The 56,196-nt window shown below is 56.1% G+C and carries 62 protein-coding genes and 5 pseudogenes (1 of these 67 running past the window's edge); 26 read left to right on the forward strand and 41 right to left on the reverse strand.

Going from position 1 to position 56,196, the window contains the following annotated elements:
• Positions 1-157: 157 nt before the first annotated feature.
• From THISIDRAFT_RS05650 to THISIDRAFT_RS05680, 7 genes are all read left to right on the forward strand, one after another.
• Positions 158-1,345, forward strand: a complete 1,188-nt coding sequence (locus tag THISIDRAFT_RS05650) for a glycosyltransferase family 4 protein (RefSeq protein ID WP_006786919.1) — start codon at positions 158-160, stop codon at positions 1,343-1,345.
• Positions 1,342-2,052, forward strand: coding sequence for a class I SAM-dependent methyltransferase (locus tag THISIDRAFT_RS05655; protein ID WP_006786920.1), 711 nt, complete (start codon positions 1,342-1,344; stop codon positions 2,050-2,052). The genes THISIDRAFT_RS05650 and THISIDRAFT_RS05655 overlap by 4 nt, the downstream gene beginning before the upstream one ends.
• A gap of 164 nt (positions 2,053-2,216) precedes the next feature.
• Positions 2,217-2,525: a nucleotidyltransferase family protein gene (locus tag THISIDRAFT_RS05660; RefSeq protein WP_217159146.1), complete on the forward strand. Its 309-nt coding sequence runs from the start codon at positions 2,217-2,219 to the stop codon at positions 2,523-2,525.
• A gap of 248 nt (positions 2,526-2,773) precedes the next feature.
• Positions 2,774-3,025, forward strand: coding sequence for a hypothetical protein (locus THISIDRAFT_RS05665; protein ID WP_006786922.1), 252 nt, complete (start codon positions 2,774-2,776; stop codon positions 3,023-3,025).
• On the forward strand, positions 3,022-3,417 hold the full coding sequence (locus THISIDRAFT_RS05670; protein ID WP_040851811.1) for a type II toxin-antitoxin system VapC family toxin: 396 nt from the start codon (positions 3,022-3,024) through the stop codon (positions 3,415-3,417). The genes THISIDRAFT_RS05665 and THISIDRAFT_RS05670 overlap by 4 nt, the downstream gene beginning before the upstream one ends.
• Before the next feature lie 328 nt (positions 3,418-3,745).
• A complete protein-coding gene (locus THISIDRAFT_RS05675) occupies positions 3,746-4,753 on the forward strand; it encodes a glycosyltransferase family 4 protein (RefSeq protein WP_006786924.1) in 1,008 nt (335 codons plus the stop codon).
• Entirely contained in the window at positions 4,753-5,043 is a 291-nt protein-coding gene (locus THISIDRAFT_RS05680; protein WP_006786925.1) for a type II toxin-antitoxin system HicB family antitoxin, read from the forward strand. Before THISIDRAFT_RS05675 ends, THISIDRAFT_RS05680 begins: the two co-directional genes overlap by 1 nt.
• Positions 5,044-5,142: 99 nt before the next feature.
• On the opposite strand, the gene THISIDRAFT_RS05685 is transcribed toward THISIDRAFT_RS05680, so the two are convergent.
• The 14 genes from THISIDRAFT_RS05685 to THISIDRAFT_RS15305 all read right to left on the reverse strand — a co-directional run bounded on the left by THISIDRAFT_RS05685 (position 5,143) and on the right by THISIDRAFT_RS15305 (position 12,812).
• Positions 5,143-5,433 (reverse strand): helix-turn-helix domain-containing protein, encoded by a 291-nt coding sequence (locus THISIDRAFT_RS05685; protein ID WP_006786926.1) that lies wholly within the window; start codon positions 5,431-5,433, stop codon positions 5,143-5,145.
• Positions 5,426-5,749 (reverse strand): type II toxin-antitoxin system RelE/ParE family toxin, encoded by a 324-nt coding sequence (locus tag THISIDRAFT_RS05690; RefSeq protein ID WP_006786927.1) that lies wholly within the window; start codon positions 5,747-5,749, stop codon positions 5,426-5,428. The genes THISIDRAFT_RS05685 and THISIDRAFT_RS05690 overlap by 8 nt, the downstream gene beginning before the upstream one ends.
• Before the next feature lie 65 nt (positions 5,750-5,814).
• Entirely contained in the window at positions 5,815-6,138 is a 324-nt protein-coding gene (locus THISIDRAFT_RS05695; protein ID WP_246585331.1) for a nucleotidyltransferase domain-containing protein, read from the reverse strand.
• 9 nt (positions 6,139-6,147) lie between these two features.
• Positions 6,148-6,303, reverse strand: a complete 156-nt coding sequence (locus tag THISIDRAFT_RS05700) for a hypothetical protein (protein WP_159098506.1) — start codon at positions 6,301-6,303, stop codon at positions 6,148-6,150.
• A 13-nt stretch (positions 6,304-6,316) separates the two neighbouring features.
• The gene (locus tag THISIDRAFT_RS05705) at positions 6,317-6,469 is read right to left on the reverse strand and encodes a PIN domain-containing protein (protein WP_246585332.1); all 153 of its coding nucleotides are present in this window, start codon (positions 6,467-6,469) and stop codon (positions 6,317-6,319) included.
• A gap of 51 nt (positions 6,470-6,520) precedes the next feature.
• Positions 6,521-6,748, reverse strand: coding sequence for a type II toxin-antitoxin system Phd/YefM family antitoxin (locus tag THISIDRAFT_RS05710; protein ID WP_006786930.1), 228 nt, complete (start codon positions 6,746-6,748; stop codon positions 6,521-6,523).
• Positions 6,749-6,848: 100 nt separating this feature from the next.
• Positions 6,849-8,120: a glycosyltransferase gene (locus THISIDRAFT_RS05715; RefSeq protein ID WP_050984858.1), complete on the reverse strand. Its 1,272-nt coding sequence runs from the start codon at positions 8,118-8,120 to the stop codon at positions 6,849-6,851.
• On the reverse strand, positions 8,014-8,925 hold the full coding sequence (locus tag THISIDRAFT_RS14710) for a hypothetical protein (protein ID WP_006786932.1): 912 nt from the start codon (positions 8,923-8,925) through the stop codon (positions 8,014-8,016). Before THISIDRAFT_RS14710 ends, THISIDRAFT_RS05715 begins: the two co-directional genes overlap by 107 nt.
• 14 nt (positions 8,926-8,939) lie before the next feature.
• Positions 8,940-9,155, reverse strand: a complete 216-nt coding sequence (locus THISIDRAFT_RS05720) for a UPF0175 family protein (protein WP_256439190.1) — start codon at positions 9,153-9,155, stop codon at positions 8,940-8,942.
• A 27-nt stretch (positions 9,156-9,182) separates the two neighbouring features.
• A complete protein-coding gene (locus THISIDRAFT_RS05725) occupies positions 9,183-9,617 on the reverse strand; it encodes a DUF29 domain-containing protein (RefSeq protein WP_040851816.1) in 435 nt (144 codons plus the stop codon).
• 41 nt (positions 9,618-9,658) lie between these two features.
• The gene (locus THISIDRAFT_RS05730) at positions 9,659-11,407 is read right to left on the reverse strand and encodes an ABC transporter ATP-binding protein (RefSeq protein ID WP_006786935.1); all 1,749 of its coding nucleotides are present in this window, start codon (positions 11,405-11,407) and stop codon (positions 9,659-9,661) included.
• 34 nt (positions 11,408-11,441) lie between these two features.
• The gene (locus THISIDRAFT_RS05735; protein WP_006786936.1) at positions 11,442-11,885 is read right to left on the reverse strand and encodes an RpnC/YadD family protein; all 444 of its coding nucleotides are present in this window, start codon (positions 11,883-11,885) and stop codon (positions 11,442-11,444) included.
• A 213-nt stretch (positions 11,886-12,098) separates the two neighbouring features.
• On the reverse strand, positions 12,099-12,407 hold the full coding sequence (locus THISIDRAFT_RS05740) for an RpnC/YadD family protein (protein ID WP_006786937.1): 309 nt from the start codon (positions 12,405-12,407) through the stop codon (positions 12,099-12,101).
• Positions 12,408-12,575: 168 nt separating this feature from the next.
• On the reverse strand, positions 12,576-12,812 hold the full coding sequence (locus THISIDRAFT_RS15305; RefSeq protein WP_217159149.1) for a Uma2 family endonuclease: 237 nt from the start codon (positions 12,810-12,812) through the stop codon (positions 12,576-12,578).
• A 66-nt stretch (positions 12,813-12,878) separates the two neighbouring features.
• Here THISIDRAFT_RS15305 and THISIDRAFT_RS14715 point away from each other — a divergent pair, with 66 nt between their 5' ends.
• The 3 genes and pseudogenes from THISIDRAFT_RS14715 to THISIDRAFT_RS05760 all read left to right on the forward strand — a co-directional run.
• A complete protein-coding gene (locus THISIDRAFT_RS14715; protein ID WP_246585334.1) occupies positions 12,879-13,058 on the forward strand; it encodes a hypothetical protein in 180 nt (59 codons plus the stop codon).
• Between the two features lie 202 nt (positions 13,059-13,260).
• The gene (locus THISIDRAFT_RS05755; RefSeq protein ID WP_221914036.1) at positions 13,261-13,884 is read left to right on the forward strand and encodes a transposase; all 624 of its coding nucleotides are present in this window, start codon (positions 13,261-13,263) and stop codon (positions 13,882-13,884) included.
• Between the two features lie 29 nt (positions 13,885-13,913).
• Positions 13,914-14,756, forward strand: a pseudogene (locus THISIDRAFT_RS05760) (IS701 family transposase); the annotation flags it as partial.
• 11 nt (positions 14,757-14,767) lie between these two features.
• Here the strand turns inward: THISIDRAFT_RS05760 and THISIDRAFT_RS05765 are convergent.
• The 5 genes from THISIDRAFT_RS05765 to gcvT form a co-directional block, all read right to left on the reverse strand.
• Positions 14,768-15,874, reverse strand: coding sequence for a glycosyltransferase family 4 protein (locus THISIDRAFT_RS05765; protein WP_006788471.1), 1,107 nt, complete (start codon positions 15,872-15,874; stop codon positions 14,768-14,770).
• Positions 15,871-16,458: a class I SAM-dependent methyltransferase gene (locus tag THISIDRAFT_RS05770; protein ID WP_006788470.1), complete on the reverse strand. Its 588-nt coding sequence runs from the start codon at positions 16,456-16,458 to the stop codon at positions 15,871-15,873. Before THISIDRAFT_RS05770 ends, THISIDRAFT_RS05765 begins: the two co-directional genes overlap by 4 nt.
• 44 nt (positions 16,459-16,502) lie before the next feature.
• The gene (gcvPA, locus tag THISIDRAFT_RS05775) at positions 16,503-17,879 is read right to left on the reverse strand and encodes an aminomethyl-transferring glycine dehydrogenase subunit GcvPA (protein ID WP_040853097.1); all 1,377 of its coding nucleotides are present in this window, start codon (positions 17,877-17,879) and stop codon (positions 16,503-16,505) included.
• A gap of 89 nt (positions 17,880-17,968) precedes the next feature.
• On the reverse strand, positions 17,969-18,364 hold the full coding sequence (gene gcvH / locus THISIDRAFT_RS05780) for a glycine cleavage system protein GcvH (protein WP_006788468.1): 396 nt from the start codon (positions 18,362-18,364) through the stop codon (positions 17,969-17,971).
• Positions 18,365-18,392: 28 nt separating this feature from the next.
• Positions 18,393-19,505 (reverse strand): glycine cleavage system aminomethyltransferase GcvT, encoded by a 1,113-nt coding sequence (gcvT, locus tag THISIDRAFT_RS05785; protein WP_006788467.1) that lies wholly within the window; start codon positions 19,503-19,505, stop codon positions 18,393-18,395.
• Positions 19,506-19,755: 250 nt separating this feature from the next.
• Here gcvT and THISIDRAFT_RS05790 point away from each other — a divergent pair.
• From THISIDRAFT_RS05790 to rpmG, 8 genes and pseudogenes are all read left to right on the forward strand, one after another.
• Positions 19,756-20,310 (forward strand): annotated as a pseudogene (locus THISIDRAFT_RS05790) (IS1 family transposase).
• A gap of 696 nt (positions 20,311-21,006) precedes the next feature.
• On the forward strand, positions 21,007-21,126 hold the full coding sequence (locus THISIDRAFT_RS14720) for a Rha family transcriptional regulator (protein ID WP_246585418.1): 120 nt from the start codon (positions 21,007-21,009) through the stop codon (positions 21,124-21,126).
• Entirely contained in the window at positions 21,098-21,511 is a 414-nt protein-coding gene (locus tag THISIDRAFT_RS05795) for a Rha family transcriptional regulator (RefSeq protein ID WP_006788464.1), read from the forward strand. Before THISIDRAFT_RS14720 ends, THISIDRAFT_RS05795 begins: the two co-directional genes overlap by 29 nt.
• 127 nt (positions 21,512-21,638) lie before the next feature.
• Positions 21,639-21,815, forward strand: a complete 177-nt coding sequence (locus THISIDRAFT_RS05800; protein WP_159098540.1) for a hypothetical protein — start codon at positions 21,639-21,641, stop codon at positions 21,813-21,815.
• Positions 21,812-24,193: a YdgA family protein gene (locus tag THISIDRAFT_RS05805; protein ID WP_006788463.1), complete on the forward strand. Its 2,382-nt coding sequence runs from the start codon at positions 21,812-21,814 to the stop codon at positions 24,191-24,193. The genes THISIDRAFT_RS05800 and THISIDRAFT_RS05805 overlap by 4 nt, the downstream gene beginning before the upstream one ends.
• Before the next feature lie 99 nt (positions 24,194-24,292).
• Positions 24,293-25,582 (forward strand): Coenzyme F420 hydrogenase/dehydrogenase, beta subunit C-terminal domain, encoded by a 1,290-nt coding sequence (locus THISIDRAFT_RS05810; protein WP_006788462.1) that lies wholly within the window; start codon positions 24,293-24,295, stop codon positions 25,580-25,582.
• A 69-nt stretch (positions 25,583-25,651) separates the two neighbouring features.
• The gene (gene rpmB / locus THISIDRAFT_RS05815) at positions 25,652-25,888 is read left to right on the forward strand and encodes a 50S ribosomal protein L28 (protein WP_006788461.1); all 237 of its coding nucleotides are present in this window, start codon (positions 25,652-25,654) and stop codon (positions 25,886-25,888) included.
• Positions 25,889-25,900: 12 nt separating this feature from the next.
• Entirely contained in the window at positions 25,901-26,068 is a 168-nt protein-coding gene (gene rpmG / locus THISIDRAFT_RS05820; protein ID WP_006788460.1) for a 50S ribosomal protein L33, read from the forward strand.
• A gap of 200 nt (positions 26,069-26,268) precedes the next feature.
• Here rpmG and THISIDRAFT_RS14725 read toward each other — a convergent pair.
• A pseudogene (locus tag THISIDRAFT_RS14725) lies at positions 26,269-26,526 on the reverse strand (zinc ribbon domain-containing protein); the annotation flags it as partial.
• Positions 26,442-27,314: pseudogene (locus tag THISIDRAFT_RS05825) on the reverse strand (RNA-guided endonuclease InsQ/TnpB family protein); the annotation flags it as partial. The pseudogenes THISIDRAFT_RS05825 and THISIDRAFT_RS14725, both read right to left, overlap by 85 nt.
• A gap of 64 nt (positions 27,315-27,378) precedes the next feature.
• On the opposite strand from THISIDRAFT_RS05825, the pseudogene THISIDRAFT_RS05830 reads away from it, so the two are divergent.
• From THISIDRAFT_RS05830 to THISIDRAFT_RS05850, 5 genes and pseudogenes are all read left to right on the forward strand, one after another.
• Positions 27,379-27,505: pseudogene (locus THISIDRAFT_RS05830) on the forward strand (transposase); the annotation flags it as partial.
• Positions 27,506-27,714: 209 nt separating this feature from the next.
• On the forward strand, positions 27,715-28,515 hold the full coding sequence (locus THISIDRAFT_RS05835; RefSeq protein ID WP_006788458.1) for an undecaprenyl-diphosphate phosphatase: 801 nt from the start codon (positions 27,715-27,717) through the stop codon (positions 28,513-28,515).
• A gap of 6 nt (positions 28,516-28,521) precedes the next feature.
• Positions 28,522-29,109: a ribonuclease HII gene (rnhB, locus tag THISIDRAFT_RS05840; protein WP_006788457.1), complete on the forward strand. Its 588-nt coding sequence runs from the start codon at positions 28,522-28,524 to the stop codon at positions 29,107-29,109.
• A gap of 247 nt (positions 29,110-29,356) precedes the next feature.
• Positions 29,357-29,767 (forward strand): type II toxin-antitoxin system RelE/ParE family toxin, encoded by a 411-nt coding sequence (locus tag THISIDRAFT_RS05845; protein WP_006788455.1) that lies wholly within the window; start codon positions 29,357-29,359, stop codon positions 29,765-29,767.
• Positions 29,768-30,055: 288 nt separating this feature from the next.
• Entirely contained in the window at positions 30,056-30,361 is a 306-nt protein-coding gene (locus THISIDRAFT_RS05850; RefSeq protein ID WP_006788926.1) for a helix-turn-helix domain-containing protein, read from the forward strand.
• A gap of 431 nt (positions 30,362-30,792) precedes the next feature.
• Here THISIDRAFT_RS05850 and trpC read toward each other — a convergent pair whose 3' ends face one another.
• The 8 genes from trpC to THISIDRAFT_RS05890 form a co-directional block, all read right to left on the reverse strand.
• On the reverse strand, positions 30,793-31,599 hold the full coding sequence (gene trpC / locus THISIDRAFT_RS05855) for an indole-3-glycerol phosphate synthase TrpC (protein WP_006786481.1): 807 nt from the start codon (positions 31,597-31,599) through the stop codon (positions 30,793-30,795).
• 11 nt (positions 31,600-31,610) lie between these two features.
• Complete coding sequence (locus tag THISIDRAFT_RS05860) at positions 31,611-32,444, reverse strand: zinc ribbon domain-containing protein (protein WP_221913962.1); 834 nt, start codon at positions 32,442-32,444, stop codon at positions 31,611-31,613.
• Positions 32,441-33,070 carry an IS607 family transposase gene (locus THISIDRAFT_RS05865; protein WP_221913963.1) on the reverse strand — a complete coding sequence of 210 codons (630 nt, stop codon included), beginning with the start codon at positions 33,068-33,070 and terminating at the stop codon, positions 32,441-32,443. Before THISIDRAFT_RS05865 ends, THISIDRAFT_RS05860 begins: the two co-directional genes overlap by 4 nt.
• Before the next feature lie 32 nt (positions 33,071-33,102).
• Positions 33,103-34,143, reverse strand: a complete 1,041-nt coding sequence (trpD, locus tag THISIDRAFT_RS05870; protein WP_006786478.1) for an anthranilate phosphoribosyltransferase — start codon at positions 34,141-34,143, stop codon at positions 33,103-33,105.
• 27 nt (positions 34,144-34,170) lie between these two features.
• A complete protein-coding gene (locus THISIDRAFT_RS05875) occupies positions 34,171-34,755 on the reverse strand; it encodes an anthranilate synthase component II (protein ID WP_006786477.1) in 585 nt (194 codons plus the stop codon).
• Positions 34,756-34,877: 122 nt separating this feature from the next.
• On the reverse strand, positions 34,878-35,777 hold the full coding sequence (locus THISIDRAFT_RS05880; RefSeq protein WP_006786476.1) for a fructosamine kinase family protein: 900 nt from the start codon (positions 35,775-35,777) through the stop codon (positions 34,878-34,880).
• Positions 35,778-35,940: 163 nt separating this feature from the next.
• Complete coding sequence (locus tag THISIDRAFT_RS05885) at positions 35,941-37,233, reverse strand: FCSD flavin-binding domain-containing protein (protein WP_006786475.1); 1,293 nt, start codon at positions 37,231-37,233, stop codon at positions 35,941-35,943.
• A gap of 16 nt (positions 37,234-37,249) precedes the next feature.
• Complete coding sequence (locus THISIDRAFT_RS05890; protein WP_006786474.1) at positions 37,250-37,591, reverse strand: c-type cytochrome; 342 nt, start codon at positions 37,589-37,591, stop codon at positions 37,250-37,252.
• Positions 37,592-37,911: 320 nt separating this feature from the next.
• Between THISIDRAFT_RS05890 and THISIDRAFT_RS05895 the strand changes: the two genes are divergently transcribed.
• Genes THISIDRAFT_RS05895 through rfbB form a run of 3 tightly spaced genes read left to right on the forward strand, consistent with a single transcriptional unit; the run spans position 37,912 to position 41,064 of the window.
• A complete protein-coding gene (locus tag THISIDRAFT_RS05895; RefSeq protein WP_006786473.1) occupies positions 37,912-38,796 on the forward strand; it encodes an HDOD domain-containing protein in 885 nt (294 codons plus the stop codon).
• Between the two features lie 5 nt (positions 38,797-38,801).
• Positions 38,802-39,998 carry a sensor domain-containing diguanylate cyclase gene (locus THISIDRAFT_RS05900; RefSeq protein WP_006786472.1) on the forward strand — a complete coding sequence of 399 codons (1,197 nt, stop codon included), beginning with the start codon at positions 38,802-38,804 and terminating at the stop codon, positions 39,996-39,998.
• 13 nt (positions 39,999-40,011) lie between these two features.
• Entirely contained in the window at positions 40,012-41,064 is a 1,053-nt protein-coding gene (gene rfbB / locus THISIDRAFT_RS05905; RefSeq protein WP_006786471.1) for a dTDP-glucose 4,6-dehydratase, read from the forward strand.
• Here rfbB and radC read toward each other — a convergent pair whose 3' ends face one another.
• The 12 genes from radC to THISIDRAFT_RS05965 all read right to left on the reverse strand — a co-directional run.
• Positions 41,065-41,736, reverse strand: a complete 672-nt coding sequence (radC, locus tag THISIDRAFT_RS05910; protein ID WP_006786470.1) for a RadC family protein — start codon at positions 41,734-41,736, stop codon at positions 41,065-41,067.
• Positions 41,737-41,794: 58 nt separating this feature from the next.
• Positions 41,795-43,549, reverse strand: coding sequence for a C4-dicarboxylic acid transporter DauA (gene dauA, locus THISIDRAFT_RS05915; RefSeq protein ID WP_006786469.1), 1,755 nt, complete (start codon positions 43,547-43,549; stop codon positions 41,795-41,797).
• Positions 43,550-43,707: 158 nt separating this feature from the next.
• The gene (locus tag THISIDRAFT_RS05920) at positions 43,708-47,499 is read right to left on the reverse strand and encodes a DUF7948 domain-containing protein (RefSeq protein WP_006786468.1); all 3,792 of its coding nucleotides are present in this window, start codon (positions 47,497-47,499) and stop codon (positions 43,708-43,710) included.
• Positions 47,500-47,577: 78 nt separating this feature from the next.
• Positions 47,578-49,125 carry a CheR family methyltransferase gene (locus tag THISIDRAFT_RS05925; RefSeq protein ID WP_006786467.1) on the reverse strand — a complete coding sequence of 516 codons (1,548 nt, stop codon included), beginning with the start codon at positions 49,123-49,125 and terminating at the stop codon, positions 47,578-47,580.
• Positions 49,122-50,219, reverse strand: coding sequence for a chemotaxis-specific protein-glutamate methyltransferase CheB (cheB, locus tag THISIDRAFT_RS05930; RefSeq protein ID WP_006786466.1), 1,098 nt, complete (start codon positions 50,217-50,219; stop codon positions 49,122-49,124). Before cheB ends, THISIDRAFT_RS05925 begins: the two co-directional genes overlap by 4 nt.
• Before the next feature lie 31 nt (positions 50,220-50,250).
• Entirely contained in the window at positions 50,251-51,183 is a 933-nt protein-coding gene (locus tag THISIDRAFT_RS05935) for a lysylphosphatidylglycerol synthase domain-containing protein (RefSeq protein WP_006786465.1), read from the reverse strand.
• On the reverse strand, positions 51,147-51,710 hold the full coding sequence (locus THISIDRAFT_RS05940) for a cob(I)yrinic acid a,c-diamide adenosyltransferase (protein WP_006786464.1): 564 nt from the start codon (positions 51,708-51,710) through the stop codon (positions 51,147-51,149). Before THISIDRAFT_RS05940 ends, THISIDRAFT_RS05935 begins: the two co-directional genes overlap by 37 nt.
• 10 nt (positions 51,711-51,720) lie before the next feature.
• Complete coding sequence (gene pap, locus THISIDRAFT_RS05945) at positions 51,721-53,229, reverse strand: polyphosphate:AMP phosphotransferase (RefSeq protein ID WP_006786463.1); 1,509 nt, start codon at positions 53,227-53,229, stop codon at positions 51,721-51,723.
• A gap of 2 nt (positions 53,230-53,231) precedes the next feature.
• Positions 53,232-53,807, reverse strand: coding sequence for a Tll0287-like domain-containing protein (locus THISIDRAFT_RS05950; RefSeq protein ID WP_006786462.1), 576 nt, complete (start codon positions 53,805-53,807; stop codon positions 53,232-53,234).
• Between the two features lie 80 nt (positions 53,808-53,887).
• Positions 53,888-55,111, reverse strand: coding sequence for an EAL domain-containing protein (locus tag THISIDRAFT_RS05955; RefSeq protein WP_006786461.1), 1,224 nt, complete (start codon positions 55,109-55,111; stop codon positions 53,888-53,890).
• 75 nt (positions 55,112-55,186) lie between these two features.
• A complete protein-coding gene (locus THISIDRAFT_RS05960; RefSeq protein WP_006786460.1) occupies positions 55,187-55,573 on the reverse strand; it encodes a RidA family protein in 387 nt (128 codons plus the stop codon).
• A gap of 27 nt (positions 55,574-55,600) precedes the next feature.
• A protein-coding gene (locus tag THISIDRAFT_RS05965; RefSeq protein ID WP_006786459.1) for an S-methyl-5'-thioinosine phosphorylase crosses the window boundary here: on the reverse strand, positions 55,601-56,196 show its 3' portion. Its footprint extends 151 nt past the window's final position; only the last 596 of its 747 coding nucleotides appear in the window; its start codon lies off the right edge, out of view; its stop codon occupies positions 55,601-55,603.

A 56,196-nucleotide genomic window follows, 5' to 3' on the forward strand; every position in this document is an offset into this window, starting at 1 on the left:
AAAAAAAACAGGGATCACCCTGCCATGAGCCGCCAGGGCTGGATTGAGGCGGAGGGTCCGCGCTAACGTTTGTTAGCGAAACTCGATCAGGGGGCTTAAAACTGCCACGCATTTGCGATATGCTGCATCCAGTGAAGCGACCCCAGATGGAAACGCCATGTCCAAACCCGCGCTGTTGCTTGTTACCCGTAATCTGCCACCCCATGTTGGTGGCATGGAGCGGCTTATCTGGCACTGCATTGATGAACTGGCGCAGGATTTTAATGTACATGTGATCGGGCCTACCGGGTGTCGTGCGCATTTGCCGGCGGATATGGGGGTTACAGAAATCCCAATTCAACCGCTCCCCTGGTTTTTGCTGCGGGTAAAATTGGCCACCCTGTGGCAAGGTTTGCGGGTGCGACCAGCGGTTTGTTTTGCGGGTAGTGGCCTGACAGCGCCGTTTACCTGGCTCGCTGCGAAGCTGAACCGGGCGCAGAGTGTGGTGTATTTACACGGTCTGGACATCGAAGCCAATAATCACCCAGTTTATCGCATCGTCTGGCATTGGTTTTTGCGCCGCGTGGATACTGCGCTGGTTAACAGCCATTTCACCCGCAAACTGGCGCTTGATATTGGCGTACCCGCATCGCGTCTGCACGTCATACATCCCGGAGTTCACCTGCCGGATCACGAATGCGCTCAGGAAAGGCGTCAGGCATTCAGAGCACATCACGGCCTGACGGATACCACGCCCATCATGCTGTATGTAGGCCGTATCACGCAACGCAAGGGGCTTTCTGTTTTTGTGCAACATAGCCTGCCGCAAGTCATGCAACACTGCCCTGATGCAAAACTGGTAGTAGTGGGGGATGAATCCAGAAGCGCCTTACTGAAAAATACCGGACAAATGGCACAAATCCAGCAATCGCTCAAAGACAACGAGATAAGCTCGGCGGTTTTGTTTCTTGGCGAGAAAGCAAAAGATGACCCAGAATTAACCTCCGCTTACTTTGCCGCTGATGTCTTGATATTTCCCGTGCAGTCTCAAGCACATGATAACGAAGGTTTCGGGATGGTCGCCATTGAAGCCGCCGCCCACGGTTTACCCACCGTTGCCTTTGCCGCAGGCGGGGTGGTCGATGCCATCTGTGATGATCAATCCGGTACTCTGGTCGCCGCGAATGATCATCTCGCCATGCAACAGGCTGTGCTGCGCTATCTGCTGCATGAGCATCCACATGTGACGCCAGCAAGCTGTCGTGCCTTTGCCGAGGCTTTTAGTTGGCAGCACTTCGGCCAACAGCTACGCCAAGTGTGTCGTCATTCGCTATCGCACTCACTTAATGGCGAGACAATACAATGAGTCAGGATGAGCATCAGAAAATCGCAGAATTCTACAATAATATCTATTATCGTGAGTTGGGTAATGCCCATATGTGCCCCTCACGCCATGCCGTGCAACTGGCACAGCGCTTAGGCATTAGCCCAGGACTGAAATTGCTGGATGTCGCTTGTGGTTCGGGTAATTGGCTAGCAGCTGCCGCGCAGCGTGGCGCAGATGTCAGCGGAATTGATATATCAGAGCGAGCTATTGCAGTATGTCGCCGTCGGCTACCTGACGGTCATTTTTATACAGGTGTTGCCGAACAATTACCTTTTGATAATCACACTTTTGATCTCGTCAGTTGTTTGGGTTCACTAGAACATTTCCTCGACCAACCCAAAGCTCTAAAAGAAATGCGTCGCGTTGCAAAACCAGATGCCAGACTTTTAATCTTGGTGCCTAATTCAGACTTTCTGACTTATCGGCTTGGGCTGTACCGAGGCACTCAACAGCAAGCTGTCCGTGAAACAATCAGGTCACTTAATGAATGGCAGGCTTTGCTTGCTGATGCAGGACTGGAAGTCATGCAACGCTGGAAGGATTTGCACATACTAAGCCGAAATTGGATTATCCGACCACCTTATTATTTCATACCGTTACGACTAATACAGGCGTTGTCCCTCACTGTTTGGCCACTATCCTGGCAGTATCAGGTATACCATTTATGCCAATTACGTTCGTCATGAATCATATTACTCGTCTCCCTGTGGTTGGTTTTGCTCCTTACCGCCTGAACGACTCCGTCAAGCTTGATCTATGCGCTTGATATATTTAAGAAGACCAAAGCTTGACTACGGCTTGAGTGATTTCGGTACCCGGATAGCGGGAAGGCCTAACTGGCAGGTTTTAATTGTTTGCGAAAATCATTCTAAAAATGCATCCATTGATTCAAGCATATCGTAATGACCTCAAGGCCCTGGCTTTGCGTCATGGGCTGGCGAATATTTCTGTATTCGGTTCCATGGCGCGGGGTGATGCCGATGCAGACAGCGATGTGGATCTGCTTGTCGATGCGCCTGCGGGTATATCAGCATTCGTTTTGGGCGAGATGCTTATGGATGCCCAAGATCTGCTCGGACGGCGGGTGGATATTGTCACACGAGCCGCATTACATCCTATGATGCGGGAACGAGTGCTTGAAGAAGCGCAACCATTGTGATAACAAAGGGCAGGGCTTGAAGCGACCGATAGCAGCCTTGTTCGGCGTATCTCATGAAAATTTAGCTGCCTTGCCTATGGCAATCGGTGGCCAATCAATGAATTCGTGGCTTAGATTCGCGACCATGACGCTACTCTTAAGCACCACCACGGCTTTTTGCAGTTGCATGGCTTTATCTTGGTGGTGCTAGGGTTGAACCAGATAGTCTTGTTCCATTATCAGTTTAATTAAGATGAGGCAAATGAACGATGCGTGCTATTGAATTTGAAACCGTTGCACACGACCACAAAGTTAGCCTGCCAGATCAGATACCTGATGGGGTTAAGCTAAGGGTTTTGATTTTGATGGAAGAACAGCCTGAATGTGTTATAGATTCTGAACTGCCAGGGTTCGATGGTGTGCTTAACAAGCCTTCACCAAAGCTTGCAGGTTCGGTTGTCATGCGTGATGACCTGCTTGCACCTGCCATGCCCGAGGAAGCCTGGAGTGCTTTGCGTTGATCTTGCTTGATACGCATATCTGGGTACGTTGGGTTGATCCAAGCGCCAATCCATTGCCAGTAAACATCGTGGCTAAAATCGAGCGTGCAGAGCAATTGGCTGTCAGCGCCATCACGTGTTGGGAAGTAGCTTGGCTCGTGCGGCGTGGTCGCTTGGAGCTGAATTTAAGTCTTTCAGATTGGCTGGATCAGGCACTGGATGGATCAGGTGTTATCTGCCTGCCAATCAATCGATCCATTGCTGTTCGAGCTGCTGCGCTTCCAGAGTATCATCGTGATCCTGCCGATCGCTTGATCATTGCAACAGCCATGGAACGGAATGCGGTATTGATTAGCCTGGATGGGGCATTTGCAGATTATTTTGAGTTGCCAGATATGTTGATTAATGAATGAAAACTAACCATGTATTTGAAATATAAATAATTTCAAAATCAAAGCAAAAAGTGTAAAAATTTAAAAAATAATATAAATCAAAGTCTTAAAAATTTTACATCACAGATTTGCATCAAATTGTTTCTAGAAAATCTTTGTAATCCATTGTTTATAAGCTCAAATAAAACTTAGCATAGCCTGAGTAGTTACTAAAAATGGTTGGATTCAGTTAAGTGCAAGGCTTTGGATTTGGGGTGTATCCATTCCTGAATTTTATGCAACCCTTGATGGAAAAAATTGACCCGTGGCACTGTCATCAGATGGTTTTTATAGCCAGGAAATAAAAAAAATGAAAATTTGGTTACCCTATATTAAGGCCGGAACCGGTGCAGATGTGTCCACGCAATATCTTGCCGCTGGCTTGCGTGCTCGGGGGCACTGTGTTCATGAACAGGGATTTTCTCGCCACTACGAATTTGCTCCCTGGCTACTGAAAAATGTAATACCACCTCAAGGGTGTGAAGCGATAATCACCAATACCTGGAATGGTTTTGCTTTTGCTCGCCCTGGCATTCCCATGATGACCGTGGATCGTTTGTTCGTCCTTGATCCCACGCTGGAGCCATACAAGAGTCCTGCCCAACGACTGTACCATCGCCTGTTTGTCCAAAACTTTCTCAAACATAGTGCCCGGACAGCAGATCGGGTGGTTGCCGTCAGTGCATACACCGCTGATACTTTTGCCCAAAAGCTGGGATTACCCCGGCCAAAGGTCATCCTGAACGCGGTGGATACGGACTTTTTCAGCCCACCGTCACAGCCCCGCCGCATTGACCCGAACCAACCCCGCCGACTGCTGTATGTCGGCACTCTCTCTCGGCGCAAGGGGGCTGATCTGCTGGCACCGATCATGCGCCGACTGGGGGATACCTATCAGCTTTATTACACAGGCAGCGCTGATGCACCCATATTAGGGAAAAATCGCCCCCCCAACATGCATACCTTGGGACGACTTAATCAAGATCAGATGCGTGAACAGTACCGACAGGCTTATCTTCTGGTGTTTCCCAGTCGCGGGGAGGGGCTGGCGCGAGCGATCATGGAGGCACTGGCCTGTGGTACGCCTGTGGTGGCGGCAAACATTTCCTCCATGCCCGAGGCAGTGGACAGTCAGGTCGGACGCCTATGTCCGCCGGATGATGTGGCGGCATTTGTAGAGGCTGTCACCGCTGTTACGGAACAGGATAATATCTGGCAACAATACTCCAGTGCAGCAAGGCAAAGGGCTGAGGAACGATTCTGTCTCAAGCGTCTGCTGGATGAGTTTGAGGCGTTGCTTGCCGAGATGGTGCAATAATGCACTATCCTGTTGCTATTGAGTGGAGCGACGAAAATACGGCCACCGGTATGGTTTTTCCCGATATTCCCGGTGCCATCAGTGCGGGGGATACTCCCGAAGAAGCCTATAACAATGCCATCGAGGCTGCACACATCGTGCTTGAAGATTTAGTAGATCGTGGTGAATGTGTGCCTAGACCGGGCACGATTGACGAACATTGCCGCAACCCGGATTTTGAAGGCTGGGATTGGGAGTTGATTGATATCGATCTCGCGCCTTATCTTGGCAAGGTAAGAACAGTGGGTTAGCAGGAGATGACGGCTCATATCGCGCACGCTATCGAGCAAGTCGGCACAGTTTTTTTCATCGTGCAGAAAGCCGGTGTCGTGGATGTGAAAACGGCGTAATCAGGTGTGAATCGAGTTCAGTGCATCGGGATTGGCTTCAACAATCTTGAGCAGCGCGCGCGCAGGCCCAGCCGGACGAACACGCTTTTGTTCCCAGTTTTGTAGTGTCTTGGGCTTGACACCGATCAGATAGGCAAACTGGCTTTGCGAAAGCCCCGTGCGCTCGCGGATCGCTTTCACATCCGGCTCGGGAAACTCGCGCACAATAGTGCCTGCAACCTTCTCTCCACGCAGATGACGGCCCATATCGCGCACGCTATCGAGCAGTTCGGCAAAGTTTTTTTCATCCATCACGCACCTCCGAATTCATCAAGGCCGCCAAGCGTTGCAACTGATCTTTCGTTAAATCAGCGGTCGTGTTCTTCGCGTAGGCGTAGATTAAATAGCACTGGGATTGGCTCAACCAGTGGTAATAGATCACACGCGCACCGCCGCGCTTACCTCGTCCGGGCAGTGGCGCACGCAATTTACGCAAACCACGACCGCCCGGAATCAGATCGCCTGCAGCGGGGTTTTCTAGCAAGATACGCTGTATCCCCGCTAAATCATCATCCGTGAACAACTCGGCCGCACAGTGGATGAAGATCGGGAGTTCGACGAAAACCATGGTCGTACACTATACGCTAAAAATGCAATGGCGGTCGCACTCGTCGAATAGGTCGATTAAGGCTCTCATACCGCTTCACTGATCCGTTGCGCCTGTTCTTGAATCGCCGAGGGGGTCGGTAATTCTACCAGCACATCAATTTTTTGGTCACCCAGCTCGCGCCGCAGTTCGGCACAAAAACGCATCCGCCGGGGAACCGATTCCTCGGCAGACCAAGGGCCGGGAATAAATAAATCAATATCTCCGCCGCGTTGCGTATCGTTCAGCCGCGATCCAAACACACGCGGGATCACGCCAAAATGACGCAATCCCGCTTCACGGATAATATGGCGTTGTTGGTCGGTTAAGCGCATCGAATAGGGTAGTGTCTGTGACGATTCGTTATGCACAATCGATTTTTACCGCAGCCGGTCATACACCGCCCGATACTGTGCCGCAACCACCGGATTCGCAAATCGCTCTACCGCCCGCGCTCGTGCATGAGTGTGCAGATCGACGCTCTCGCTATGCCCCAGCACCCAAGCGATGCCCTTGTGCCAGACCTTCGGTGTCAAACGGCTGAGCCAGTTAAAAACGAGCCACTTTGAAACCCATGCTGGTTGCGGCATTGGTCATGACCACATCGGCAGTGGCCAGCTCTACAATGCCAACATCCATAGCAATGGTCAAATGCAGCGCATCAAGTGTGCGCAATGGATGCTCGGGATATCGCGTGATCACTCATTGAGATACCACTTTGCCAGCGCACTGGTATCCAGATAAGCGCGGCGCTCAGCGCTCATCTCTTTCCGCACGGATCAGGTCGGCCGAGGGGGTCTGCAACCGCGCCATCCGCTGGCGCAGATCGGCATGGTCGGGAAATGAACGATGCTCCGACATGGGCAAAATGCGGGCAATGGGCTGGCCACGACGACTGATCACCAACTCGCCCTCGGCGGCCACCAGTTCATCTAATCGCCCCATGTTGGCGCGCATCTCTCGAATAGTAAGTTCTTTCATGGCTGCTGCTTATTGTGCTGCAAATACGAAATTTGTAGCACACATGCCTGTGACCGTCAAACAACACTGGCAGGGATTCACGGAGATTTAACCATTATACTTAAAAGGTAAAGGGCTGATGAGTTTGAGGCGTTGCTTGCCGAGATGGTGGCAGGCTATCCATATCGTAGCCAGCCAGCTCCAGATACCGGCGAGTTGCTTTTTCCACGCTGAACTCTGCGGCTCTGGCTTGCAGGATATCCGGTTCAACCCAAAATTCACCGTTCAATGATTGCTCAATGGCCGCTGCCAGTGCTTCAGGATTGCCTACCGGCACCAGTTGCCCGTAGCGGCCATCTTCCAAAATTTCTGCAGGACCGTGTGGGCAGTTTGTGGAGACTACCTGGATACCGCAGGCCATAGCCTCAATCAACACATTGCCAAGCCCTTCAAAACGAGAGGGCAAGACCAATACTCCACTTCCCGCCATTAATGGCAATGGATTTTGCACCATGCCTACCAATCGTACCGACTGCGCAAGCCCCATTGCCTTGATCTGTGTCTCGATCATGGGGCGTTCAGGCCCATCACCTGCGATCAGTACATCCAGATGTCGTCGTTGTTTCAGGATTACACAGGCCGCCAACAAGTTGGGAATGTCTTTTTGGGAAACAAGGCGACCCACAAACAGCACAGTTTGTTTGGATACGGTATGTGTGGCAGGCAGGCAGGTACGATCATGAAAACCGGAATCTATGACTGGATTATAGATGACCTCAATGGATTCTCTGGGAATGCAAAGTGAATGGCTTAAATCATCTGCTACCCCATTAGATACTGCCACGACACTTCTTGCTCGTCTGAATGCCCACGGTAATGTATGTTTTAGTACAAAATATTTTGTTTTTTCTAACTCTTTAGCTTCAGAAATAACGACAGCAAATGTATTATGGTTACTGAGTAGAACGGGTGTGCTTGATCTAGCCAAAGCTCTTGCCACCATAACCATGAGGTTCACATCATCAAAAGCGCTGATGATGCAGGCGGGTGGTTGACTGCGAATCAGTTTTGCTAAGCGTAAGGGAAAGGCAAATTTATAGGGCTGCCCAAGGCAGGTCACAGGTACCTGTGGTGGGATATCTTGCAGTAACTCGCCTTTACATTCCAAAAGAATTAAATGAACATTAATACCCCATTGTAAGCATTGATTGATTAGCTTGAGCCGATTGCGTTCAATGCCACCCATTTGTAGCTTGGCAAGGACAAACCAGACTTGCTGTCGGTCTTTATCCATGATTTTCAGTTTGTCTTTCTTGCCACGGCTGGCGGCCTTCAAATATTCTGTCAAAAATGTTGATAGCTGCTTCTTTAGTAAATAGACCATCGACAACATGTGGCCAGTAGCTGGAATCTTCACGACGCACGATCATTGGTAAGTTGTAAAACAATCTCACTGGCACAGTAATCAAACCAAGCACACTTAACACGCTGCTACGATGCTGGCCTCCGCCACCAATCAATATGCACCAGTCATTGTTACTCAACATCAGGGTGCCACGGATATCACCGTCATTAGTGCTGTTGCGTTGATAGCCTTTATTCTTTATGGATGTATAGGCACCAATAAGACGCCGATGCTCATGTTCACTTGATTCTGATGTTGCCGGACCGAAGAGATGCCAGCGATTTTGAGTTTGTTTGATTTTTCCGTAAGGGGATGAACTAGCCTTTCTAATTACATGATTAACCGTTTCACCATAACTTTTTGGATCATTTCTGCTCCATGGAAAGACTCCCTCGGTTGCTTGCAGTTCTCTTAGTTTTTCACATCTTGGAATGTCATCAACACCCAAATACTCCGCCGCATTCTTCGGCTGCCAATTCTGGTAAAATCGCTCCAATGCCGAACCGGCATAAGTACGCACCTTGCCGGACTCGTAGTCCATCAGTGTTTCAATGAAGGGGTGTCCGCTATCCTGCGTACAAGGAAAAGCCGCACTACCCAGTCCTCTCAGTTTGGACAGCGGAACGTCCATGAGCACTGGCTGATAGCGTCCGGCACGATACCAGGCCTCAATCGGGTGTATATCGCACCCACGCAGATCAAGGGGCTTGGCTCGGGCAAGGGTAACGCCCATACGATCAGCCAAGCGCACTGCCCAACGATCCGCCCAGCGATAAAAATGATTTTTAATCAATATCTAATCCTCTGTCAGGCATTGTCAAAGTCGGTATGAAGTTCTTCTTCATCCAGATCAATCAGCAGAACACCGTACTGGCTGAGTTGCAAAAGAAACTCAATCCGTTCCAGCCCGGCAATTTGCGCCGCCATGCCAGAAGATAGCTTACCCATTTCATAAAGTTTCGTGGCCATCGCCATCTTGGCCTGATACCTGAATTCTGTAGGCGAGCAGTGCATAATGTCCACGAGTTGTCGAGGGGTTTCAAGAACCAATCATGGCAAAAATTCACCATCCAAAATAGCATCAAGCCCATAAGGACAGTGCTCTGGAAATACCGCACGGGTCAATCCCGTTTCATGGCAGGCATCGCGGACTGCCTTGGGATACACCGACTCCAGCAATTCCGCCAGTATCGGCCTTAGACTCGGACTGTCCAACAGCAGGGCTTCGATTTCATCCCGCTGATGACTGATGATTGTCAGCCAACGGGTGCTCTGGCGTTCAGGCTGATAGTGCCACTTAAGCAGATGCACCACCAATACCTGTAAGTGGCTGCGTAATTGGCGCACATCGCGCTTGCCCATGCTTTCCAGCTCCTCGGCAATATGCTTTGCATCAATTTCTGACAAACGCCCGGCACGCAACAGTTCAACGTTGCGCACAATCCAATGATGAAAATCGAGATCATAGTCTAAGGTATTCGACATAGTGGTTAAATTGCTCATACAGTGTCGTGGCTATCTCTATTTTAACTCGGCACTCTGATGCCATCGGTCAAGCGAATGCTGTTGTCGCAAAGAGTAAAAATTTGGTCGCACCGCTTTACCGTACTCATTCGATGCGCCACAATTAAAATGGTTTTCTGCCCCTGCAGGGCATCGATTGCCGCCTGCACTTCTTTCTCGGTATTCACATCTAGCGCACTGGTGGCCTCATCTAGTATTAGTACCGACGGATTGTGATACAGTGCTCGCGCTATCCCAATGCGCTGCCGCTGCCCGCCTGAGAGCCGAATACCGCGTTCACCCACTGTCGTTGCATAACCCTGGGGCAGTTCGTTGACGATAAAATCATGAATCTGAGCCGCCTTGGCTGCCGCTTCCAATGCCGCTTGATCTGTTTCATTCGGGCGCAACCCTAACGCAATATTAGCGGCCACCGTATTGTCAAGCAAATAAATCTCCTGCGGTACATAACCAATAGCTCGATGCCAAGCCGATAGGCGTTCAGCAGTTAACGGCAGATCATCAATCAATATGTGTCCTGTTGTCGGTTCTAGCAAACCCAAAATCAGATCCAGCAAGGTGGATTTACCCGAACCCGTCGCGCCAATAATCCCGATGGTGTGATTAACGGGAATGTGCAGATTGATGTCCTTGAGCACGGGGCGGTTCTCGCTGCCGGGGTAGGCATAAGACACGGCAGCAAGTCGAATATGCCGCTCAGGTTTCCAAGGGCTTGGGGCTGGAACACGGGGACGTTGGGGCAGATGCAAATCGCGATGGATATGATCTAGCGCAGCAGCCCCAAAACGCAATCGGGCAAAGCCGCGATAGACAATCTGGGCAGCGGGCAACATGCGATAGGCCGCAAAACCATACAGACCAATCACCGGCAAGATTTGTCCTAGATCATCACCTCGCCAAGCTAATACCAGCACTAGCGCCACCAGTCCTGCATAGCCGGTAGCCTCTACCAGATACAGCGGCACCTGACCCAGGGTATCGTTGGCGGCTAGATGCCGAGAATAGGTGCGTGAAGGGTGGCGGAATCGGGCTAAATACGTGCTTGCTCTACCAGTGAGCGTGATGGCCTTGATGCCACCCAAGGCTTCCGAGGCGGCTTGGAAACGTTCGCTGTTGGCCTCCCGGCGCTCCCTGCCAATGCGACCCAACCGCACGCGCACCACTCGATAAATGGTGAAATACAAGCTGCCAATAATGCCAGCGGCTAGTAGCGCCATGAACGGATCGTAGACCATCAACAACAACAGCATAGCCAAAATGACCATGCCATGCGCAATCATCTGGATCACAGGTAACAGTAAGTTGTTACCCAATTGATCCACTTCTGACAACATGGTTTTGGAAAGCCCCGCGCTGTTTCTGCTTAAGAACCAAGCATAAGGCTGTTGCAGATAGGTTTGCAGCAATCGGGTGCTGATGTCATGGCGCTGGAGATGGGCAAAGCGATACAAGGTGTAGGTGGTAATAGATTTAAACAGTGAGGCCACAGCAACTACCGCAGCGGAGATAACACCCAAAACTACGATGAATTGTATCGGGGTATCAAAGCCCAGCCATTGATAAACCGCCGCCAGTTGGGGCTGTTCAGTCACCAGATCCGGATTACCTAATACTGCCAGAAACGGCATGATGGACACCACTCCAGCGGTTTCAATGGCCGTCATGACCAATACCAGCAACAGCACCGCCACAAAGCGCCGCCGAGCTTGCGGGGTGAGGATACCCCAGAGTTGTCTGAAGGTGTTGATCATCATATTATCATTGATGCTGTTGCACCAATAGATGTCAGTCACCCAACAACGCTTCAAGGCTGTCTGCCGTTAAAATCCGCGCTACCCACACATCCAGTTGCGCATCACTGGCCTGGCTTAAACGCGCATCTGCCCAGGGCGGTAATTCACCAAATTTCAGGGTAATCAGTTTACGCAGGGTGCCTTGAATACCCTTGTGTTCCCCTTTTTGCTCGCCTTCTTTAAACCCCTTCTCCATGCCGACCCGTTCTGCGGTATTGATGTAAGGCATTTTCTTATCCTCCTCGATGGCATAAATCGTTTGTAAAAAGGCGTGTTCTAAGTCTTTGGGTAATTCAATCATCCAGTCGATGACGTTGAACAGTCGGAGTATCTGTTCCCGACGATAGCCCCGTTCATACAGGATGCGGATCAGGGCGATTTTGGCGGCTTTGCGCGCAGCGCCGTGTTTGAGTCGCTTGGCTTTGATTTGCGCCATGACCACCAGGGCAAAGACATTATCGCTGCTTTCCAGTTCTGTCCAGCGCGCTTCCCAGTCGATCAGTTTGACCGTGGGGAATTCAAAGAGTAACTGACAGCCCCAGCGGGCATAGTGGTAGCTTTGGGGGCGAAACGTGCGGTGGGTGTCGGTCAGTACGGCGATACTGACGATGTCGACCCCATAGCGGTCACGCAGCCGATACTGGTAGCGCTACATCCGCGCCGGAAAGCCGCTGTCGGGTGTGCCTTGTACCTCGGCATGGATGAGTACCCAGGTTTCTTGCCCTTGCAAGGCATACACTTTGACCAGTTTATCGGCGTGATGGCGCCCGGTTTGGGCATCGGCGGTGATTTGTTGCAGTTCTTTGTCAAGAAAGCTGTAGCCTTTGGACCAGTCAATCTGGGCATGAATGGCGGGAAACAGCAGCTGCAGGCATTCTTCGAAATAATATTCCAGCGCGTCTTTCCACGGGCTGTCGTGATCGGTGCGGGGGGCTTCGGCGGGCGGTTCAGTGGTCACTGTAAGATACCTTATGCTTTGGCAAGGTGATGTAGGGGGCGTCAATGGCAAAGCGGGAGTTGGTCGTGGGCTTCATACGTTATTCGGTGCATCAAGCAATAGATCAATCTCACGGCGGATCACAATGACTAAGGGGCTATCCAAACGGTTATGTGTCCCAAATCCGTGCTAAACGCAAAATAAATCCCGGCAGGACTTCCTCGCCTGGCAGCGTCTCTGGCATGAAGAGCGTTTCCGGCAACCGCCCTGCACGATACACCTCAACCTGCTGCTGTGTGACACCTCAACCTGCTGCTGTGTGAGATCAATTAACCAGCCCAGCCGGGCGCCGTTGGCTAAATATTCCTGCATTTTATCCCGCAAGCGGGTGATATCATCACTAGTACTCAAAGCTGAAACTATCATGGATAATAGCGAACCGACTTCCAGCCACGTTCAGACGAGGAGAAGACGATCGCCCGCCCAGCCCCTTTGATTGATCTCTCAGCCGAACAACGTGCCTTGCTGGAAGGCTTGGCGCGCCGTCGCGAAACATCCCACAGCCTGGTGCAACGGGCGCAGCGGGTGCTGCGCGCCGCCGATGGTGAAGCCAACACCCAGATCGCTGCCGCCGTGGGTCTGGGTGAGGACGCTGTCGGGCTGCCCGGGTGAATTCACGTCCGAGCAGATTTGCCAGGTCATCGCGCGGGCGTGTGAGCAGCCACCGCCGCCGTTGACCCACTGGACACGCCAGGATCTGGCGCGCGAGCGCATCGCACCCGCTACGGGCTCAATCCCCACATCACCGATGAGGCTACCTTCCGTCAGGAGGTTCGCACGGTCTGTACGCGGTACCATCAGGCAACGCCGTTGCATGAACACTGGGTTCATCTCAAAAACCGGCATCCAGGCCATAGAGGCGATCCACCCGTCTCACCCGATGCAGCCCGGCCATCCTGAGGCCGTGGCGTTCGCGTACAAACGCCACGGTACTCAGACTCTGATCGCCCATTTCGAGGTCGCCACCGGGCGCGTGATCACCCCCTCCATCGGCGACACCCGCACCGAGGCGGACTTCGTGGCCCACATCGCCGCCACCGTGGACACCGATCCACACGGCGAATGGAGCTTCGTCTGTGATCCGCTCAACACCCATCAATCGGCCAGCCTGGTGGAATTCATCGCCCAACGCTGCGCCATCGACACAGAACTCGGCCGCAAGAGAAAGACGGGAATCCTCGCCAACATGTCCTCTCGGGCCGCCTTTCTCCAGGATCCCTCGCATCGTATCCGGTTCGTCTATACCCCCAGGCACTGCGCTTGGCTCAACCCGGTCGAGATCGGGTTCGCTATCCTGACCCGGCGACGGCTCCGGCGGGGGCGCTTTGCCTCCACCCAGGCGCTCAAACAACGCCTCCTTGAGTTCATCGCCTTCTTTAACCAGACGCTCGCCAAGCCGTTTCGCTGGACCTACATCGGGAAATCGCTGATGGCGTAAGTTATCCAGAGTATTTCTGGTGCACGGTACTAGTCGGAGGGACATTGAGTGTGGATGATAGCACGCTGGACAAACCCTACAGCCAGCACATGGCGTTGGTGGGGTATTTCTGGTCAGGCAAACACCACCGGGTGGTCAAGGGGCTGAACCTGATCACGCTGTATTACAGCGACTCGCAAGGGCGTAGTTTGCCGGTCAACTCTCGGGGGTACGACAAAACCGACGGCAAGACCAAGAATGATTATTTCCTCGACAGGCTGGCGGAAGTCTTGGCATGGAGGTTGCGCCCTGCTTTGATAACGGGGGATAGCGGGTATTCCTGTGCAGGTAACCTCAAGAGGGTGAGAAACCACCCAATGGGGTTCCTGTTCGCGGTGGAAAGCAACCGCCGAGTATCTATTGAAAAGGGTTCATGGGTACAGGTACAAAAACTGGACATCCCTTCCGATGAGCTGAAGGTCTGGTTACGTGAATTTGGCGAGGTAAAGCTATTTCGGACGCAGTTAAAAGACCAACAGCGCCATTATGTGGTTTTCCTGCCGGATACCGATGCCTATGATGACTTCCGGTCAACCCACTTTCAGACCCTGCATGACCAACACTGGCAGATTGAGCAATACCACCGCATGATCAAACAGCTCTGCCATATCGAGAAATTCCAGGTGCGCGGTAAGGTGCCGATACGCAATCCTATCTTTGCCGCTTTGTGCAGTTATGTCCACCTCCAGCAGATGAAGTTCGTTGACATGATCAGCAATGCTTACCCATGGCAATGCCATTTGTACACCCAGGTAGTCGCCGCTTTCGTCCGCAACTTCATGCAAGGTAAGCAGCACCTTAACCCACAATTTCAGTCCACCGTCAATGCGTAAGTCCTACTTAATTAGTCATTGCAACTCTGCTTTGTCAGGACTGCCTGATACACCGCACGATTGCCTGCGACCATGGCGGTAATGGAGAAGTGTTCGCTGACGTGCTGTCGTCCCCGTTGCCCCATGGCGGTGCGGCGGGGGGGATCGGCAAGTAATGTATTTACCGCGTGGACCAGAGCGTGAGGGTTGGCGGGGGGAATCAATAGCCCATTGTCTGCGCCCACCACCTCGGGCAGGCCTCCGGCTTCGGTGGCGACAATGGCGCACCCGGCACTGGCGGCTTGTAACAGGGCTACGCCTAAACCTTCTTTATCCGCCGGATGAACCACCAGATCCAGACAAGGCAGAATTTTTTGCAGATCCTGACGAAAGCCGGCAAAGATGATCCGCTGATTCAGGCCCTGGGCTGTAGCCTGCGCCTGTAATGTGTGCGCCAGCGGTCCCTGGCCGAAAAACAGTGCATAGGCGTCGGGATGTGCCCGTAAAATCTCGGGCAGGGCGGCGAGTAAATGGCGGTGCCCTTTGCGTTCGATCAGTTGTGCAATCACGCCCAGACACAGCGCAGTTTCAGGCAGATTGAATTCGCGTAGAAACCAGTCCCGTTCACAGGGTTGTTGATAGCGCGTGGTGTCTACCGCACTAGGGACGCAGACCAGACGCTGCGGCGCAACCCCGGCGTCTTGCAAAATCTGGTAAATGGCGCGTGAGATGGTGATGGTACGAGCGTAGAAGCGGTATTTGTAGCGAGACAACGCCGTTTCAGGATGATCCACCCGCCGGGATAACACCGCCGGAATGCCCAGCGCACGGGCGGCCAGCCCTCCCCACCAATCGGCGCCCCGGCGGCTGTGTACATGCACCAGATCCGGGCGCAGCGTGCGCAGCAGGGTCTTGAGTCGCGGGTAAAACCGCAGATCCCACTCCCCGCGCATCGGCAGGATATGTAACTGTTGGCAAAACGGCTGGGCGGCAGCTGCGATGGCGCTATCGGCGACGCAGAGCAAGTGATTTTCCAGCGTTGCATCCTGCTGTAGCCCTTCCAGCAAATACAGCACTTGCTGCGCCCCACCGTAGAGATGGCGCCCGGTTTCGATGTGCAGGATGCGTCTTGGCCTCACGACTGTAGCGCCAGTGCAACCGTGTAGTCGCGTCCTTGCTTGAGTTTGTCGTAGTTGCCGAAGACCTCTTTGCAGGCGCGTTCAATGAAACGGCGCAGACCGGTAATGGTTACCAGATACAGGCGTCCGCCGGGATTAAGGCAGGCTTGCGCGTCGTACAGATACAGATACAGAAGTTCTTTGCCGACCTTGGCCGGAAGGTTGGCGGCAATGACATCAAAGCGCTGCCCTTTTAGGGCGCTAAAGCCGTTGCTTAACAAAGCGCTGCAATGGCTCAGACCATTGAGCCGGGCATTTTTGTCCGCGTATTCCACGGCGACAAAATCCTTATCAACCAGGCAGGTTTTGCCAAGCGGTGCCAGACGTGCCAGGGTCAGGCCAATCGGCCCATAACCGCAGCCCATGTCCAGGCAGTCATCCGTAGGGTCTATCGTGACATGATCAAGCAACAATTTGCTGCCCGCATCCACGCCACGCGGGGAAAACAGCCCCCAGGTGCTGTGAAAGGTGAAGGGATGGCCGCATAAGGTCTCGTTGAACACGATATCCTCGCGCAGGCTTTGAATATACTGGCGCTTGTCCACGCAAAGTCCTCAAAAAAATCCGGGAAGGGTTAATGGTGGCGGCCTCATCCTGAGGCCGCAGCCAGGCACTGTCCTAACACCTCGACATAGCGGGCGATGTCAGCCTCGGTTTTGGTTTCGGTGGCGCACACCAGCAGGGCATCGGCTAGCTGGGGGTCGTGTTGTCCCAGGGCATAGCCGCCGAGCACGCCGTGGGCGGCCATGCGTTCCAGCAAAGGGATAACCGGCACCGGCAGGCGCAGGGCCATTTCATGAAAGTGTGCGCCGCTAAAGACCGCTTGCACCCCTAGCGTCTGCTGTAGCGCATCGGCCAGGGCGTGGGTGTTGGCATGACACTGCCGGGCCACGTCTGCCAGCCCTTGCGCACCCAGCAGGGCCAGGTGAATGGTGGCGGCGGTGACCATCAGCCCTTGATTGGTGCAGATATTGGAGGTGGCCTTGGAGCGGCGGATGTGCTGTTCCCGGGCTTGCAGGGTGAGCACAAAACCGGCTTTGCCATCGGCATCAACCGTGCGCCCGACAATTCGCCCTGGCATTTGCCGGGCATGGACGCGCCGGGTACACATGAAGCCGAAATACGGCCCGCCCGAGGACAGAGGGGCGCCCAGCGGCTGACCGTCACCAACCACGATATCGGCGCCCTGCGTGCCCCATTGGCCGGGCGGTTTGAGCAAAGCCAGACTTAAGGGATTCACCACGCCGATGACCAGCAAGCCGTGTTGCTCCGCCCAGTGGGTCAGCGCGTCAACCTCTTCGAGTACGCCGAAAAAATTCGGCTGAGGGATCACCAGCGCGACCAGATCATCGGCGGCATAAGCCTCCAGACTTTGTGGCAAGATATGGCCCTGCTGCGGACAATAGGGCAGCTCGGTGAGCGCGATACCCTGGGCAGCAACCGTGGTGCGCACCACCTCACGGTAGGCCGGATGCACAGTGGCAGGCAGCAAAACCCGTCGCCCCGCCTGCTTACGCTGTGTACGCACGGCCATCAAAATCGCCTCAGCCAGCGCAGAGGCCCCGTCATACAGCGAGGCATTGCTGACCTCCATGTGCGTCAGGGCACTCATCATGCTCTGGTATTCATACAGCAGCTGCAAGGTGCCTTGACTGGCCTCGGCCTGATAGGGCGTGTAGGCGCTGTAAAATTCTCCCCGGCTGGCCAGTTCCCAGACCGGGGCCGGGATATGATGCTCATAGGCCCCGGCACCGATAAAATTCAGGGCCACCTGATCACGACTGGCGTAAGCCTGCATCAGGCGGCTTAATGCCATTTCATTGAGGGCTGGCGGCAAGGCATCGAGGGCGTGCTCTGCGGTGCGCAATTCTGGCGGGATTTCAGCAAACAGATCCGGGATATCCGCAACGCCGATGCAGTCAAGCATGGCACGGACATCCTCTGCGGTATGCGGTATAAAAGGCATGGCGGGCGTATCGTGTTGGGCAGTCTTAACAGCAAACACGCCAGACCATTCAGGCCTGGCGCGAATCAAACAGCGAGGCTTAGCGCGCTTTAGCTATCATCGGCGTCAAGGCTGGCCTCATAGCCTTCGGCATCCAGTAAATTTTCCACCTCATCTAAATCCGCTGCCTTGATTTTGAAAATCCAGCCCTGGCCATAGGGATCGGAGTTAATCAGTTCCGGGCTGTCGCTGAGCAGGCTATTGACCTCGACAATCTCGCCACTGATCGGGGCATAGACATCCGAGGCGGCCTTGACCGATTCCACCACGGCACAGGCCCCGCCAGCAGTGACCTGGCTATCAACCTGTGGCGTCTCCACAAATACCAGATCGCCCAGCAGCGCCTGAGCGTGGTCACTGATACCGACCGTGACCGTACCATCGTCTTCAACCCGCACCCATTCATGGGAGGGGGCATAGCGTAATTCAGCAGGAAAATCGCTCATCAGGGTCTGACCTTTTTGTTAAAAATCGTTAAATATCGACTAAAATTTCACCAAAGCGCACAAACGGCGGTTTGACCACGCGGGCGATGCCGATGCGTCCGCGCAGATCGACCTCCACGCGCTCAGCACAGTGCAAGGGCACCCGCGCCAGGGCAATGGAGCGCTCCAGGGTCGGCGCAAAGCCACCGCTGGTGATCACCCCATGTTCACCATTTGCGGTTAGCAGTGGCATCCCGCTGCGTAACACCCCACGCGTTTGCAGAATCAGCCCCACCATCTTATGCCGTGCCCCGGCGGCCTTGCGTTGCAGGAGCGCCTGCCGACCGATAAACTCCCGCGTCTCCGGCTGCCACGCCACCGTCCAGCCCAGCCCACAATCCAGCGGGCTTAAGGATTCGTCCATATCATGGCCATACAGATGCATTCCGGCCTCCAGACGCAAGGTATCACGCGCCCCCAGACCGATGGGAGTGATACCGGCAGCCCGCAGGCGCCCCCAAAAATCGGCGGCCTGGCTGGCCGGTAACATCACCTCAAAACCATCTTCTCCAGTGTAGCCGGTGCAAGCCAGCATCCAGTCATCGGCCCAGACCGCGCTAAAGGGCTTGAGCGCCTGCGTGTGATGGCGCAAGCTTACGGGTAATAATGGCGGTAACACGGTGCGAGCGTGTGGCCCTTGAATCGCCAGCATGGCCAGATCCTGACGGTGAATCACCCGCGCCGCATAGCCCTGCAGCGCAGCGCGCATAAATTCCAGATCACGCGCCGCCGTCGCTGCATTCACCACCAGGCGATAAGCCCCCTTCCCCAGCGCATAGACCAGCAGATCGTCAAGAATGCCGCCGTCATGCTGCAGCAGGCAACTATACAAAGCCTGGCCGGGGCCATCCAGACGCGCCACGTCATTGGCCAGCAAACCCCGCAGATAGCTGTGCGCCTGTGGCCCGACAATGTCCACAATGCCCATGTGGGAGACATCGAACACCCCAACCGCCCGGCGCACCTGACGGTGTTCCTCAAGCTGCGAACCATAATGCAGCGGCATCATAAAACCGGCAAATTCTACCATGCGCCCGCCCGCTGCTACATGGCTTTGATACAGTGCCGTCTGTCTGGGTGTCTGACTGGGAGGAGATTGCATAAAGAAGAGGCCTATCAATAAAACAAGATCACACGGTTCCCTGACGGGAATGTCAGGCGGGATAGTTTACTCGACTTTGAGTATTTTTCCCAACATAAAAATCTTTTTAAATCATTTATTTAATACTTTTTTGCAAAATAACGAGCCAGCCACTCCGGGGATGCCGGCCTTCTGTTCTTGGTGGCCCCGCAAATGGTAGTGATAAACAGTGGTAAGATGTAGCGGTCATTGAGTCAAAGCGTAAAAAGCCATGCCGTGTCCTTCGTGTCATTCAGAGAAGGTGATTAAAAATGGCCGTATCCATAACCACACGCCGAAATTCGCGTGCAAGGCGTGCAGCCGACACTGTGTCGAGAATCCCCAGAATCGAATCGGTAGGGAAGCGTGTGATCCCATGCGATGCGCTGTGGTCTTTTGTGGGAAATAAGCATCATAAACCCTGGGTTGGTGATCGATCGATCAAGAGATAGGCGAAAGGGTCGGCGTGTGTGTCGGGGATCGAAGTCGGCAAGGGGCCCAAGGGCTTTGGGAGTCGTTACCTGCGGTGTATCGTCAATGCGCGGTGTGTTACACCGATTTTTGGGAGGCCTATCTGGGGGTATTGCCTACACAACGCCATCGGGCCGTTGGAAAAGAAACCGGCAAAACCTCTAAAATTGAGCGCTTCAATGCCACATTAAGACAACGTGTATCTCGCTTCGTCAGAAAAACCCTGTCATTTTCAAAAAAGCTCGAAAACCACATCGGCGCTATCTGGTATTTCGTTCACCATTACAATGAAACCTTGTCTGTCGCTGCTGATTGACTATTCACTATCTTGTGCAGGACTACCAAAATATCAAGACGGATTCAGGGTCCGTTGTGTAGCTTTTTAAGGGATTCGATAGGTAAAAACAGCGGGTGATGTGTGTGACAACGCTCCTTCGTTAGGGGAAGTTTTTAAAGATACACCAATCTTAAAGATAGTCCACCTTCAAGCAAATTTCTATTTATTTTTGTCAATAATTATGTAGATTTTTAGCAAGAAAGGGTGTCCCGACTGGGCGAGCAAAACTCGGCGCTCCCCGTGGCGGCATCATCTTGATGCCGCTGCCTGTAGCGACACCTTCCAGGTGTCGCTTGAAAACCAGCAAACGCAAGATGCGTCCGCCACATGTCAGCATCTTCCAGATGTCACTGCAAACGAGTGTTGACAAGCCTGCGCCGGGGTTTTAGAGTGCCTTTCAGGAGACTGAAAACTCCCACATAGCGGTTCCCACGCCTGTCAGCCGTGGTTTTTTTGTGCCCGAATACCCAAGGCGCGCTGTTTGTGCGCGCCTTTTGTCATCTGTTTAGGGTCGGGAGGGGACGAATACAACACCCGCAAGGGAAATCAGTCCGCCGAACTATGTGCGGTTTTCAGCCTCCTGACCGCCTTCGCATTGAAGGCGTGTCAACCTACTGAAAAGGTCACATAGTCATGTCCATATATTCTGCCTGTGCGCCATTGCACACCTTAAGCATGTCCTCGCGAGAAATTGCCACACTCACCGATAAACGTCATGCAGATGTTATGCGTGATATCCGGGTGATGCTGGAGCAGCTCCCCAAATTTGGGTTATCAAGAAATTCAAGGCATTAGCCCTGAGTATTGCCCACAGACCAAACGCCTTGCCGGGTATCATCTCGACCGCCGTCATACGGAAATTCTTATCACCGGCTACGACATCAAACGCCGGGCGGCGGTGATTGATCGCTGGTACGAACTGGAAAGCGGCCAGGCCCAGCCGCGTTATGCCACCCCGCCAGACCCCGACCCGCTGCACCGCCCTGACTTCATCCGCGCTTACATCCGCCTCACCGCCTTAAACCTCTGTCTGGATCATCTCTCGCTTAACGACACCACCAAGCGACAACTGATTGAACAAGCCGTGCGCAGTCTGGGCGAAGATGCCGCTTTGGCGGCGGATTGGTGTGTATTTGCGCTAAGTCTGGGAGCGCTCCCAGGGGTTGCCGCCAGCTTTTAAAGATTTGACCTTAGGCATTCTCAGTAAAGTACAATGAAAGTTACAGAGCGCATAGATCACGGCGCGTTAAATACACGCATGAGGTGGTCGCCACGGCAAGGTTTGTGACGGCTGCGCATGTACGAAAGTGGTCGCACAAAGCCAGACATGGCTTGAATCCGTTGATGAACCGCAGCAATTGGAGCAGCTGTTTGAGCATATAATCGACCGTCCTGACGGTGAAGCCTGGCTGCACGGTTTAAAAATTATCGTCGATGAGCGCACCGCCTGCGGCCTAAATCCTAAACCAGAGAGCGAACAATGATCAAAGACATCCCCCATTATCTGCGCTATGCAGTGCTTGGTGTACTGCTTTTAGCCGTATGGAATAGCCCGCTGTGGGCCCGCGATGATCTGGGTACCCTGGCGGTGATTGAAGTCAATGGCGCGCTGGAATATGCCCAGGAGCCGGTTGAATTATTGCGTTTGCTGGCGGAGGGGCCGTTGACGCTACGCGCCTTGCGGGCCTTTGACCGCCTGCCCGATGCCGCCAATACGCTGGCTCTGGAGCTGCGCCGCCAGGGTATTGATCTGTTCAGCGCTGACCGCGCAGCCTTGCAGGATTATCTGCAGCGTATTGAAGCAGGTACGCTTGCAGCACAGCCAGAAAGCATGGAGTCCCTGCTGTTGCATCTTGAGACGTATGCCTATCTTGATTGGCATCCCTTGACGCCCGGTCAGCAGTTGGAGCCAGAGTCATTGGCCTGGGTGCGCGGGAGCGGTGAGGCGATCTTACGCGCACAGGCCGATGAGACGCTGTGGCAGATGTCGCTAACCGGTGATGTGCAGGCTCTGGATGTGGGCAATATGCTGGTTGCTCTGACCAAGCCTGAGACACACGCCGCTGCGCCTTTCGCTGAATCTGAGTCCATGACCGAGACACCGACAGCGGATGATTCTGCCGCTGAAATCCCAGCGCTTGCCGCATTGTCTGCGTCTGCACAGGCTTTGCATGAAGGCTTTTTAGGCTGGCTTGCCGGGGATGAGAGTTTCCGCGTTGTTGCTACGGAGCTGGCCGTGGAGGAGGCCCCCGATGGGACGCTGAACTGGCACAGCCCTCATGCCCTCCTGCATATAAGCCCGGACGGTGAAGACGGCGAATCGTTCAGTCTGGATCTGGGGGAAGTGACGGCGACCCTAAGACCGCAAGACGATGGCGCTTATTCCTTGGCGATTGATCTGTCACCGACGCAGCACCTGCTGGATGAAGACGGCGAGGTGATGGCGACGCTGCACAGTCAGGAGCGCGCCCTGCACGGGCTGTGGGATGCTGGCACGCAGAGCTTACCCGCGCTGGATGTTGTATTCACGGGGCTGGACGTGGTGGCCGGGGCATCAGCGCCCGATACACAGACTCCATCGGGTAGCTATGCGCCGACACGGCCACATGATTTCTATCGGGCGCATATCGAGCAATTGCGTCTGGCAAGTCAGACGACTCTCGATGATCAGGGGCATCAGGCTGGCACCGGGACGCTAGATCTGGAGGGGGTACAGATGTTTTCGCTGTCCGGGCATGAGGTGGTCAAGCTGGCAAATATTAGCCTGCAGACCCAGCATGATGCACTGGATGAGCAGGTATTCACGGGATTACTGAATGAGCTGACCGAGCAGGCTGTTTCGCTGGATCCGCTGGCCTGGATGCAAAAGCTGCTGGAAGCCAGTGGTTTGCTGTCCTTCAGTCTGGCGCTGGAGAAACTGGCCGTGCAAGAGCCTGATGGCGAGGACTATATTCGGCTTGATGGCTTTCTGGCCAAGTTGCGTTTGACGCCTTCCGATAATGCCGACCGCCAGCGTGATCTCAGTGTGCAGTACCGTGCTGACGGTCTGGAGTTTCTGGTCGACGAGATGACCGGGGCACTGGCATCGCTTGACTGGAAAATGCAGCTGCAGCAGCTGGCACCGCTGGCCTGGGTACAGTTGTTTAGTGAGGGGCCAGGCGCCGATCCGGGCACCTTTGCGCAATCTCTGCTGCGTCAGCTCACGCTGTCCAGTCAGTTGCAGGGTTTGAGTCTGCGCCAGCCGGGAGAGAGCGCCGAAACGCTTACGCAGATGGAGCTACAGTTTTCATTGAATGCACTGGATACGCAAACGCCCAGCGCCGAACTGCAATATCTACAGCACGGTACGCTGAGCATGGATGAAAATCTGCCCGCTGAACTCAATCCGCATACCGTGGCCTTTGATATCGCCTTGCAGCGCCTGCCGTTGAGCGCTCTGCTCACTCAAGCCATGTCAGACGGGATGCTAAACCCGGAATTTGCCCTGCAAAGCCTGCTGGCACATGCCACGCAATTAGACATCCGCGAATGGCGCTGGGAGTTTCCATTAAGCACCCTGCTCATGCAGGCTAACGCACAAGCCCAGGCGGCGGCCGCAGATGTCGCGCCGCACTTGCAGGCCGAGGCGCGCATTGATCTGCATGATCTGGAACGCATGGGGCAATGGGCGGCAGGCTTTGAGGCCGATCCCATGCTGGCCGAGCAGCTGCGGGCAATGATCGCCATGCTGGGAATCATTGGGGAGAAAAAAACCGATGCGGATGGCAAACTTTACCATCACTATCACATCGAGGCGGACAGCCTGGGGCAGATGAAGCTTAATGGCAATGACATGAGCGCCTTGATGTCGATGATGCCCTAACGACGTGGCGACACCTTCCAAGGTGTCGCTTTTTTTGCAGCGACATCAAGAGGATGTCGCCACGTTAATCCACCCTTAGCCAATTAAATAAATGCCTTTATGAGCCAAGCCACTCAAGAACTGCACAATGTGGGCTTTGTCGCCAGCCCCTTTCCTACCACCGAGCCCACCGCTGCTCACTGGACCCCCCCGCTGGCCGCGCCGCGTGACCGTGATCTGTGTACGGATTGCGGTATCTCACGCACCGCTAATCCCGAGCGTTGCGCCCGCGCCTGTCAGTTCGTCAAGCCAGATTATGCCGCCCTGGAAAAGCGCGTCCACGGACGCGAGCGCAACCCGCAAGACGATGAGCTGTTTTTTGGCCCCTATACGGCGATGTATCAGGCCGCCTTGATCCATGAACGGCCCGGTGCCCAGTGGACGGGAATCACCACGCGCATTGCCGAACGGCTGCTGGAAACCCAGGCCGTCGATGCCGTGCTGACCGTGGCCCCTGATCCGCAGGATTCCTGGCGTCCGGTGCCGGTGCTGGTCACAGACCCTGCCGCCTTGCGTGAGTGTCGCGGCATGCGCATGGGCTATGCACCGTTGCTGGCACTGCTAGAGCCTGCCTTGGCGCAAGGCTATACCCGGCTGGCCGTTATTGCTGTGCCCTGTCAGGTACATGCCTTGCGGGTTTTGGAGCCAGAACTGGGATTTGAGCGCCTGGAGGTGATCGGCATCCCCTGTTCGGATAACACCACCACCGCGCATTTCCATCACTTTCTCAGTCTGCTCGACCCGCATCCCGAGCAGATCACCTATCTGGAATTTCGTGCTGATTATCAGGTAGAGCTGCGTTTTACCGATGGCCAGAAGCGCACCATTCCCTTCCTGCAACTGCCCCTGTCTACGCTGTCGCCGCATTTTTTCCCCCTGCCCTGCAAGACCTGCGTGGATTACACCAACAGCCTTGCCGATATTACCGTAGGCTATATGGGCGGACGCGGCGAACAATGGCTGCTGGTGCGCAATACCAAAGGGCAGGCTTTATTGCAACAGGTTGACGGCGAACTGCGCAAAAAAGACCCCAGCAGCGAAGGCAAGCGGCACACCGCCGTGCGCGGCTTTATTCAGAACACACAACGAGCGGCGGGGGGCCTGCCGTTACGCAGTACGCCGAAATGGATTCGCCCGCTGGTCGCCTGGCTGATGCCCAAAATCGGCCCCAAGGGTCTGGAATTTGCTCGCGCCCGGGTTGAGATGAAAGCCGCCGAAAGCGTGCTGCACCTGCGCCGCGCCCGCCCCAACCGGGTAGCCCAGATGATCCCGCCCCACCTGTGGACAATCCTCAAACCCTACCCGATTGAAGCAAACCCCAGCGAAAGCCAGAAGATAGCGCTTGATTGACGTTGTGCTAATCAGCTAGAATCACCGGCTTTCGTCGGAAATATAGCCGAATTTTTGGAGAATCCCCCCATGGCCCGAGTGTGTCAGATCACGGGTAAGCGCCCGATGACCGGCAATAACGTATCCCATGCCAACAACAAGACACGGCGCCGTTTCTTGCCCAATTTGCATACCCATCGTTTTTGGGTGGAAAGCGAAAATCGCTGGGTGAAGCTGCGTTTGTCCAGCAAAGGCATGAGAATCATTGACAAGAAAGGCATTGATGCAGTCCTTGCAGATATGCGCTCGCGTGGCGAGAAATTTTAAGGAGACCGCCTCATGGCTAAAGGTGTGCGTGACAAAATCAGACTGGTATCCAGCGCCGGTACGGGTCATTTCTATACCACGACCAAAAACAAGCGCAATACCCCTGACAAGATGGAAATCAAGAAGTTTGATCCGGTGATACGCCAACACGTTGCGTATAAGGAAGCCAAGATCAAGTGACATCCTCCCCGCGCCTTTTGGACGGGGATTCCTACGGCGCTCAGGCGGCAATCGCCTGAGTCGCTTCGGTGGGTTCCTGCTGCTGGCGGCATTACCGCACCGCTCACTTCACAGGCGAACCGGGCGTGTCCCGCCCTTAGAACATTGATCGCGCCGACCACATCGGCGTTTTCCTCAAAGCCACACTCGACGCATAGAAACTGCGCCTGCGTCTGCCGGTTGTCCGCAGAGACGTGGCCGCAGCACGGGCATGTCTGACTGGTGTACTGCGGCGGCACGGCGACGAGCCAGCCGCCGTTCCACGCCAGCTTGTATCCAGTTGGCGGCGGAACTCGAACCAGCCCTGATCGAGGATGCTCTTGTTCAGTCCGGATTTGGCCCAAACGTTTCTTCCCGGCTTTTCGGTACTGCCTGCCGCCGACCTGGACATGTTCCGTACCTGCAAGTCCTCGATACATACCATCGCGTGGTTTTTGCTGATCGTGGTCGTGGCCTTGTGCAGATAGTCGCGGCGGGCGTTGGCGATGCGCGTGTGAATACGCTGGACGCGGGCTTTCGCCTTCTTCCAGTTGCTACTGAATTTGACCTTACGGCTCATGCGGCGCTGATAGCGTGCCAGCCGATGCTGATGTTTCTTGAAGCTGTTGAGCGGCTTGAAGACCGTGCCATCCGAAAGCGTGGCAAAGCGGGCAATGCCCATATCGATCCCAATGGCGCCACCATGGGGAACCGGCGGCTCGACTTCGCGCTCGGTCTGGATCGACACGAACCACTTGCCGCCTGTCTGGCTGACGGTCGCGTTTTTGATTTCGCCCAACACGTCACGGCTGTTGCGATAGCGCAGCCAGCCGAGTTTCGGCAGGAAGATGCGGCTATTGCCTTGGTCGAGCTTGATGCCCTGTGGGTAGCGGAAGCGGTCTGATACGCCTTTTTTCTTGAAGCGCGGGAAGTCGGCACGCTTTTCGAAGAAGTTTTGGTAGGCGCGTTCGAGATTCTTGAGCGCCTGCTGCAAGGCTTGGCTGGGCGTTTCGTTCAGCCAGCACGTTTGCGGTTGCGCCTTCCACTCGGTGAGCGCCTTGCAGAGTGCCGCGTAGCCGAGCTTCTTTTCTCCCGCCTCGCGTCGATCCTGTTGCAACGCCAGCGCCTTGTTGTAGACGAACCGGCACGAGCCAGCAAATCGACGCATGAGGCGCCGTTGCTTGCCGTTGGGCTTTAGCGCAAATCGGTAGGCTTGAAGACGTTGCATGTCGCATAGTATAAGTTTGGTTTGTTAAAGAAAACAACGACAGTCGGCGCGTTTGGCACTGTCTGACAGTGCCAAACGCGTCTACTACAAAGGCGTTCTGTGGTCGCCGTCCTACTTCGCGGCCTGTTGTGGCGGCGCGGCCTCTCAGCATCATGCGCCAATACATTGAGCAGCAGGCGACGCCAGCTTAACGACGACAAAGGCGTCCTGCGGACGCCGCGCTATCCATCCCCGGCCTGAACGCCGGGGCTTTTCGCGCTAACTGGTAAGCAAAAGCCCGGTTCACGACCGAGTTTTTTGTTTTTGCGGGACGGGCCGGTTAGCGTGCCGTCGATCTGCCGCTTTAACCGTGAAATGCACCACGACCGCCGTATAAAATACGCCTCACAGGTAAATCCGCTTGGATCTCGTGCAAACCCTGGTGCTGGCGCTGATTCAGGGCTTGACCGAGTTTTTGCCCATCTCCAGCGCCGCCCATCTGATTTTAGTGCCGGAATTAACCGACTGGGCCGATCAGGGCTTAAGCTTTGATGTGGCTACCCACCTAGGCTCGCTGGTGGCGGTGATGCTGTATTTTCGTCGCGAGCTGTATGCCATGAGCGCCGCCTGGCTGGATTCTGTGCGCGGGCGTGGACTCAGCCCGGATGCCCGCCTGGCCTGGGCGGTCTTATTCGGCACCCTGCCGGCGGCGCTGGCGGGGTGGTTATTGCATGATCTGATTGCTACCCATCTGCGTTCGGCGCAAGTCATTGCGGTGACCACTATCGTCTTTGCGCTGCTTTTGGGGTATGCCGACTGGCGTGGCAAGCGCACCCGCCATGAGCGCTCGATCGGCTGGAAAGATGTGCTGCTCATCGGCATTGCGCAAGCCTTTGCGCTGATTCCCGGCACCTCGCGCTCCGGCGTGACCATCACCGCCGGTTTGCTGCTGGGGCTGACCCGTCAAGCCGCTGCCCGTTATTCCTTTCTCCTGTCCATTCCCATTATCGCCCTAGCCGGGGGCTTTGAAACCCTCAATCTGCTGCAAGCACCGCCGACCGAGGTCGATTGGGGGGCGATTATGCTGGGTGCCGTGGTTGCAGGGATCAGCGCCTATCTGTGTATCCACTTCTTCCTCAAGCTACTGGCGCGTATAGGGATGTTACCCTTTGTGGTCTATCGCCTGCTGCTGGGGGGCTTTTTGGTCTTTTTATTCTGGTGAGGCGCGGTGACACAGCCCCTGTCGTTGATTGCCGGTGTCGATGAGGCCGGTCGCGGGCCACTGGCCGGGCCGGTGGTCGCCGCTGCGGTGATCTTGCCAGCACATTACACGCTGCCCGGTCTCACCGATTCCAAAAAGCTCAGCGCCAAACGTCGCACCACCTTGGCCACGGCAATAACACAGCAGGCCCTGGCCTATGCCATTGCCCAGGCCAGTGTCGCAGAGATTGATCAGCTCAATATCCTGCAGGCCACCCTGCTGGCGATGCAGCGGGCAGTCAACGCGCTCGCCCTGGTGCCGGATGTCGTATGGGTTGACGGCAATCGCTGCCCTGAACTGGCTATCCCGGTGCAGGCCATCATTCGCGGCGATCAAACGGTTCCGGCCATCAGCGCGGCGTCCATTCTGGCCAAAGTCTCCCGCGATGCCCTGATGGATGCGCTGGATGTACAGTATCCCGGCTATGGCCTTGCCCAGCATAAAGGCTATGGCACCCAGGCCCACCGCGAAGCCCTCACCCGTCTCGGCCCCAGCCCCTGCCATCGGCGCAGCTTTGCCCCGGTACAGGCCGCTTTGCCGCTCTCGCTGCGCTAATCAGGCGAGCGCGTATAAACTTCTGCAAAAGGCAATGTCCGGCTATCCTCACCGCCATCTGTGTATGCGTTTGCTGTAACGAAAGCCCTCCAGGCTGGGTATGTCGAAGAAACACCACAAGGTTTCTTGGGATGATGACTATCGCACGAATATCCCCTTTGGTTTAAGAATTTATACGCGCCAGCCCTGTGAGCAAGGGATGGATAATCATGCCCGTTACGGGTATAGTTTTGAAGGTAGATGAGGTATGAATGTCTTGAAACGAAAGGACTTCGCACGTTGGCAGGCAAGCGAGAAGCTGTCCGATACGGCCCTGTGCAGGGCAGTCCAGGAAATGGAAAGCGGACTGATTGATGCTGATTTGGGCGGCAACCTCTATAAAAAGCGGGTCGCCCGTCCCGGTGCGGGTAAGAGCGGTGGCTACCGTACCTTGTTATCAGCCCGTGTTGGTCACCGTTATGTATTCCTGCATGGGTTCCCGAAAAGCGACAAGGCGAACATCACGCGGGATGAGAAAAAAGCGTTGCAATATGCCGGCAAGGTATTTCTAGCGTTATCGGCCAAAGATCTGGCGAAGGCATTGCAGGCGGGTGTTCTATTGGAGCAAAAAACAGTTCTTGATTTTTTCTTCATTGTTTATCAGAATTCTCCATTGTAGATAGGTTATCTACAAGCGCGAAGGTTTCGCGTTCCATGGTCGGGGTCTAAGTCGAATCGCAAAGTTGTTCTCTGTTCAGGATGAACGCCGAGGCCACTTTTATGGCGCAAGCTGGGTTTCGACGGCTGAAACCGCCCATGTTGCCGGTGTTGACCGGCCATTCGGTTGGGACTGCTCAACCAGGACTCCAGTTGCTCGCCCGCAAGGGTGTTATCAACGGAGAGCGAAGTGCCTAAAAATCGCATAAGCAACTTTGTTTAGGTTTTTAGGAGCAGCAGCAGGTGTGTTGTGACGAGCAAAATCATTGAATCCTTGCGCGCTGACCTGGCCGCATTGCACGATGCTGGCGCGATCAGCAAGGTGACGATGCGTGAATTCGACGTGATTTGTCCGCCTCCAGTGCGGGAGTTCAGTGCCGACGACATTAAACACCTGCGTGAGGCGCTGCACTTCAGCCAGCCCGTGTTTGCCCATCACCTGCATACCACTGCCTCGACGGTACGCAAGTGGGAACAGGGGGAAACGCGTCCATCCGGCCCGGCACTCAAACTACTCAACATCATCGCCGACAAGGGCTTGCAGGCCATTATTTGATGCAAGCGCGGCGGAGCAAAAAACAGTTCTTGATTTTTTCTTCATTGTTTATCAGAATTATCCATTGTAGATAGGTTATCTACAAACGCGAAGGTTTCGCGTTCTATGGTCGGGGTCGAAGTCGAATCGCAAAGTTGTTCTCTGTTCAGGATGAACGCCGAGGCCACTTTTATGGCGCAAGCTGGGTTTCGACGGCTGAAACCGCCCATGTTGCCGGTGTTGACCGGCCATTCGGTTGGGACTGCTCAACCAGGACTCCAGTTGCTCGCCCGCAAGGGTGTTATCAACGGAGAGCGAAGTGCCTAAAAATCGCATAAGCAACTTTGTTTAGGTTTTTAGGAGCAGATACAGATACTGGCATCACGAATTGCCGTATTTGATCAGCGTTTCCCAAACGGTTATACGCGATTGCCCTGTGTTTGCTGGAGCGCTCAATGCGTAAAAAACAGTTCTTTGAGTTTGGCGCCGGGGTCTGGGGCGCGCATGAAGGCTTCGCCGACCAGGAAGGCATGTACCCCGCTGGTGCGCATCAGCTTGACATCGGCGAGGGTATGGATGCCGCTTTCGGTGACGACCAGCCGATCATAGGGGATGATGTCGAGAAGGTTTAGGGTGGTATCCAGGCGGGTTTCAAAGGTGTGCAGGCTGCGGTTGTTGATGCCGATCAGCATGACATCCAGGTCCAGGGCGCGTTCCAGCTCCTGGCGATCGTGCACCTCGACCAGCGCATTCATACCCAGCTCATGGGTGAGCGCCAGTAATTCACGCACCAGGGGATCACCCAGCGCCGCCATGATCAGCAAGACCGCATCGGCACCCATGACCCGCGCCTCATAGATCTGATACGGATCAATGATAAAGTCTTTGCGCAACACCGGCAGTTCACAGGCCGCCCGTGCCTCTTCCAGATAGGCCTCATGGCCCTGGAAAAAATCGTGGTCGGTGAGCACCGACAGACAGGCCGCACCGGCAGCGGCATAGCTTTGTGCAATCTCTGCCGGATTAAAATCCTCGCGTAACACGCCTTTGCTTGGACTGGCCTTTTTGATCTCGGCAATCACGGCCGCCTGATCTTGGGCCAGGCGGCTTTGCAGGGCCTGCAAAAAGGGACGGGGCGCGGGGGCAGCTTCTACAAATTTAGCCAGCGCGGCTAAGGGCGTCTGCACGGAGCGTTCCGCCAGCTCATCCCATTTACGCCGCAGGATCTGGTTGAGAATATCAGCGTGGGGTTCGCGCATTAGTCCTGCTCCTAAAAACCTGAAAAAAGTTGCTCAGGATGGTTTTTCGGTAATTCGCTCTCCGTTGATAGCGCCCCGAAGGGCGAGCAACTGGAGTCCTGGTTGAGCAGTCCCAACCGGAGGCGCTCAGTCCGTTCCAGCAAGATCGCCTTGACCCGCTTGAACGGGGTAAACCGCTCAATGTCCGGGTCTGATAACCTCGCCAGCACGTTTCGCGCAGCGTTTTGGTCTGCCTGCAACACAACCCCGTCGGAACAGTAAAATTGATCCCCTTGCCGTTTGCCGTCAAGGCATCCAGTTCGAGAATCCATTTGCGATGTGTAAGCCGGATTGACCAGAACGACCGTCGAACCTCGACGGCTTGAAACACTGTCAAGTGCTTGGGCAATAACACCTTTCGTCCAGCTTGCCAGCCGACGATTGGCATTCTTGCCGAAGGACTTGCTCGCCATGGGGGCGGTTAAATCTTCTGCCGCGATCACGGCGGCTTTATCGACCACCTTGTGAACGGATTGAAATACAATGTCGCGGATGCGCGCATGGGTTTTGCTCATCTGCCGGTTGAGCTTCTTGCGCCCCAAGTTGAACTGGCGAATGTGTTGACGCTTGCGCGGGTTGCGGGTGTTGTTGGCGAGTGCCCGCAGCTTGGCGCGACGCTGGTATTTGATCTTGAGTTTGTCGGATTGGTCGGTGAGGATCGCGCCCAGTTCCTGGCCGTGGTGGTCGCCGTCGGAATCGACCAAGACTTCGGAGCGCACCTGCCCGAGTCGCTGCGCCTGTTCGCGCAACGCCCCGACTTTGCCCTGGTTCGGGCGCTTGGCGCACAAAATCCGCGTGACTTTCATTCGCACAAATCCTTGGGCTGGCGAACGGGCATCTCTGCAAAGTCCTCCTTGATGGATTGTTTGTATTTGCGCATCCCGTACAGCCGACAAGAAAAGGTATGCACAATCGCCAATAAATCCTCGACCATTTCCTGCTCGGGCGAGAGCGATTCCTGGTTAACCACCACGATCTTGCAGCCGTTTTCATCCGCCAGGTGCGCAAAGAGATCAAAGCCAAAGCGCATCAACCGATCTTTGTGCGCCACCAGCAGCAGGCGCACTTCACCACGCTGAATCCGATCAACCAAGCCAAGAAACCGCTGGCGCTTGAAGTTCATTCCGCCACCGATCTCTTGAATCCACTCATCCACCGCAATTCCCGCGCCCAGGCAGTAGGTTTCCATTGCTTGGACCTGCGAAGCGAGATCGTCTTTCTGTCCGGCACTAGAAACCCGGCAATAGACCACGACATCCCGCTCACGGGGCGCCCCACCGAGCATCAAGCGCACATCCGCTTCGTCAAAATAGCGATGTCCGGACGCATGGCGCTTTGCGACGAGCTTCCCCTCGCGCTCCCAGCGCCGAATTGTCGAGGGTGCTTTTCCGATCCGTTTCGCAAACTCGTTAATGCGATATATCTTACTCATGTAAGCAATTATAGATATTTGCAGAAAAAAAATCAAGCAACAGTTTTTAGCTCCGCTCGCAGGGATTGTGTCAGACGGGCCAGGGATTCCAGACGCTGCATGGCCATGCCGCTGTCGATGGCCTGGCGCGCCTGTTCGATGCCCTCTCCCAGGTTGGATACCAGACCGGCGACATAAATCGCCGCCCCGGCATTGAGTATCACTATGTCGCGGGCCGGTCCCAAGGCCCCGGAAAATACCTCGCGAATGATCGCCAGACTTTCCTCGGCACTGGATACGCGCAAGGTGTCTAGCGCCGTGCGGGCAATGCCAAAGGCCTCTGGGGCAATCTGGTAGCACTGGATCTCGCCATCCCGCAATTCCGCCACGGTGGTGGCTGCGCCGATACTGATTTCATCCAGGCCATCTTGGGCGTGTACCACCATGACATGCCGACTACCCAGTTTATGCAGCACCTGCGCCAGCGGTTCCACCCATTGATCACTAAACACGCCCAAGACCTGATTTTTTGCCCCGGCTGGATTGGTCAGCGGCCCCAGCACATTGAACAGGGTGCGCACACCCATCTCGCGGCGCGGGCCGATGGCATGTTTCATCGCCCCATGGTGCAAGGGCGCAAACAAAAAGCCCACCCCCACCTCATCAATACACCGGCCCACCTGTTGCGGGGTAAGCTCCAGATGAATCCCGGCGGCTTCCAGCACATCGGCACTGCCGGAGCGACTGGAGACGGAGCGGTTGCCGTGCTTGGCCACATGCCCCCCGGCGGCGGCCACCACAAAGGCACTGGCGGTGGAGATATTAAAGGTATTGGAGGCATCCCCGCCGGTGCCGCAGGTATCTACCAGATAGTCTTTTTGCACCGCCACGGGCGTGGCCAGTTCGCGCATCACGCGGGCGGCGGCGGCGACCTCCTCTACGGTTTCGCCTTTCATGCGCAGACCGATCAGAAAACCGCCGATCTGGGCAGGTGTGGCGCTTCCGGTCATGATGCTTTGCATCACGGCGTACATCGCCTCGGCATTGAGATCCTGGCGTTCAGTGACGGCGCGAATCGCAGATTGTATCTCCATCAGGCAACTCCTCTGACAAAAGTGGGCTTAGGCTGTGCGTGCTATAAAATTGCGCAATAAGGCATGGCCATGCTGGCTTAAAATCGATTCCGGGTGAAACTGCACGCCTTCAATCGCCAGACTGCGATGGCGCACCCCCATGATCTCATCACGCGCACCGCTGGCGGTCTGCGTCCAGGCCGTAACCTGCAGACACTCGGGCACGCAATCCTGGGCAATTACCAGCGAATGATAGCGCGTGGCCTCAAAGGGATTGGACAGTCCGGAAAAAACGCCTTCATTGGTGTGGTGAATCATTGAGGTCTTGCCGTGCATGATCTCGCGGGCATGGATAATGCGCCCGCCAAAAGCCTGACCGATGGCCTGATGCCCCAGACACACCCCCAGAATGGGGATTTTACCGGCAAAGTGCTGAATCGCCGCCAGCGAAATGCCCGCCTCATCGGGGGTACACGGCCCCGGCGAGATCATCAGATGCGAGGGTGCCAGCCGGGCAATGTCTGCAAGACTTAAGGCATCGTTGCGAAATACCCGCACCTCAACCCCAAGCTCCCCCAGATATTGCACCAGGTTATAGGTGAAGGAATCATAATTATCAATCATCAACAACATAAATGGGGCCCTGGCTGTGTGGCTGCGGTGGTTTTCGAAGAATGGGCGCTATTGTAGCGCAGGCCACCATCACTGCGCAGGTAGATCGTGTCGTGCAACACGGCGGGTTGATATGGGCCACGCTAAAGACTGGCCAGCAGACGCCGTGCCTGCAGCAGCGTCTGCTGGGCATAACCGCCGCCAAACAGATTGAAATGATTGAGCAGATGATAGAGGTTATACAGATCCTTGCGCAGCGCGTATCCCGGATCAATCGGCCAGGCCGCATCATAGGCACGAAAGAAGGCACTACCAGGGCTGCCAAAGAGCTCCATCATCGCCAGATCAGCTTCACGATCACCAAAATACACTGCCGGATCATAGATCACCGGCTGATGGTGTGCATCCGCGCCCCAATTACCGCTCCACAAATCCCCGTGCAATAACGAAGGTTCTGGGGCATAGCCCACAAAAAAAGCCTCCAGACGCGCCTGTAAGGCTTCAACCTCAGCCAGCATGGCCGTATCGGCACCGCGCCTTTGCGCCAAGGCCCATTGATGGCCTAAACGCTGTGTGCGAAAAAACGCGATCCAATCCGCCTGCCAGGGATTGGGCTGCGGTGTGCTACCCAAGGTATTATCCCGCACCCAGCCAAAGGCCGCCGCGCTGTGGCGATGCAATTGCGCCAGCTGTTCGGCAAAACGCACCGCATCCAGCCGCCCGCTCAACTCAATATATTCCAGCGCCAAAAAAGCGCGCTGCGGGGAAGCAATACCCCAACATAAAGGCTTGGGTACCCGAATTGCCTGCGCCGCCGCCAGTGCCTCCAGCCCCAAGGCCTCGGCCTCAAACATACCAAGCCGTGCCGCCTGATTCAGTTTGACGAAAAAGCGCTGCCCCTGCTGTGTGTGCAACACCGCCGCCTCATTGATACAGCCACCGCCCAGCGGCTGCACCCGCTGCACAGTGCATTCAAGATCTTGCGCCTGCGCCAGGGCAGTACAGACCTCTGTCCAAAAAACAGGTGTGTGATTAGCGTGCATGGAAGTCAGGATAAACGGTCTGGCTTTATAAGCCAATGAGCGCTTGGGTGATGCGTGATTGGTATTGCGCGCCAAAGGCGACGGCTGCAAGCCGCCGCCATGATGCTGCGCTACGCACGTTTAATGCGCCGGGTACCCGTGGTGACACCGTGCAGGCAGGCTATCAGCCCCAGATGTCGTCTGTGATGGAATCGTACCAGCCTTGGGCGTAATAGGCCTCGGTGCGGCGAAATTCGCGGTCTACATCCATCGGGCTGACGCCGCCCGCGCCGGGCACACCCCGGATGCTGCCGTCAATGTATTTATACACGGCGGCAACGGTAATGGCATAGTCAGGGGTGAGCAGGCTATAGCAGGTATTCACCGCTGACAGCTCAACCGATTCCTGCTCGCGCAGACGGCGGATGATATCAACGGCCACCACCTTGCCCTGGGTATTGGCAGAGTGCCCGGATTTGGGCATTTCGCCAGCCATGGAGGCATCACCGATGACGTAGATGTCAGCATGTTGGGTGGAGGCAAAATTTTTCTGATCCACCGGGCACCAGCCGAGCGGGTCAGTCAGGCCGGAATCGGCGGCAATCTGTCCGGCGCGCTGTGGCGGGATATAGTTGATGACATCGCCCTTGAACTCGTTAAATCCAGCATCCGAGAACAGGGTTTTATTATTGACATCGATTTCTTCGACCTGGCCGCCTTGTGAGGCAGGCACCCACTCGATCATTTCGCCATACAGTTCCTTCCAGCCCTGGACAAACAGCCCCTGTTTGGAGAAGTTTTCTTTATTGTCCAGGATCAATACTTTGGCGCGTGGTTTGTGCTGCTTGAAATAGTGGGCAACCAGGCTGGCCCGCTCATAAGGCCCCGGCGGGCAGCGGAAAGGATTGCCGGGAGCGACCAGGATAAAGGTGCCGCCATCAGGCATGGCCTCCAGCTGCTTGCGTAACAGCACGGTCTGTTCACCGGCCTGATAGGCATGCGGAATGCGCTGGGCGTCCTCTTTGTTGTATCCGGCGACGGCATCAAAGCGAAAATCAATGCCGGGCGAGACCACCAGTTTGTCATAGTTAAGGGTCGTGCCACCGGCGAGGCGCACCTGATGTTTGTCGGCCTCAATGGCAATGGCCCGATCGCGCACCACCCTAACGCCATATTTATCCTGCAAGTTGCCATAACTTTGGGCAATATCCGCCATCTGCTTGAAGCCGCCGATGACCCAGTTACTGCCATAGCAGGTGTGAAAGGTGGCGGTGGGTTCAACCAGCGTCACGCTCAGCGCAGGCTCCAGATGCTTGAGGTATTTGGCCACGGTGGCCCCGCCGGAGCCGCCGCCGATCACCACCACCTTGGCCGCGCTGTTGTTGCGCTCCTCGCTCATGCTGACACAGCCACTGAGCAATGTCGCCCCGCCGCCGATACCCAGCGTCTTGATAAAATCCCTACGTGTGAATGCCATCGTCTGCTCCCCCTCTTTATTGTTTTGAGATCATTTCAATGTAGTGCGCCATGATGCGCAATTCTTCATCGCTGTAGCCGGTGGCATGGCGCCCCATTACCGTTGAAGGCCGTGAGCCGTCACGGAACGCCTGCATCTGCGAGATCAGGTAATCTGCAGGAAAACCGCGTATACTGGGCATACCGCCGACACTTTTACCCTCAAAGCCGTGACAGGCAAAGCAGGTAATCGCCAGCAGCGCCCCCTGTGAGACATCGGACGGTTCATCTGCCGCTGGGGCTGCGGTACTGCCCAGCAGCAAAAACCCACCCACCAGCAGGGGCAAAAGGCCCATACGCACACCAGGATGTTTGATCATTACAGCCTCCTTTGTTGGTTTTAATCGTTGTGGCAGGTCGGCAATCTATTGGCCAAGGCCAAGCTATTCTCCCCCTTTTCAGTAGCAGCATCCCCGGTTGGCAACGCGCTGTAACAGGGATGGCACACGACCATTGAGGCGGTTAAAATGCGCTATCGTGCGCTGCAAAAACAAGACTCTATGCGCTTGCCAAGGCGCGTGGCGCAAAAGACAGCACCGCTGCGCCTTAAAGTGTACTTGATTACATTTAGTAATTTCCATATAAGAAAAGATTAAGAATTGCTGATTTTCTGAAATAAACAGACTGGTTTTATACGACCTTGAATCTTTACACCGCACAAGGCAGCCGCATCCGCCAGCTCAATGAATTACCACCGATCCCGGTGGTTGCCCAACGCATCCTGACGGCCCTGTCGCAGGAGGATAAGGTATCCGTGCATACGCTGGCCCAGGAAATTGAGCGTGATCCGGGCTTGACGGCGCGCATCATCGGCGTGGCCAATTCCGCCTACTTTGCCCGCAACCAGCAGGTTTTTGCGGTGATGGAGGCGATTTCCCGCCTGGGCTTTAACATGGTGCGTCATCTGGCGCTGGGCGTGGTACTCAATGCGCCGTTTCGGGCAGGCGACTGCGCCCATCTGGATTTGCAGCATTATTGGCTGCGGGCGGTACTGGTGGCGACCCTGGCCAATCTGCTGGCGCCGCGTGTGCAGGTGGAGCCGGTGAATGCGGGCGCGGCCTATTTATCCGGTCTCTTGCATCGTCTGGGGCTGTTAGTCCTGTGCGCCGTGGAACCTCAACTATCTTCACAGGCCTTGAGCCAGTACCTCCAGCAACCCCAGCGCGACGAGGCCACCCTGGCGCAGCACTTAACCGCCGTGTTGGGGATAGAGCATCGCGAGGCCGGTGCCATTCTCGGGCAGCGCTGGCACTTGCCCAAGGAAAGCATTGCCGTGATCACCCACATTGGCGAGCGGGATTATCAGGGTGAATACTGGCCTTTGGTGCAATTGATCAATGCCAGTTGTGACATCATCGATACCCTGCTGGATCATCCTGGTCTGCTCGAACCCGATGCACACACCTTGCATCATCTGCAAAGCGCACTGGGTATCCCGCGTGAGCCTGCATTGCAATCCATCACCACCTGCAAACAACAACTCGGCCAATTACGCCAGATTGCCGCGCATTTAGCGATGGAGTAGCGCTTTTGGACAGACGCCCACTTGCAGAAAGCTTTCGCGAAACCAATCAAAGCCTGCTGGAGCTTTTGGATTTCCTCTCGGCATTGCATGAGTTATCCAGGCTTGATGCGACGGAAACCGACCGTGCTACGCTGATTGAAGGGGCGCTGAAGGGGCTTACAGATAATCAGGATCTGGAGCGCTGCTCGGTGTTTTTGCTGCAAGATGAGCAGTGGCTGGTCAACGCCGCAGGCTGTGACTGGCGTGACCTGATGGGCATCACCCAGGATAAAAAACCGCGTGGCCATTTATTCCCGGTAAGCGAGGGCCTGATGGGTGCGGCAGTGACGCAGGCCGAGGTGCAATATTGTGCCGATTGCGCCACCGACCCGCGCTTTGTGCATCTGCCGGGAGCGCGCCTGAGCAGTATCGGCAGCCTGATCTGCCTGCCGATTCAGCAAGGTAAAGAGGTGCTGGGGGTGCTCAATGTCTCACATCCGGAAAAACATCATTTCGGCGAGGCACAGCTGCGAATGCTCCGCCTGTTCAGTAAATTTCTGGCCCAACTGCTAAGCAACTGGCAATACCTGCATCAGATGGAACGCCTGGTGCAAAGCCGCACCCAGGAGCTGGAACGGGCCTTGGAAAAAGCCAAGGAATTGCAGCAAAAATATGAAACCCTGTCGGTGGTTGATGATCTCACCGGCCTGCATAACCGCCGTTTCTTTTTCCCTGAGGCGCAAGCGGCGCTGTCACGCGCTATCCGCCACCAGCAACCCTTTTCCTTGATCATCTTCGATCTGGATCATTTCAAGCAGATCAATGATATCTACGGTCATGCGGCGGGAGACCGGGTTCTCAAAGACCTGGCCGTCAAGGTCAGTGACCAGATTCGCGTAGGCGATATTCTCGCCCGTTTCGGCGGCGAGGAATTTGTCCTGGCGATGCCCAATACCGACCTGCCGGGTGCCCTGATTCTTGCCAAACGCCTGCGCCAGGCACTGCAGGAACTGAGCTGGACCTTTTCCCATGACATCATCACCGTCACCGCCAGCATCGGCCTGAGCGCGCTGAGTGCGCGAGTGCCGGAAGGCATTGTGCTCTCGCTGGATTACATCCTCTCCGAGGCCGATCAAGCGCTGTATTACAGCAAACATGCAGGCCGTGACTGCATCACCATCTTTGACGACATCGCCGAATTCCTGATTGCTGAACACTTCTAAAGGAACCTCACTCATGCGTTTACTGATTACCGGCGGCGCGGGCTTTATCGGCTCGGCGCTGATCCGTTATCTGCTGCAACACACGCCCCATCATGTCATCAATCTCGACAAACTCACCTACGCCGGAAATCTGGAATCCTTGGCCAGCGTGGCTGAGCATCCGCGCTATCACTTCATTCAGGCGGATATCAACGACGCCCAGGCCCTGAGCACCGTATTTACCCAACATCGCCCTGATGCGCTCATGCATCTGGCGGCAGAGTCCCATGTGGATCGTTCGATTGAAGGCCCGGCGGCGTTCATCCAGACCAATATTGTGGGCACCTGCACGCTGCTGGAGGCCACCCGCGCCTACTGGCAAGGACTTAATGCCCAGGCCCGCGCCGCCTTCCGCTTTCATCACATCTCCACCGATGAGGTCTATGGCAGCCTCGGTGCTGAAGGGCGCTTTTGTGAAACCACGCCCTATCAGCCCAACTCGCCCTATGCCGCCAGCAAGGCATCCTCGGATCACCTGGTGCGCGCCTGGCACCACACCTATGGGCTGCCAGTGATCACCAGCAACTGCTCAAACAATTACGGGCCGTTTCAGTTTCCCGAAAAACTCATCCCGTTGATGATCATTCAGGCACTGGAAGGCAAAGCCCTGCCCGTCTACGGAGATGGTCAAAATGTGCGTGACTGGCTCTATGTAGAAGATCATGTGCGGGCGCTGTGGTGCATTCTGCAACACGGCCAGGTCGGCCAGACCTACAATGTCGGCGGCGATGCAGAACGCACCAACCTGGACGTGGTGCATACCTTGTGCAGCCTGCTGGATGAGCGCCTCCCCCGTGCCCAGGGGCGCTATCAGGATTTAATCACCCCGGTTGCCGACCGTCCCGGCCATGATCGGCGCTATGCCATTGATGCCAGCAAACTGATGCGCGAACTGGATTGGCAACCGCAGGAAAATTTTGCCAGCGGCCTGGCTAAAACCGTGGACTGGTATCTGGCCAACCGTAGCTGGTGGGAACGGGTGCGCGATGGGCGCTATCGCGGCGAACGCCTCGGCCTGCTGGCATAACTACACCATGCCGCGCTCGGCCATCGAGACCACCCGATCACCCACAATAAAATGATCCAGGATGCGCACATCAATCAGCTCCAGCACCTGCTTGAGTCGCTGGGTGATCATTTGATCTGCTTGTGAGGGCTCGGTGCAGCCGGAGGGATGATTGTGAACCAGAATCAATGCCGCCGCGTTGAGTTCCATCGCCTTGCGCAGCACCTCGCGCGGATGCACATTGGCGCTGTTAATGGTGCCCCGAAACATCTCCTCAAAGCAGATCACCCGATGCTGGTTATCCAGAAACACGCAGCCAAAGATCTCAAAAGGATATTCGCGCATTTTTAGCGCCAGATACTGCTCCACATCCTTAGGGTTTTGGATCAACTGCCCGCGTCGCACCCCTTCTTCCAGATGACGCCGACCCATCTCCAGCACGGCCTGCAACTGCGCATACTTCGCCAGCCCCAAACCCTTGGCTTGGCAAAAACCCTCCTGATCCGCCTTCAACAAGGCACGCAGGCTACCAAATTCCACCAACAAATCCTGCGCCAGATCCACAGCGGTCTTCCCCGCCACCCCGGTGCGCAGAAAAATCGCCAGCAATTCTGCATCGGAAAGCGCCTGCGCGCCCTGTTCCAGCAACTTCTCACGGGGCCGCTCACTCGCAGGCCAGTCAGTAATCGGCATAGAACACGTCCAATGCTTTGGCGACAGCATGCTTAATATCTTTCATGATCGAGGCAACTCATGTCCTTAATGTGTGAAGGTTAGAAGCGGCCAGCCAGCGTTTCGCTACGACGCAGGCGGTGGACATATCAGAGCAGTAGGTTAATTGCTCGCGGGATTTGTGAATGCCAGCGCGGCGCAGCTCGACGATGATGCGCGCTGGCAGTCCGGCAATGATCAGGCGGATGTTTTGCCGCTGAATCTCGCGGATCAGGGCTTGCAGGCTGACGATGGCGGAAATATCCACGCTGGGCACGTCCTGCATATCCAGGATGATGATCTGCACCTGCCGGTCTACCGTGTGCAGGGTGCTGATGGCTTTGTCCGCAGCGCCGAAAAACAGCGGCCCGTTGACATCATAAACCGCCACCCGTTCTGCGGGAAGCTCGATACAGTGTCCGCGCTCGGTATGAGTGACGCGGCGTGACTGGGTCAGATCCGACATGCGCAGAATAAACAGCGCAGCGGCCAGCCCAACGCCAACGCCCACCGCCAGCACCATATCAAAGGTCACCGTCAGAATAAAACACGTCAGCAAGACGGCCACATCACCACGCGGGGCGCGTAGCAGAATATGGCGGAAATGCTTGGCCTCACTCATATTCCAGGCGACCACCATCAATAAAGCCGCCAGCGCGGCCATCGGCAGATGCGATAACACCCCCGCCAGCACCGTTACCGAGGCCAGCACCACCAGGGCATGTACCACGGCGGCCACCGGTGAACGGGCGCCGGCACGGATATTGGTTGCGGTACGCGCCAGTGCGGCGGTGGCGGTGATGCCCCCGAAAAACGGCGTAATGATGTTGCCGATGCCCTGGCCGACCAGTTCGGTATTCGGGCGGTGGCGCGTGCCGGTCAGGCCATCGGCCACCACCGCACACAATAAAGACTCAATCGCCCCGAGCATGGCAATGGCCAGCGCCGGGCCGAGCAATTCACGAATCAGCGCAAAATTGACCTGCAGCGGTGCGCCATCCGGGCCGGGCAACTGCCAGGGCCAGACCCAGGACGGCGGCAGTGGTGGGATTCCTTGACCGCTCTGTTCGCCGATGGTCCAGCTAAAGCGCGAGGCAATGGTGTCAATCTCGACCCCGACCAGAAACTGAGTCATCAGCCAGCCTGCACAGCCCGCCACCGCCAGGGCGACTAAGTGACTGGGAATGCGCGTTGGCAGGCGATTCCAGCCCAGCAACACCACCAAAGTCAGCAGGCCGATACTCAGCTCCTCCCAGCGCAGGGTGGGTAGGGCCTCAACCAGCAAGACCACATTATCGAGAAAATGCACCTCCCGCTGGGTCACCAGCAAACCCAGAAAATCCTTGATCTGCAGGGTGAAAATCACCACCGCAATCCCCGCAGTAAAACCAATCACCACCGGATAGGGGATAAACTGCATCAAGCGCCCCATCCCCGCAGCCCCCATGGCCACGAGCAATATTCCCGCCATCAGGGTTGCCAGTAATAAGCCGCCCAGACCATATTGATGGGTAATCGGCAACAAAATCACCACAAAGGCCGCCGTCGGCCCGGAAACGCTAAAGCGCGAACCACCGGTCAGGGCAATCAAGGTCCCGGCCACAATCGCGGTATATAAGCCATGTTGCGGCGGCACATCCACCGCAATAGCCAGGGCCATCGCCAGCGGAATCGCCACAATGCCTACCGTGGTGCCCGCCATCACATCAGCGCGAAACCCCGCCCAGCCGTAGCCCGCACGCCAGGCATCCAAAAAGCTCAACAGGGGTAATAATTCGCGTAAACGGTTGGACATTTTCGCCAATTTCAGTTTTCAGTATTTAATGGGTCACGCGAAGACGCGAAGAAGCGAAAAATATCAAAAATCATGTTTCATCCTTCGCGCCCTTCGCGGCTTCGCGTGAGATCAACCCTTACCACTTTCAGTTTTCAGGCTGAACACTGAAAACGCTCCTACTGAGAACTGGCGACAGGGGCCACGGGGAAGCTGGCAGTGTCAAGCACCGGCTGCCCCTGGGCATTGAGGTTGACCCGGATACGCTGCAAGGTACCGTTACCGATGGCAATTTCCGGGCTATGCCCTTGGGCATTGACCGGCAGACTGACCACGAATATGCCGCCCGTACGCATTACCTCAACCCGGCCCGTGTGCGCATTGAAGCGGTACTGGTAACTCTGGTCAGGATGCAGGCGAAAGCGGGCCTGCGGCGCCAATGCTGAACTGATCAACAGCGAGGCCTGGGCATCGGCAAAGCGAATCTCCAACGGTTGGTAATTCACCCCTGGCCGTGGCTCCAGGGAAAGCGCGCCACGCACACTGATGGCGGTCGTCCCGGCATTGACATATTGGCGCAGCCGGGGAGGCTGACCGCCCATGACAATCACCTCATCACTGCTGACGCTGACCGGCTGGGCCTGTGGATTACTGGCTACAACCACTGGCCGGATACGGCTTGCGCTGTTCTGGCTTTGGCCAAGTGGCACCAGGCTTAGGGTCGCAATCACGCCATCTTGCAGCGGATGGTCATTCAGGCCATACAGTAAAATACGCAACCGCCCGTCTCTCAAGGCATTATAGCTTAGGGTTTTACCGGCATTTTGTGCGGCGATGCCTAAACGGGCGGCAGATAACGCATGATTAAAATGAGCGACATCGTAATAGAGATCTACCGTCATGGCCGAGACGCCCTGCGGCTGCCCCTGCCAGATGAGATCCATATCCAGGGCGCGCCCGTTAGCGCGTACATTCGCCAGTTGTAGCTGGGCCCCCTGCGCAGGTGTTGTCGCTGGGCGCGGAGTTCCTATGTGCAGATTGACAATCCGGGTCAGATCCAGCACATCAATGCGCAGATCCGTGCGCCGGTCTGTCTGCATACAGCGATTGCGCTGGTTGGCTAATACGGCGCTTGCCGCATTTTGTACCTCAAACAGCGCCACCTGTCCGCTGCAATCACAATCCCCGATCAAGTCATTGCAGGGACGATCCAGCAAAATCCCGCCAGAGACCGCCCGGATAAACACCGTCTGGTTATGGGCATTATTGGCAGTAGTGTTTGCCTGCTCCATACGAACCGGCAACTGTTTGGACAGGCGAGAGCGGTCCGTCACCGTAAAGTACAACTCCAGCACCCGCGTGTCATTGGCAATAGTCCGCACGGGTTGCCTTTGATAGAGCATCCAGATACCCAGCCGTCCGGGTTCCAGCACCTGAACCTCACGGTTATGATCCGGGAGTTGGGCATCATTCCAGACAATGCCGCGTTGCGGATCAAAATCCAGGGCCTGTGCATCAAAGGTGACCACGCTGGCAAAGCCGGAGATCCCTACCGGAAGGGGGTCGCGCAGGAACAATTCCAGCTTGACCTGATCGCCCCGGTTGGCGGTATCTTCAGGATACGTGCTGGTATAGCTCAGCTCCAGACGCGGCACGCGGGGATCATAAAGTTCGTCACGAATCTGTGCGGTGAAAATATTGGTGCTGGTGTTGCGATCATCGCCAAGCAGGTAATACTGGGTATTTTTAGTGGCATCGCTGGGCACCGGAAAAAGATGGCTGGCATCGCGGGCAGTGGTGCTACCCGCGATAAACACCTGACGGCGGGCATTGGCCCGAGTCGCCAGTGCCCACACGGCATCATCCCTGATCCCACCAAAAAAGCTGGCATACAGCAGATCCAGCCCGCGTGGATCCAGCTTGGCAATAAACCCGTCACGGCTGCGGGCATCGGCGGCACGCAGATAGCTGTGACCTTCAATGGCATGGTGGGTGGGGAAATTATGCGACTGGGTTTGGCCCCCCACATAGATATAATGCAGACCCGTATCACGCGCCTGATCAATGGCGATGGCATGAGCGCGGTCATCGGCATTACCGCCCAGGTAGGTGGCAAAATGCACAAAGCGCCCGAATTGATCCAGCTTGGCTACAAAGGCGTCGTTATTGCCGGCCAGAGCTGGATATAAGGCACTGGTGACCGGGAAATTTTCCGAGTTGGTATAGCCGGAAATGAACAGATGTGGGTCTTGCGGCGGCCCCAGGACCATATCGGTAATCACATCGTTGCGGCTTCCCCCCAGGTAGGTGGCAAAAACCAGCTCGGTGCCTTGTGGGCCGATACGCGCTACAAAGCCGCTGGTACCACCCGGATTGGCGGGCTGGAAAGTCCCGGTGGTGGTGGGAAAATCGCGTGAGGCGGTAAAGCCGCTGAGAAAGACGGTGCCGTCATAAATGCCATTGAGCGCCTTGATCACCTTCATGCTAACCACGTCGTCATTGCCCGAGCCACCAAAATAGCTGGCGTAATGGACAAACTGGGCCGCCGGGTCGAGTTTAAGCACAAAGGCACTCTTGCCGCGTGGATAGCTGGGATACAGCGCATTGCGGGTGGGCAAATCCCCGGAAGCGGTCTCCCCGGCCACATAAATATTACCCGCCGCATCCAGATCAATGGCCTTGCCCGCATCCACCCCGGAACCGCCCCAATAGCCGGCAAATACCAAGGGGTTGTTTGGCTGATCTAACTGCACTTTAGCGACAAAGGCAGCCTGCGGACGCCCGCCGGGCAATACCGGATACAATCCCGAAGGGGCCACACCGGAAGGAATGGGAAAATTGGGCGAGTTGGTTTGACCGGTAAGATAGAGAGAGACCTGTGTGCCCTGTTGCTGCAAGGCAATGGCATTAATCTGTTCGTCATTGCTGCCGCCCAGAATCAGAACATGCTCCAGGCTGCTGGCATCCGGGCTGAACTGCAAGAGCAGGCCATCGCGGCGGGCGCGTGTCCCCTGCTCGCGGGCGGTACCGGGTAAGGCGCTTGATAAAGTGCTGCCCACGGCAATCACACGGCCATTGGCAGTGACGGCCATTGCCTTGATCTCATCATTGGCGGCACCGCCAAACACGGCGGAATATTCCACCGACACGGTCGGATCAATCACCAGGGTGCGGTTCTCATCATAGTCCCCTAGTGCAAAGGCAATCACATAACGCCCGGCCTCAGGGCTAGCCTCCTCAATGACAAAAGTACCGTCAACCAATTGCCGCCCTGTCTCATCCTCCTGATAGATCACCGGCACCTGTTGGTGTATCTGAGTGCCATTGGGCAAAGTTGCTAGCAATGCACCTTCGGCGGTGTGGTGCAATTCACGGACACCCTCTAAAACCAGGCGAATCTGCGTGGGATCGGCCTGCGGCGCAACCACCCAGTCATAGACCAGATGATGCTCATGGCTACGCAAGACCCAATCAATTCCCGGATACACCTGTGTATAGCGTAGTTGCGCATAACTGGGTAACTGACTTTGCCAATGGGCGGGATTGTCGCCGCGCAGATAACTGACCCGGGTGGGCAAGGCTTTCTCAGGTATCAGCTCGCTGAGATTGCCCTCCAGAGCATATAAACGCACCGCCGCTTCCCTGTCTGCTGCGACACACCTGCCTGCGCCGCGTGCGTCGCGGCAGGCAGGCGCAGCGCAGGCCTTAGGGTTGCCTTGATCATGCAGATAAAACCCCACGCCCTCCGCGCCAAAAGCCACCTCGGCTCCTTGTGCCCGGCCTGCATAGCGCACTGTGGCATTCCATTGCCCCTGATTGGGTACAAACAGGGCGGGAAAATCGCTCAGCCCCTTGAGCGTTTGCGGTGTTGGCAGCGCGGCCTGGGCATAGCCGCTAAACGCCATCAGCCAAAGGCTGAAGCAGAATACAAAGACAGGGTTACGATACAGTCTGTGAATGTGCCATCTCATGTGAACATTTCCTTAAGGTTTAGACGAGGTGTCTGTGTAGCGACTTTGTGCCTATATGCGAAAACAGTGCCAGCAGGCTTAGGGCGGTGGCCGTGCATCGGCGGCAAGTGCTTGGCTGTGGTGCTGGCATAAAAAGCGGATTTCGCTGACAGAGATCCGCAGCGGCAAAAAGATGCCGCCATTGGGGCGGGGAGTGTGATTGAGCTGTTGCAGGGTCACTCTATAGGCGCGCCGCGCCAGATCAATATTTTGCAAGGCACGATAGGATTCCGCCAGATAATAATGGGCAATCCAGCAGTCGTGACAGGTGTAGACCGCCTGTTTGAAGCAGCGAAGCGCCTGCTCATGGTCGGGCACCGGTTGCCATTTGGCACAAAGCCCCAAGAGCATAAAGGCATCCACATTCCAGGCATCGTCGGCCAGCACCGCCTGGGCACGCTGCGCCGCCTGAGCAAACTGGCGCGTGTGCAGCTCAATATAGGCCAGCAAGAGCCGGGCCGGGATGCTGTGCGGCTGCTGCGTTAAGTGCGCGTGCAGACGCTTCTCGGCCTCCTGATAACGCTCCTCGCGGATCAGTGCGCTTAAGGCCTCGCTGTCCAGTGGAGGGGGTGCGGATGTCTGGACGCTGACGGGGGGCGCGGTTTCTGGCGGCTGGGCGGGTTTGGCCGGTGCTGGAGGCGCTGGCGGTGTGATGATTTTTGCCGGGCTGATAGACGCTGCGGCTGGACGTGCAGGTATCACGGGCGCACGGTGTTGCCAGGTCTCTGCTGCTGGCTTGCGCAATGCCGGCGGACGGGCGGGCTGTGTCGGGGTGTCGCTTTTTTTGAAATAAAAAAGCTGAAAATCCTCAACGAGCTGGAAGATACCCAAGTCATTGGCCATGGATTCTGCGCTGCCGACAATAAAGACCCCGCCGTCGTTGAGTAGGCGATGCAGATTGTGTTGCACGGTGCGCCGCGTGGCGGTGTCAAAATAGATCGACACATTGCGAAAAAAGATCACATCCTGACCACCCATCAAGGCCATCGAAGGCGGTTCTTCCAGCAGATTGAAACGCACAAATTGCACCCGTGAGCGAATCTCGGCGTGCAGGCAGTAGAGATTATGCCCCAGCGGCTGAAAATACTGGCGCTGACGCTGCGGCGAAAGCCCACGAAAGGAAAAGCTATTGTACGTTGCCGCCCGTGCCCGTTCCAGGGCCTTGTGATCAATATCCGCGCCCATCAGGGTGACCTGTTGCCAGATGTCTTCACCAAAGGCCTCCTGCAGCGCCATCGCAATGGAGTACGGCTCTTCGCCGGTGGAGCAGCCCGCACTGAGAATGCGAATGCTCGCTGGTGATGAACGGCTACGCAGCAGGGGAGGGAGCACCGATTCGGTCAGCAGCCGGAAATGTTCGGCCTCCCGGAAAAAATAGGTTTCATTGATGGTCAGGCGCGTGACCAGTTCGTGAAATTCCTCGTCATGGCGTTGCAGATACGCTAAATAGGCGCTGACCTCATCCAGCCCGCGCAAGGCCATGCGTTCGACCACCGCATCGGCCAGATTGGCAATATTGCTCTGATCAAACACCAGCCCGCAGCGGCGTTTAACCAGGGCGCTGAAATCATCCAGGCGGGTGATCATGCGTCCATGCCTGCCAGCCGCAGCATCTGTTCGGGGATGGCCTCCAGCGGTACAACGTGCTCAACCACGCCTTCCTCAATGGCGATACGGTTCATGCCGAAGATCACAGAGGTTGCCTCATCCTGTGCCAGGGTGTGTCCGCCCGCCCCGTGAATGGCGCGCATCCCGCGCACCCCGTCTTTACCCATGCCGGTGAGGATAATCCCCACGCTGTTGTGTTGATACACCTTGGCGACACTTTCCAGCAACAGGTCGCAGGAGGGGTGATAGATATCCTGGGCGGCCCGTTCAATCAGCGCCAGCCGATGCGCGGTGGTGATCTGCAGATGATATTCCGAAGGGGCCAGGGTAATGCGTCCGGGGCGCAGCGGCTCACCGGCACAGGCCAGCGTCACGGGCAAGGGACACAGTACATTGAGCCATTCAGCCATGCCCGCTGCAAAGCCATCGGAGATATGCTGGGCAATGAGAACGGGGGAAGGAAAATTCACCGGCAGGCGCGGCAGAATCGTGGCCAATGCCTGTGGCCCCCCGGTGGAACAGGCGATCACAAATACGCTGCGGGCAGCGCACTCATCCACACACGGCGGCGGTGGCCAGGACGACCACGCCGAGGGTTTGGCGCTGACCGGGGCAGGCTGCGGCAGGCTGTTAAGCTCCGCCGGGGGCTTGAGGCTTTCCAGGGTGCGCAGATGGGTGATCACGCGAATCTTTGCCGCCATGCGCGCCTTGGCGAGAAATTCCACCCAGTCGGCAGGATCGCGGCTTGGCTTGTTAACCACATCCACCGCTCCCAGACTTACGGCGGTATAGGCATTTTTGGCATCGGCCACACTGCTGACCACCAGAATCGGCACCGCCCGGCTGCACATGATCTCGCGGATGGCATCAAAGCCACTCATCACCGGCATTTCCAGATCCATGGTAATCAGATCGGGATGCTGCTCCTTGGCAAGCCTGACCGCGTCTTGTCCGTTGAGCGCCTCGCCGACCACCTCAAAGCCGCCATCTTCTTCAAAGATGAAGCGCAACATGCCCCGGGCGATGGCGCTGTCATCTGCCAATACTACGCGAATTTTTGCATCGGTACTCACGCCTGCCTACTCATGCCTGTGCCAAAGATCATCATGCCTTGCCCGGCAACCACCACGCAATAGCCGCGCCCAACAAGGCCGAGGCCAGTACAAAGATATGCAGGTTAATGGCGCCCTGCAAGGCGCTGTCCCAAGGGACGCCCAAAGGCACCAACACTGCCAGGGCGCCGGCCTCAAAACTGCCCATGCCGGCAATGCCATGCACCGGCAAAATGCTGCTAAGGTCCGCGCCAATGACGGCCAGCCAGGCTATCGACATCTCCGTAGACACAAACAGCAAAAAGACCCAGACAAAGACCCCAAGCTTGACCAGCCAGTTAAGCAGGGTGAGCAACCAGGCGCGAACAAATGGCTTGGCCTCGCTCGGCAGGGCATGAAAAGCCTGGCTCAGTATCTGTTGCAGGCGCGACGGGGGGCGCTGCGCCAGCCATCGGCTCATCACTGGCGCAAGGCGCCACAGCGGCCATAAAAGTGATAGCCAGAGCAGGGCAATGAGTCCAGCGCTGAGCGCTCCCCAAAAAAAGCCACCCAGTGCGATGCAGGCAAACAAGGCCAGGGTATGCAGATCAAGCAGCCTGAACCACAGTAAAACGCCGATGGAATCGGGGGCAGGGATGGCAAAATAGCGCGCCATCAATAGCGGAAAGCTGAGTTCTCCGGTGCGCATCGGCAATAGATTATTCAGGGCATTATGCAGCAGCGTAAGGCGCACACAGGCCAGAAAGCGTCCGCGCATGCGTGTTTGATAATAATCATAGACCCGCCAGGCGCGCAGGCCATAGGTCAGCAGGGTGAGCAAAATCGCCAGACTGAGATGCTGCCAGGACAGTGCCAGCCAGGGATTTAGCAGCCAGGCCCAGCCGAGCAAAAACTCAACGCCAAGAATAAACCCCGCCGAGATCAGCAGGGCGATGAGGGTCTTGCGGGTTAACAGGACGTGGACGCCGTGCGAGCACTGTGCCACATGCGCTCTGCGTGGCCTTGTGCGGTTGCGATGATGCGGGCGCAGACAAACAACAGATCAGACAGGCGATTCATATAGGCCACCAATGGCTCAGACAGGTTGCGGCTATGGCTCAGAGTGATCAATTGGCGCTCGGCGCGCCGACACACCGCCCGCGCCAGATGACAAAAGGTAGCCGTCTGCCCGCCCCCCGGAAGAATGAACTCCTTGAGCGGGGCAAGCTGTGCATTGAACTGGTCAATCTGCGTCTCCAGCCAAGTGATGCGCGCCATCTGTAGACGCTGGGCGTGGGGTACGGCCAATTCCCCACCCAGATCAAACAGGTCGTTTTGGACGGCCAGCAAGACCTCGGTGACGGCGGGTGGCAATTCGGCGGCCAGCACCACCCCCAGCAGGCTGTTGAGTTCGTCCACATCGCCCAGCGCCTGGATCAGCGGCGCATCCTTGGGGATGCGCTCGCCGTCAGCCAGCCGGGTTTTACCATCGTCGCCCATGCGGGTATACAGCTTGCTAAGTCGATATCCCATGATCTAATGCCTAATGCGCTGCTTTGGGGTTTAGGGCCTGATGTAAACGCTCGCAGACGGTTTCCAGCACCGTCACACGGCCCAGGCGTTTGTCATTGCCTGGTACCAGGGTCCAGGGGGCGTATTCGGTGCTGGTGCGAATCACCATCTCATTGACCGCCGCTTTATAGGCTGGCCATTGCTCCCGGTTGCGCCAGTCTTCCTCCGTGATCTTATGGCGTTTATAGGGCACCTGTTCCCGTTCACGAAAGCGGCGGAGTTGTTCGTCTTCGCCGATATGCAGCCAGAATTTGATCAGCACAATGCCGTGCTCACTGAGCTGCTGCTCGAATTCATTGATCTCATGATAGGCACGCTGCCATTGATCCGCACGGGCGAAAGACTCCACCCGCTCCACCAGCACACGCCCATACCAGGAACGGTCAAACAGCGTCATGCGGCCATCTTCCGGGATATGTCGCCAAAAGCGCCAGAGATAATGATGCGCTTTTTCCTCATCGGTGGGCGCGGCAATCGGCACCACCCGATGCAGGCGAGCATCAATGCCCTTGGTCAGACGACGAATCGCGCCCCCTTTGCCGGCGGCATCCCAGCCTTCAAACACCACCACACACGCCCGCTGCTGTTCATGGGCCTGCCAGGTCAGCTGACGCAGCCGGGCCTGCGCCTGTCCCAAGCGCAGCGAATAATCATCCGCCTCCAGGCGGGCCTCCAGATCGACATGATCCAGAATGGTCAGGCGCGCGGCCTCGCCTTCTGGCAGGCAGGGGGCATGGGAGACCAGCGACGGTTCTTCCATATAGCGCCCTTTGTTGGCCAGCTTTTCCTTGATGGCATGGAGCAGGGTCCGCCCGACGGTGAGATCACGATAGCGTACATCCGCCGCCTCAATCAGATACCAGGGTGCCAGGCCGCAGTCCGTACCACGAATCACCCGCTCGGCAACGCCTACAAAGGTGTTGTAATCTTTGCTCAGGGTGCCCTTGCCCGGTCGTTGATACCAGCGGCTGGCCGGGTCTTTGAAGCGTTTTTTCAGGCGTTTTTTTTGCGCTTTGCGCGACAGATGAAACCAGAATTTGATGATCAGGGTGTCATCTTGCGCCAGCATCCGCTCCAGATCCTGAATGCGCCCCAACTCGGCGTCCAGACGCGCCTCCTGCCAGTCCTGGCTGAGTCGCCGTCGCAGCGGCTCGGCATACCAGGCACTGAAAAAGATGCCGATATTGCCGCGTGGGGGCAGGGCGCGCCAATAGCGCCAATACGGTGGATGATCCTGCTCCTCGCTGGAGACATCCCAGAAGGCATGGGTTTCAACGCCGCGTCCATCCAGCCAGGCGTTGAGGCGGTTAACCACCTCGCCGCGCCCCACGCCTTCCACCCCGGCGACAATGACAATCACCGAGACATGGCTATCGCGTAAGGCCCGCTGTGCTTCCAGTAAGGCCGCGCGCAATTCCGGCATCTGGGCCTTGAATTCTTCTTTGGAGACCTTGCGCCCCAGCTCGGCTGCTTCAAACATGGCTAGCGTATCCGCTGCACGACACTGAAAGCGCCGCGAATCTGGCCTTCTGTATAATCAACGGCCTGATCCGCCGGATACAGCGTTGCTAAGATCTCGCTGATCTCGGGGGCCAGATCCGCTGCGCTGCCATGACAATTTAGACACAGGCCGATGGTGGGAATGGCCTTCATATAGCGAAATTCACTGCGCCACAGATGGCGTCTAAGCTTGGTATATTCCAGGTCCTGGGGATTTTCACCCGCAGCCAGACGCGCCTCAAAGTCCTTGAGCACCGCCTGCTGCCAGGGGCGAGGCACACTGTCGGGATTGCGCGGTTTGAGGCTCACGCGGGTCACGAGCAAGCCCGTTTCCTCGGATAATGCCTGGGCGATTTTCGGGGCCTGGGTATGACAGATCTCAATGGCCTGCACCGGACCTTGGCTTTGCACGGCAGTTTGTAGCTGGGTCATCAATTGTTGGGCAAAGGCTTGCACCACCGCCTGACTGGCCTGCAGGTGCTCACTGTGTTCACTGGCCTTGAGAGGGCTTACACAACATAAGGCGAAAAGGCATAAAATACGAAGGCTTGTTTGCATCAGAATTCCTCGAATAGATCAAAAATTAAATGCCCGTCCATCAGACTGAACAGGGTGTCGTAACCATGCGGTATCCGGGATCACGGTGGAGGGTCAGGCAAGAATGGCGTATGCAGCGACGCTGAGAAGGCCTCATAAGACAAGGGCCTGGAAAATAAAAATCCCTGCCCATAATGGGCGCCGTACTGGCACAGCAACTCCATTTCTTCCGTGCGTTCAATGCCCTCGGCAATCACCGACATATCCAGGCTGCTCGCCATACTGACCAGGGCATGTACAATCTTGGCACTGCGCTTATCATCCAGCATGGACGACACAAAGGCCCGATCAATTTTTAAAGTATCAATGGGATAGCGGTGCAGGTAGCTGAAACTGGAATAGCCGGTGCCAAAATCATCAATGGCAATGCTAAAGCCGCGTTCCTTGAAACCTTTGAGCACCTCAGCGGCGGCGGCGGGATTGCTGATCAACAGGCTTTCGGTGACTTCCAGCTTGATGCGGCGCGGCGAGACGCCGGCGCTGCGCACAATTTCTTCAATCCGATCAACCAGATGCGGCTGTTCAAACTGCCGCCCCGAGAGATTCACGCTCATATATAAGGGCGGCAGGTGCGCATCCTTGTGCAAATGATGGCGGGTATGATTGAACTGGATCAAATCCTCACAGGCACGGCTTAAAATCCATTCGCCGATGGGCAGGATCAGGCCGGTGTCTTCAGCAATTTCAATGAAATTGGCCGGCATGATCAAACCCCGTTCCGGGTGACGCCAGCGCAGCAAGGCTTCACAACCGGCCAGCTGCCGGGTATTCAAGTCAATGATAGGCTGGTAAAACAGCACCAGATAACCGGATACCAGAGCCTCGCGCAGCCCCACATCGACCTCCACCCGATGGGTGGTCAGATCCAGATCGTGCAGATACAGGGCGTGCGGGCTGGGAGCAGGGGTGGGCAGGCTGTGCGACAAGGTATTGCGGTAGCGCTCCAGAATGACGCGCACAAAGCAGGCCACCAGCGGGTCTGTCTGCGAGAGCTTTTGTTCTACATAGTCACGATGAATGCCCAGCAGCTCCACCCGATCCATCGCACTGGCACTGGCGGTGCGCGGCTTGCTGTCCACCAGTGCCATTTCGCCAAAAATCTCGCCTTTGGACAAGGTGGCCAGGATCACCCGATCATCATTGGAATGGATAGACAGCTCCACATGCCCCTGCTGGATGATGTAGGCATAATCCCCGCCATCCCCCTCAGCGAAGATTTGTTCACCCGGCTCAAAGGTCACGCGATAGGTGGTTTGTGCTGACATGATTGCCAATCCCCATCAGAGTAGAATGCCAGTCACCCGACCGGCCTGAACCCGGTTGCAGGCTGCTTTGCGGCCTTATGCGCCGAGCACCAAAATGGCATCCATTTCCACGGCGGCATTTTTGGGCAGACTGGCCACACCAATGGCGGCCCGTGCCGGGTACGGGGTGGTGAAGTATTGCGCCATCACCTCATTGACCAGGGGAAAATGGGCCAAATCGGTTAAAAACACATTGAGTTTGACGATATCCTGCAGGGAGCCACCCGCCGCGTGCGCCACCGCCTGCAGATTATCAAAGACCTGACGGATCTGCGCCTCCATGCTACCATCGACCATCTCCATGGTCTGCGGATCCAGCGGAATCTGGCCGGACAAATACACCGTGTCGCCGACCTTGACTGCCTGGGAATAGGTCCCGATGGCCTGCGGGGCCTGTGAAGTTGCAATGATTTCGCGAGACATAGCCAGCACCTGTTATTTGCTTTTGCGTTATAAGCGAGGGATGACGGTTTCAAGCAGTGCGCGCACATCCGTCATGGCCTTGGTGACATTTTCGCCGACTTCTTCCATGGTGATCTCACCCTCACCGCGCCCGGCTGCCCAGTTGGCCACCACCGCACAGGTGGCATAACACAGGCCCAATTCACGCGCCAGCGCCGTTTCCGGCATCCCGGTCATGCCGACCAGATCACAGCCATCACGCTCCAGGCGGTTGATCTCGGCGCGGCTTTCCAGGCGTGGCCCCTGGGTGGCAGCATAGGTGGCCTGTTCTACCGCATCCAGACCAATATCGCGGGCCGATGCGATGAAGACCTCACGCAAGGCCTGACAATAGGGCTCAGTAAAATCAATATGCGTGACATGGGTCAGGTCTTCTTCAAAAAAGGTGTGCGAGCGTGACCAGGTGTAATCCACGATTTGATCCGGGAACACAATACGACATGGGCGCATCTCGGGGGTGATCCCACCGACAGCGGCCACGGCAATGACCCGCTCCACGCCGGCATGATGCAAGGCCCACAGATTGGCGCGATAATTCACACAATGCGGCGGAATGGTATGGCGATACCCGTGGCGCGCAAGAA

Origin of the sequence: Thiorhodospira sibirica ATCC 700588 (assembly GCF_000227725.2) — a bacterium.
GTDB lineage: Bacteria > Pseudomonadota > Gammaproteobacteria > Ectothiorhodospirales > Ectothiorhodospiraceae > Thiorhodospira > Thiorhodospira sibirica.

Coding starts and splice junctions, on each gene's coding strand:
- THISIDRAFT_RS05650 (WP_006786919.1), top strand. CDS start 158: ATGTCCAAACCCGCGCTGTTGCTTGTTACCCGTAATCTGCCACCCCAT.
- THISIDRAFT_RS05655 (WP_006786920.1), top strand. CDS start 1,342: ATGAGTCAGGATGAGCATCAGAAAATCGCAGAATTCTACAATAATATC.
- THISIDRAFT_RS05665 (WP_006786922.1), top strand. CDS start 2,774: ATGCGTGCTATTGAATTTGAAACCGTTGCACACGACCACAAAGTTAGC.
- THISIDRAFT_RS05675 (WP_006786924.1), top strand. CDS start 3,746: ATGAAAATTTGGTTACCCTATATTAAGGCCGGAACCGGTGCAGATGTG.
- THISIDRAFT_RS05680 (WP_006786925.1), top strand. CDS start 4,753: ATGCACTATCCTGTTGCTATTGAGTGGAGCGACGAAAATACGGCCACC.
- THISIDRAFT_RS05685 (WP_006786926.1), bottom strand. CDS start 5,433: ATGGATGAAAAAAACTTTGCCGAACTGCTCGATAGCGTGCGCGATATG.
- THISIDRAFT_RS05690 (WP_006786927.1), bottom strand. CDS start 5,749: ATGGTTTTCGTCGAACTCCCGATCTTCATCCACTGTGCGGCCGAGTTG.
- THISIDRAFT_RS05710 (WP_006786930.1), bottom strand. CDS start 6,748: ATGAAAGAACTTACTATTCGAGAGATGCGCGCCAACATGGGGCGATTA.
- THISIDRAFT_RS05715 (WP_050984858.1), bottom strand. CDS start 8,120: ATGTTGTCGATGGTCTATTTACTAAAGAAGCAGCTATCAACATTTTTG.
- THISIDRAFT_RS05725 (WP_040851816.1), bottom strand. CDS start 9,617: ATGTCGAATACCTTAGACTATGATCTCGATTTTCATCATTGGATTGTG.
- THISIDRAFT_RS05730 (WP_006786935.1), bottom strand. CDS start 11,407: ATGATCAACACCTTCAGACAACTCTGGGGTATCCTCACCCCGCAAGCT.
- THISIDRAFT_RS05735 (WP_006786936.1), bottom strand. CDS start 11,885: ATGGCGCAAATCAAAGCCAAGCGACTCAAACACGGCGCTGCGCGCAAA.
- THISIDRAFT_RS15305 (WP_217159149.1), bottom strand. CDS start 12,812: ATGATAGTTTCAGCTTTGAGTACTAGTGATGATATCACCCGCTTGCGG.
- THISIDRAFT_RS05755 (WP_221914036.1), top strand. CDS start 13,261: ATGAACACTGGGTTCATCTCAAAAACCGGCATCCAGGCCATAGAGGCG.
- gcvPA (WP_040853097.1), bottom strand. CDS start 17,879: ATGCCTTTTATACCGCATACCGCAGAGGATGTCCGTGCCATGCTTGAC.
- gcvH (WP_006788468.1), bottom strand. CDS start 18,364: ATGAGCGATTTTCCTGCTGAATTACGCTATGCCCCCTCCCATGAATGG.
- gcvT (WP_006788467.1), bottom strand. CDS start 19,505: ATGCAATCTCCTCCCAGTCAGACACCCAGACAGACGGCACTGTATCAA.
- THISIDRAFT_RS14720 (WP_246585418.1), top strand. CDS start 21,007: ATGTCCTCGCGAGAAATTGCCACACTCACCGATAAACGTCATGCAGAT.
- THISIDRAFT_RS05805 (WP_006788463.1), top strand. CDS start 21,812: ATGATCAAAGACATCCCCCATTATCTGCGCTATGCAGTGCTTGGTGTA.
- THISIDRAFT_RS05810 (WP_006788462.1), top strand. CDS start 24,293: ATGAGCCAAGCCACTCAAGAACTGCACAATGTGGGCTTTGTCGCCAGC.
- rpmB (WP_006788461.1), top strand. CDS start 25,652: ATGGCCCGAGTGTGTCAGATCACGGGTAAGCGCCCGATGACCGGCAAT.
- rpmG (WP_006788460.1), top strand. CDS start 25,901: ATGGCTAAAGGTGTGCGTGACAAAATCAGACTGGTATCCAGCGCCGGT.
- THISIDRAFT_RS05845 (WP_006788455.1), top strand. CDS start 29,357: ATGAATGTCTTGAAACGAAAGGACTTCGCACGTTGGCAGGCAAGCGAG.
- trpC (WP_006786481.1), bottom strand. CDS start 31,599: ATGCGCGAACCCCACGCTGATATTCTCAACCAGATCCTGCGGCGTAAA.
- THISIDRAFT_RS05860 (WP_221913962.1), bottom strand. CDS start 32,444: ATGAAAGTCACGCGGATTTTGTGCGCCAAGCGCCCGAACCAGGGCAAA.
- THISIDRAFT_RS05865 (WP_221913963.1), bottom strand. CDS start 33,070: ATGAGTAAGATATATCGCATTAACGAGTTTGCGAAACGGATCGGAAAA.
- trpD (WP_006786478.1), bottom strand. CDS start 34,143: ATGGAGATACAATCTGCGATTCGCGCCGTCACTGAACGCCAGGATCTC.
- THISIDRAFT_RS05875 (WP_006786477.1), bottom strand. CDS start 34,755: ATGTTGTTGATGATTGATAATTATGATTCCTTCACCTATAACCTGGTG.
- THISIDRAFT_RS05880 (WP_006786476.1), bottom strand. CDS start 35,777: ATGCACGCTAATCACACACCTGTTTTTTGGACAGAGGTCTGTACTGCC.
- THISIDRAFT_RS05885 (WP_006786475.1), bottom strand. CDS start 37,233: ATGGCATTCACACGTAGGGATTTTATCAAGACGCTGGGTATCGGCGGC.
- THISIDRAFT_RS05890 (WP_006786474.1), bottom strand. CDS start 37,591: ATGATCAAACATCCTGGTGTGCGTATGGGCCTTTTGCCCCTGCTGGTG.
- rfbB (WP_006786471.1), top strand. CDS start 40,012: ATGCGTTTACTGATTACCGGCGGCGCGGGCTTTATCGGCTCGGCGCTG.
- radC (WP_006786470.1), bottom strand. CDS start 41,736: ATGCCGATTACTGACTGGCCTGCGAGTGAGCGGCCCCGTGAGAAGTTG.
- dauA (WP_006786469.1), bottom strand. CDS start 43,549: ATGTCCAACCGTTTACGCGAATTATTACCCCTGTTGAGCTTTTTGGAT.
- THISIDRAFT_RS05920 (WP_006786468.1), bottom strand. CDS start 47,499: ATGAGATGGCACATTCACAGACTGTATCGTAACCCTGTCTTTGTATTC.
- THISIDRAFT_RS05925 (WP_006786467.1), bottom strand. CDS start 49,125: ATGATCACCCGCCTGGATGATTTCAGCGCCCTGGTTAAACGCCGCTGC.
- THISIDRAFT_RS05940 (WP_006786464.1), bottom strand. CDS start 51,710: ATGGGATATCGACTTAGCAAGCTGTATACCCGCATGGGCGACGATGGT.
- pap (WP_006786463.1), bottom strand. CDS start 53,229: ATGTTTGAAGCAGCCGAGCTGGGGCGCAAGGTCTCCAAAGAAGAATTC.
- THISIDRAFT_RS05950 (WP_006786462.1), bottom strand. CDS start 53,807: ATGCAAACAAGCCTTCGTATTTTATGCCTTTTCGCCTTATGTTGTGTA.
- THISIDRAFT_RS05955 (WP_006786461.1), bottom strand. CDS start 55,111: ATGTCAGCACAAACCACCTATCGCGTGACCTTTGAGCCGGGTGAACAA.
- THISIDRAFT_RS05960 (WP_006786460.1), bottom strand. CDS start 55,573: ATGTCTCGCGAAATCATTGCAACTTCACAGGCCCCGCAGGCCATCGGG.